The sequence below is a fragment of the Streptomyces sp. NPDC006174 genome, assembly GCF_040614075.1.
GTDB lineage: Bacteria > Actinomycetota > Actinomycetes > Streptomycetales > Streptomycetaceae > Streptomyces.
The window spans coordinates 402364-459369 of sequence record NZ_JBEXTJ010000005.1 but is presented as its reverse complement, the minus strand read 5'-3'; the positions used below and the strand labels follow the sequence as shown (position 1 = coordinate 459369).

General features: G+C 70.6%; 50 protein-coding genes and 4 pseudogenes (2 of these 54 cut by a window edge). 25 read left to right on the top strand and 29 right to left on the bottom strand.

The genetic code is table 11. The features are described 5' to 3' along the window. Together yaaA and eda are read left to right on the top strand one after the other, a co-directional pair. Positions 1-394, top strand: the final stretch of a protein-coding gene (yaaA, locus tag ABZ267_RS14330) for a peroxide stress protein YaaA (protein ID WP_356755085.1). 407 nt of this gene lie to the left of the window's left edge; the window shows 394 of its 801 coding nt (coding positions 408-801); the start codon falls outside the window, past its left edge; the stop codon is at positions 392-394. Between the two features lie 112 nt (positions 395-506). Beyond that, positions 507-1166, top strand: coding sequence for a bifunctional 4-hydroxy-2-oxoglutarate aldolase/2-dehydro-3-deoxy-phosphogluconate aldolase (gene eda / locus ABZ267_RS14325; RefSeq protein WP_356755083.1), 660 nt, complete (start codon positions 507-509; stop codon positions 1164-1166). Positions 1167-1171: 5 nt separating this feature from the next. On the opposite strand, the gene ABZ267_RS14320 is transcribed toward eda, so the two are convergent. The 4 genes from ABZ267_RS14320 to ABZ267_RS14305 are packed head-to-tail and all read right to left on the bottom strand — an operon-like array spanning position 1172 to position 4896. Continuing rightward, entirely contained in the window at positions 1172-1957 is a 786-nt protein-coding gene (locus ABZ267_RS14320; protein ID WP_356755081.1) for a sulfite exporter TauE/SafE family protein, read from the bottom strand. Positions 1958-1973: 16 nt separating this feature from the next. Further along, positions 1974-3320: a bifunctional RNase H/acid phosphatase gene (locus tag ABZ267_RS14315; RefSeq protein WP_356755079.1), complete on the bottom strand. Its 1347-nt coding sequence runs from the start codon at positions 3318-3320 to the stop codon at positions 1974-1976. Next, a complete protein-coding gene (locus tag ABZ267_RS14310) occupies positions 3320-4063 on the bottom strand; it encodes a C4-type zinc ribbon domain-containing protein (protein ID WP_199863101.1) in 744 nt (247 codons plus the stop codon). Before ABZ267_RS14310 ends, ABZ267_RS14315 begins: the two co-directional genes overlap by 1 nt. Further along, entirely contained in the window at positions 4060-4896 is an 837-nt protein-coding gene (locus tag ABZ267_RS14305) for a Nif3-like dinuclear metal center hexameric protein (protein WP_356755078.1), read from the bottom strand. The genes ABZ267_RS14310 and ABZ267_RS14305 overlap by 4 nt, the downstream gene beginning before the upstream one ends. Before the next feature lie 280 nt (positions 4897-5176). Here ABZ267_RS14305 and ABZ267_RS14300 point away from each other — a divergent pair, with 280 nt between their 5' ends. Continuing rightward, the gene (locus ABZ267_RS14300) at positions 5177-6448 is read left to right on the top strand and encodes a hypothetical protein (protein WP_356755076.1); all 1272 of its coding nucleotides are present in this window, start codon (positions 5177-5179) and stop codon (positions 6446-6448) included. Positions 6449-6824: 376 nt separating this feature from the next. On the opposite strand, the gene ABZ267_RS14295 is transcribed toward ABZ267_RS14300, so the two are convergent. From ABZ267_RS14295 to ABZ267_RS14270, 6 genes are all read right to left on the bottom strand, one after another. Next, positions 6825-7772: a 3-oxoacyl-ACP reductase gene (locus tag ABZ267_RS14295; protein ID WP_356755075.1), complete on the bottom strand. Its 948-nt coding sequence runs from the start codon at positions 7770-7772 to the stop codon at positions 6825-6827. A gap of 34 nt (positions 7773-7806) precedes the next feature. Next, positions 7807-8883: a Zn-dependent alcohol dehydrogenase gene (locus ABZ267_RS14290; protein WP_356755073.1), complete on the bottom strand. Its 1077-nt coding sequence runs from the start codon at positions 8881-8883 to the stop codon at positions 7807-7809. A gap of 55 nt (positions 8884-8938) precedes the next feature. Next, a complete protein-coding gene (locus tag ABZ267_RS14285) occupies positions 8939-9796 on the bottom strand; it encodes a MaoC/PaaZ C-terminal domain-containing protein (RefSeq protein WP_356755071.1) in 858 nt (285 codons plus the stop codon). A 196-nt stretch (positions 9797-9992) separates the two neighbouring features. Then, positions 9993-11480: an MFS transporter gene (locus ABZ267_RS14280; RefSeq protein ID WP_356755069.1), complete on the bottom strand. Its 1488-nt coding sequence runs from the start codon at positions 11478-11480 to the stop codon at positions 9993-9995. A 181-nt stretch (positions 11481-11661) separates the two neighbouring features. Further along, entirely contained in the window at positions 11662-12852 is a 1191-nt protein-coding gene (locus tag ABZ267_RS14275; RefSeq protein WP_356755067.1) for a lipid-transfer protein, read from the bottom strand. Positions 12853-12881: 29 nt separating this feature from the next. After that, positions 12882-15125 (bottom strand): acyl-CoA dehydrogenase, encoded by a 2244-nt coding sequence (locus ABZ267_RS14270; protein WP_356755065.1) that lies wholly within the window; start codon positions 15123-15125, stop codon positions 12882-12884. Between the two features lie 213 nt (positions 15126-15338). Here ABZ267_RS14270 and ABZ267_RS14265 point away from each other — a divergent pair, with 213 nt between their 5' ends. From ABZ267_RS14265 to ABZ267_RS14245, 5 genes are all read left to right on the top strand, one after another. Then, positions 15339-16913, top strand: coding sequence for an MFS transporter (locus ABZ267_RS14265; RefSeq protein WP_356755063.1), 1575 nt, complete (start codon positions 15339-15341; stop codon positions 16911-16913). 27 nt (positions 16914-16940) lie between these two features. Then, positions 16941-17591: a class I SAM-dependent methyltransferase gene (locus ABZ267_RS14260; RefSeq protein ID WP_356755061.1), complete on the top strand. Its 651-nt coding sequence runs from the start codon at positions 16941-16943 to the stop codon at positions 17589-17591. 174 nt (positions 17592-17765) lie between these two features. After that, positions 17766-18635 carry an N-acetylmuramoyl-L-alanine amidase gene (locus ABZ267_RS14255; protein WP_356755059.1) on the top strand — a complete coding sequence of 290 codons (870 nt, stop codon included), beginning with the start codon at positions 17766-17768 and terminating at the stop codon, positions 18633-18635. A 199-nt stretch (positions 18636-18834) separates the two neighbouring features. Next, on the top strand, positions 18835-19689 hold the full coding sequence (locus ABZ267_RS14250; RefSeq protein WP_356755057.1) for a hypothetical protein: 855 nt from the start codon (positions 18835-18837) through the stop codon (positions 19687-19689). A gap of 117 nt (positions 19690-19806) precedes the next feature. Continuing rightward, a complete protein-coding gene (locus ABZ267_RS14245) occupies positions 19807-20817 on the top strand; it encodes an LLM class F420-dependent oxidoreductase (RefSeq protein WP_356755055.1) in 1011 nt (336 codons plus the stop codon). A 57-nt stretch (positions 20818-20874) separates the two neighbouring features. Here ABZ267_RS14245 and ABZ267_RS14240 read toward each other — a convergent pair whose 3' ends face one another. Together ABZ267_RS14240 and ABZ267_RS14235 are read right to left on the bottom strand one after the other, a co-directional pair. Next, on the bottom strand, positions 20875-21654 hold the full coding sequence (locus ABZ267_RS14240) for a maleylpyruvate isomerase family mycothiol-dependent enzyme (RefSeq protein ID WP_356755053.1): 780 nt from the start codon (positions 21652-21654) through the stop codon (positions 20875-20877). Positions 21655-21718: 64 nt separating this feature from the next. Continuing rightward, the gene (locus ABZ267_RS14235) at positions 21719-22312 is read right to left on the bottom strand and encodes a hypothetical protein (RefSeq protein WP_356755051.1); all 594 of its coding nucleotides are present in this window, start codon (positions 22310-22312) and stop codon (positions 21719-21721) included. Between the two features lie 140 nt (positions 22313-22452). On the opposite strand from ABZ267_RS14235, the gene ABZ267_RS14230 reads away from it, so the two are divergent. After that, entirely contained in the window at positions 22453-22746 is a 294-nt protein-coding gene (locus ABZ267_RS14230; RefSeq protein ID WP_356755049.1) for a hypothetical protein, read from the top strand. A 22-nt stretch (positions 22747-22768) separates the two neighbouring features. On the opposite strand, the gene ABZ267_RS14225 is transcribed toward ABZ267_RS14230, so the two are convergent. From ABZ267_RS14225 to ABZ267_RS14215, 3 genes are all read right to left on the bottom strand, one after another. Next, positions 22769-23842, bottom strand: coding sequence for a prenyltransferase (locus ABZ267_RS14225; protein ID WP_356755047.1), 1074 nt, complete (start codon positions 23840-23842; stop codon positions 22769-22771). Beyond that, positions 23839-24570, bottom strand: coding sequence for a class I SAM-dependent methyltransferase (locus ABZ267_RS14220; RefSeq protein ID WP_356755045.1), 732 nt, complete (start codon positions 24568-24570; stop codon positions 23839-23841). The genes ABZ267_RS14225 and ABZ267_RS14220 overlap by 4 nt, the downstream gene beginning before the upstream one ends. 102 nt (positions 24571-24672) lie before the next feature. Further along, entirely contained in the window at positions 24673-25995 is a 1323-nt protein-coding gene (locus ABZ267_RS14215; RefSeq protein ID WP_356755043.1) for a glycosyltransferase family 4 protein, read from the bottom strand. A 261-nt stretch (positions 25996-26256) separates the two neighbouring features. Here ABZ267_RS14215 and ABZ267_RS14210 point away from each other — a divergent pair, with 261 nt between their 5' ends. After that, the gene (locus tag ABZ267_RS14210; RefSeq protein ID WP_356755041.1) at positions 26257-26898 is read left to right on the top strand and encodes a TetR family transcriptional regulator; all 642 of its coding nucleotides are present in this window, start codon (positions 26257-26259) and stop codon (positions 26896-26898) included. A gap of 299 nt (positions 26899-27197) precedes the next feature. Here the strand turns inward: ABZ267_RS14210 and ABZ267_RS14205 are convergent, their stop codons facing one another. Next, positions 27198-27461 carry an ATP-binding protein gene (locus ABZ267_RS14205; protein WP_356755039.1) on the bottom strand — a complete coding sequence of 88 codons (264 nt, stop codon included), beginning with the start codon at positions 27459-27461 and terminating at the stop codon, positions 27198-27200. A 183-nt stretch (positions 27462-27644) separates the two neighbouring features. On the opposite strand from ABZ267_RS14205, the gene ABZ267_RS14200 reads away from it, so the two are divergent. From ABZ267_RS14200 to ABZ267_RS14190, 3 genes are read left to right on the top strand one after another with little or no spacing between them, the layout of a single operon-like run. Next, positions 27645-27875: a helix-turn-helix transcriptional regulator gene (locus ABZ267_RS14200; RefSeq protein WP_356755037.1), complete on the top strand. Its 231-nt coding sequence runs from the start codon at positions 27645-27647 to the stop codon at positions 27873-27875. Between the two features lie 22 nt (positions 27876-27897). Beyond that, positions 27898-28056: a Scr1 family TA system antitoxin-like transcriptional regulator gene (locus ABZ267_RS14195; protein WP_356755035.1), complete on the top strand. Its 159-nt coding sequence runs from the start codon at positions 27898-27900 to the stop codon at positions 28054-28056. Continuing rightward, on the top strand, positions 28046-28264 hold the full coding sequence (locus ABZ267_RS14190; RefSeq protein ID WP_356755033.1) for a Scr1 family TA system antitoxin-like transcriptional regulator: 219 nt from the start codon (positions 28046-28048) through the stop codon (positions 28262-28264). Before ABZ267_RS14195 ends, ABZ267_RS14190 begins: the two co-directional genes overlap by 11 nt. Positions 28265-28586: 322 nt before the next feature. Here ABZ267_RS14190 and ABZ267_RS14185 read toward each other — a convergent pair. From ABZ267_RS14185 to ABZ267_RS14175, 3 genes and pseudogenes are all read right to left on the bottom strand, one after another. Continuing rightward, positions 28587-29005, bottom strand: a pseudogene (locus ABZ267_RS14185) (Mur ligase family protein); the annotation flags it as partial. 367 nt (positions 29006-29372) lie between these two features. After that, a complete protein-coding gene (locus tag ABZ267_RS14180; protein ID WP_356752364.1) occupies positions 29373-29585 on the bottom strand; it encodes an Imm1 family immunity protein in 213 nt (70 codons plus the stop codon). 111 nt (positions 29586-29696) lie between these two features. Further along, positions 29697-31147: pseudogene (locus ABZ267_RS14175) on the bottom strand (NF041680 family putative transposase). A gap of 193 nt (positions 31148-31340) precedes the next feature. Here ABZ267_RS14175 and ABZ267_RS14170 point away from each other — a divergent pair. Beyond that, a pseudogene (locus tag ABZ267_RS14170) lies at positions 31341-31679 on the top strand (IS5 family transposase); the annotation flags it as partial. A gap of 279 nt (positions 31680-31958) precedes the next feature. On the opposite strand, the gene ABZ267_RS14165 reads toward ABZ267_RS14170, so the two are convergent. Beyond that, entirely contained in the window at positions 31959-32489 is a 531-nt protein-coding gene (locus ABZ267_RS14165; protein ID WP_356752362.1) for a hypothetical protein, read from the bottom strand. Beyond that, the gene (locus tag ABZ267_RS14160; protein ID WP_356752360.1) at positions 32468-36124 is read right to left on the bottom strand and encodes a DddA-like double-stranded DNA deaminase toxin; all 3657 of its coding nucleotides are present in this window, start codon (positions 36122-36124) and stop codon (positions 32468-32470) included. The genes ABZ267_RS14165 and ABZ267_RS14160 overlap by 22 nt, the downstream gene beginning before the upstream one ends. Before the next feature lie 397 nt (positions 36125-36521). Here ABZ267_RS14160 and ABZ267_RS14155 point away from each other — a divergent pair, with 397 nt between their 5' ends. Beyond that, positions 36522-37133, top strand: a complete 612-nt coding sequence (locus tag ABZ267_RS14155; protein WP_356752358.1) for a hypothetical protein — start codon at positions 36522-36524, stop codon at positions 37131-37133. Positions 37134-37213: 80 nt separating this feature from the next. Here ABZ267_RS14155 and ABZ267_RS14150 read toward each other — a convergent pair. Further along, positions 37214-37402, bottom strand: a pseudogene (locus ABZ267_RS14150) (IS5/IS1182 family transposase); the annotation flags it as partial. 70 nt (positions 37403-37472) lie between these two features. On the opposite strand from ABZ267_RS14150, the gene ABZ267_RS14145 reads away from it, so the two are divergent. Both ABZ267_RS14145 and ABZ267_RS14140 read left to right on the top strand, forming a co-directional pair. Next, positions 37473-37859: a trypsin-like serine protease gene (locus ABZ267_RS14145; protein WP_356752356.1), complete on the top strand. Its 387-nt coding sequence runs from the start codon at positions 37473-37475 to the stop codon at positions 37857-37859. Next, complete coding sequence (locus ABZ267_RS14140; protein ID WP_356752354.1) at positions 37793-39355, top strand: FG-GAP-like repeat-containing protein; 1563 nt, start codon at positions 37793-37795, stop codon at positions 39353-39355. Before ABZ267_RS14145 ends, ABZ267_RS14140 begins: the two co-directional genes overlap by 67 nt. 210 nt (positions 39356-39565) lie before the next feature. Here the strand turns inward: ABZ267_RS14140 and ABZ267_RS14135 are convergent, their stop codons facing one another. The 3 genes from ABZ267_RS14135 to ABZ267_RS14125 all read right to left on the bottom strand — a co-directional run bounded on the left by ABZ267_RS14135 (position 39566) and on the right by ABZ267_RS14125 (position 42066). Continuing rightward, positions 39566-40069, bottom strand: a complete 504-nt coding sequence (locus ABZ267_RS14135; protein ID WP_356752379.1) for a transposase family protein — start codon at positions 40067-40069, stop codon at positions 39566-39568. Positions 40070-40363: 294 nt separating this feature from the next. After that, on the bottom strand, positions 40364-40597 hold the full coding sequence (locus ABZ267_RS14130) for a ferredoxin (RefSeq protein ID WP_356752352.1): 234 nt from the start codon (positions 40595-40597) through the stop codon (positions 40364-40366). Then, on the bottom strand, positions 40597-42066 hold the full coding sequence (locus tag ABZ267_RS14125) for an aldehyde dehydrogenase (RefSeq protein ID WP_356752350.1): 1470 nt from the start codon (positions 42064-42066) through the stop codon (positions 40597-40599). Before ABZ267_RS14125 ends, ABZ267_RS14130 begins: the two co-directional genes overlap by 1 nt. Positions 42067-42287: 221 nt before the next feature. Here ABZ267_RS14125 and ABZ267_RS14120 point away from each other — a divergent pair, with 221 nt between their 5' ends. From ABZ267_RS14120 to ABZ267_RS14095, 6 genes are all read left to right on the top strand, one after another. Next, entirely contained in the window at positions 42288-43325 is a 1038-nt protein-coding gene (locus ABZ267_RS14120; RefSeq protein ID WP_356899715.1) for an MBL fold metallo-hydrolase, read from the top strand. A gap of 448 nt (positions 43326-43773) precedes the next feature. Continuing rightward, on the top strand, positions 43774-45042 hold the full coding sequence (locus ABZ267_RS14115) for a prenyltransferase/squalene oxidase repeat-containing protein (protein ID WP_356752346.1): 1269 nt from the start codon (positions 43774-43776) through the stop codon (positions 45040-45042). Continuing rightward, the gene (locus tag ABZ267_RS14110) at positions 45039-45725 is read left to right on the top strand and encodes an SCO2322 family protein (protein ID WP_356752344.1); all 687 of its coding nucleotides are present in this window, start codon (positions 45039-45041) and stop codon (positions 45723-45725) included. Before ABZ267_RS14115 ends, ABZ267_RS14110 begins: the two co-directional genes overlap by 4 nt. Then, the gene (locus ABZ267_RS14105; protein WP_356752343.1) at positions 45722-46891 is read left to right on the top strand and encodes an energy-coupling factor transporter transmembrane protein EcfT; all 1170 of its coding nucleotides are present in this window, start codon (positions 45722-45724) and stop codon (positions 46889-46891) included. Before ABZ267_RS14110 ends, ABZ267_RS14105 begins: the two co-directional genes overlap by 4 nt. Beyond that, on the top strand, positions 46888-48597 hold the full coding sequence (locus ABZ267_RS14100; protein WP_356752341.1) for an ATP-binding cassette domain-containing protein: 1710 nt from the start codon (positions 46888-46890) through the stop codon (positions 48595-48597). The genes ABZ267_RS14105 and ABZ267_RS14100 overlap by 4 nt, the downstream gene beginning before the upstream one ends. After that, complete coding sequence (locus ABZ267_RS14095; RefSeq protein ID WP_356752338.1) at positions 48594-49430, top strand: ECF transporter S component; 837 nt, start codon at positions 48594-48596, stop codon at positions 49428-49430. The genes ABZ267_RS14100 and ABZ267_RS14095 overlap by 4 nt, the downstream gene beginning before the upstream one ends. A 39-nt stretch (positions 49431-49469) precedes the next feature. On the opposite strand, the gene ABZ267_RS14090 is transcribed toward ABZ267_RS14095, so the two are convergent. After that, entirely contained in the window at positions 49470-50648 is a 1179-nt protein-coding gene (locus ABZ267_RS14090) for a steroid 3-ketoacyl-CoA thiolase (protein ID WP_356752336.1), read from the bottom strand. A 291-nt stretch (positions 50649-50939) separates the two neighbouring features. On the opposite strand from ABZ267_RS14090, the gene ABZ267_RS14085 reads away from it, so the two are divergent. Continuing rightward, on the top strand, positions 50940-52199 hold the full coding sequence (locus ABZ267_RS14085; protein WP_356752334.1) for a cytochrome P450: 1260 nt from the start codon (positions 50940-50942) through the stop codon (positions 52197-52199). Here the strand turns inward: ABZ267_RS14085 and ABZ267_RS14080 are convergent. Both ABZ267_RS14080 and ABZ267_RS14075 read right to left on the bottom strand, forming a co-directional pair. Next, a complete protein-coding gene (locus ABZ267_RS14080; protein WP_356752332.1) occupies positions 52169-54259 on the bottom strand; it encodes a phosphatase PAP2 family protein in 2091 nt (696 codons plus the stop codon). The genes ABZ267_RS14085 and ABZ267_RS14080 overlap by 31 nt on opposite strands. Positions 54260-54390: 131 nt before the next feature. Further along, positions 54391-55524: a serpin family protein gene (locus ABZ267_RS14075; RefSeq protein WP_356752330.1), complete on the bottom strand. Its 1134-nt coding sequence runs from the start codon at positions 55522-55524 to the stop codon at positions 54391-54393. A gap of 61 nt (positions 55525-55585) precedes the next feature. Between ABZ267_RS14075 and ABZ267_RS14070 the strand changes: the two genes are divergently transcribed. Next, positions 55586-56074: a GNAT family N-acetyltransferase gene (locus ABZ267_RS14070; RefSeq protein ID WP_356752328.1), complete on the top strand. Its 489-nt coding sequence runs from the start codon at positions 55586-55588 to the stop codon at positions 56072-56074. Positions 56075-56101: 27 nt separating this feature from the next. On the opposite strand, the gene ABZ267_RS14065 is transcribed toward ABZ267_RS14070, so the two are convergent. Next, positions 56102-57006: the final stretch of an MFS transporter gene (locus tag ABZ267_RS14065; protein WP_356752326.1), read on the bottom strand. Its footprint extends 1186 nt past the window's final position; 905 of the gene's 2091 nt are visible here — the last part of the coding sequence; its start codon lies beyond the right edge, outside the window; it ends in the stop codon at positions 56102-56104.

The following is a 57006-nucleotide window of genomic DNA, read 5'->3' as shown; positions in this document are numbered from 1 at the left end:
CCCCGGCCTCGGCGCGCTCGGCGCGTACTGGCGCAAGCCCATGGAGGCCGTCATGCCCGAGGCCGCCGGGAACGGGCTCGTCCTGGATCTGCGGTCCTCGGCGTATGCGGCGGCCTGGAAGCCGAAGGGTGAGGTGGCCGCGCGGACGGCGAGTGTGCGGGTGCTCCAGTCGCAGATCGTGGACGGCGTGGAGAAGCGGTCCGTCGTCAGCCACTTCAACAAGGCGACCAAGGGCCGGATGGTCCGCGACCTGCTGTCGGCGGGAGCTCGGCCCAAGGGTCCGGCCGGACTGGTGGATGCGTTGCGGGATCTCGGGTACGCGGTGGAGGCCGAGGCTCCTGCGCGCGCCGGGCGGCCGTGGTCGCTCGATGTGGTGGTGACGGAGATCCACTGAGTCCTGGTGGAGATCCGTCGAGTCGTGGTGGCTGCGGAGATCCACCGCGTCGCATTGCATCCTCCGCAACGGGCGTTGCAGAGATCGCTCGTGGCGCGGCAGGATGGGACCCATGACCTCCTTCCCCGCCTCGCCGCCGCCCGCCGCTCCCTCCGACACCTCCGTCCTGGACCTCGCTCCGGTCGTCCCGGTCGTCGTCCTGCATGACGTGGCCGACGCCGTTCCGCTGGCGCGGGCGCTGGTGGCGGGCGGGCTGCCGGCGATCGAGGTGACGCTGCGGACGCCCGCCGCGCTGGAGTCGATCCGGGCCGTCGCCGCCGAGGTGCCGGGCGCGGTCGTCGGCGCGGGCACGGTCATCTCGCCGCAGCACGTACGGGACACCGTCGACGCGGGCGCCAGGTTCCTGGTCAGCCCGGGGTGGACGGACGCGGTGCTGGAGGCGATGGGGGAGTCCGGCGTGCCGTTCCTGCCGGGCGTCTCGACCACCTCCGAGGTGGTGGCCCTGCTGGAGCGCGGCGTGAGCGACATGAAGTTCTTCCCGGCCGAGGCGGCGGGCGGCACCGCCTATCTCCAGGCCCTCTCCGCCCCACTCCCCCAGGCCCGTTTCTGCCCGACCGGCGGCATCTCGCTCGCCTCCGCACCGGCGTACCTCGCTCTGCCGAACGTGGCGTGCGTGGGCGGCAGTTGGATGGTGCCGGGTGACGCGATCGCGGCGAAGGACTGGGACCGGGTGGCGCGGCTGGCGGCGGAGGCGGCCGCGCTCGGAGCGTAGAACCCTCAGCGCACGATCTGGATCGCGTACAGGCTTCCGATGCCCAGCGCCAGCACCCCCAGCAGCAGCCGCAACGCCGTTTCCGGCAGGCGGGGCTGGAGGCGCGCGCCGAGGTAGCCGCCGCACAGGCCGCCGAGGCCGCAGGCCAGGCCGAGCGTCCAGTACGGAGCGATGTCGCCGGTCGTGGTGAGGGAGAGCAGCGCGTACGTCCCCGCGCCGACGACCGAGGTCACGAAGGTGGCGGCCAGCGCGGCCGGCGCCACCTTCGTGACCGGCATCCCGCGCCCGACCAGGATCGGGCCGAGGAGCGAGCCGCCGCCGATCCCGTAGATCCCGCCGGCCACACCGACGGCCATGGCGAGACGGGTGATGGCGCGGGGTGAGGGTTCCCGGGCGGAGGCGGTGCGCGAGGCGCGGTGCAGCGTACGGAGGCAGAGCCAGCCGCCCAGTGGGAACAGCAGCACCGCGATCAGCAGCCGGAACACCGACGGGCCCGGCACCGCGAAGACCCGGATCACCGCGCCGACGACGACCCCGGGGACGGTGCCGAGGACCAGCAGCCGGGTCAGCGGGCCACGCAGGCCGCCGCTTTGGTGGTGGCGCAGCAGGGCGCCGGGACCGGCCACCACGTTGTAGAGCAGGTTGGTCGGCGTGACTGCCGGGCTCGGCACTGCGAGCACGCTGATCTGGACCGGCAGCAGGAACACCGCGCCGGACACTCCGACCGGAGCGGTCACCAGCGAGATCAGCAGCCCGGCGGTGAAGCCGAGCAGCCCGGTCCACCCGTCCATGGAGGTTCCGTGGCCGCTAGCGCAGGTGCGAGGTGTCGTTGAGCAGGCGTACGGAGGCGTTGCCGTCGCCGTAGTACGCGACCGTCGAGATCGAGGCCGCCGACAGCTCCATCCGGAACATCGACCGCGCCGGAGCCTCCAGCGCCAGCCGCACCAGCGTCTTGATCGGGGTCACGTGGGTGACGAGCAGGACCGTGCGGCCCGCGTACCGTGCGGTCAGCCGGTCCCGGGCGGCCGCGACCCGGTCGGCGACCTCCGTGAAGCTCTCGCCGCCGCCCGTCGGCGCGGTCTCCGGGTCCGCGAGCCAGGCCGTCAGGTCGTCCTCGTACCGCTCCCGTACCTCACCGAAGGTCAGCCCTTCCCACGCGCCGAAGTCGCTCTCGCGCAGGCCGTCCTCGATCCGGACGTCCAGGCCGAGGCGCTCGGCGACGGCGGCGGCCGTCTCGCGGCAGCGGCGCAGCGGTGAGCTGACGATCTCCTGGACGGTGCCGAGCGCGGCGAAGTGGACGGCGGCGCGGGCGGCCTGCTCGCGGCCGGTGGCGGAGAGTTCGGGGTCGGTGCCGCCGCTGCCGGAGAACCGCTTCTCGGGTGTGAGCGCCGTCTCGCCGTGCCGGAGCAGGACGAAGGTGGCGGGTGCGCCGAGGTCCGGGGCGGCGGACCAGCCGAGCTGAGGGGCCGGAGTGGCGACGGACGCGGATGCCGCTGCGGCCTCGGACCCGGCGATCGCGGTGACGTCGGTGGGCTCGGGCGATTCCGGTCCTTCGACCTCGAACAGCGTGCCGGCATCCGCCGTTCCGCCTCGCGCCGCCGCCAGCGCGGCCCGGGCCTTCGCCGCTCCCGCGACCGCGTCGCCGGGCGGGCCACGGTCGGGCAGCGGAGTGCGGGCCGGGGCGTCCAGCTCGGCGGTGGAGGTGGAGGCCTCCCACGGGCGGCCGTCGCGGCCCGCGTCCATCGCCTCGTTGGCGAGCCGGTCCGCGTGCTTGTTCTGCGCGCGCGGGATCCACTCGTACGTGACGGAGGACGGCGGCAGGATCGCGGCGGCCCGGGCCGCCAGCGGCTTCATGTCGGGGTGCTTGATCTTCCAGCGGCCCGACATCTGCTCGACCACCAGCTTGGAGTCCATCCGGACATGGACCTCCGGCGAGGCCCCCGCGTCCGGGAACAGCGCCTTCGCGGCCGTGAGACCGGCGATCAGGCCCCGGTACTCGGCGACGTTGTTCGTCGCGACGCCGATGCACTCGGCGGCCTCGGCGAGCGTCTCGCCGGTGGCCGCGTCGATGACGACGGCGCCGTAACCGGCGGGCCCCGGGTTGCCCCGGGAGCCGCCGTCGGCCTCGACCACCAGTCGGCGAACGGCGCTCATTACAGGCCCGACTCCGAGGTGCGGACCAGGATGCGGTGGCAGTTCTCGCAGCGCAGCACCGTGTCGGGGGACGCGGCCTTCACGTCGTTGACCTCGGTGATGTTCAGCTCCAGGCGGCAGCCCTCGCAGCGGCGCTGGTAGAGGCGTGCGGCGCCGACGCCGCCCTGCTGGGCGCGGAGCTTGTCGTACAGCTTCATCAGGTCGGCGGGGATGACCTCGGCGACGACCTGGCGGTCCTTGGTCACCGTGGCGATCTCGGCGTCCAGTTCGGCGGTGGCGGCGTCCCGGCGGGCGGTGGCGTCGTCGACCTTGGCCTGGACGGCGGAGACCCGCTCGGTCAGCTCGGTGACCCGCTCCTGGGCGGCCTCGCGGCGCTCCATGATCTCCAGGACGACGTCCTCCAGGTCTCCCTGGCGTTTGGCGAGCGAGGTGAGCTCGCGCTGGAGGCTCTCCAGGTCCTTAGGCGAGGAGACCGCGCCGGAGTCGAGGCGCTGCTGGTCGCGGACGGCGCGCTGGCGCACCTGGTCGACGTCCTGCTCGGCCTTGGTCTGCTCGCGGGTGGTGTCGCTCTCCTCGGTGGTGGAGGCGACCAGCAGGTCACGCAGCTGGGCGAGGTCGTTGCTGAGCTGCTCGATCTCGGCGTGCTCCGGCAGCGAGTTGCTCTTGTGGGAGAGCTGGGAGAGACGTACGTCGAGGGCCTGGACGTCGAGGAGTCGGATCTGGTCGGCGGGCGCGGCGTTCAGTTGGGGGCTCCAGAGGAATGGTGGGTGGTCCAGGGGTCGGTGACCTGCGTCGAGACATGGACCCGCAGGTCCCATCCGTGGCGGTCGGAAAGCGCGTCGAGCTGCGCGGCGGCCTGCTCGCACCAGGGCCACTCGGTGGCCCAGTGCGCGGCGTCGACCAGGCCGAGCGGCGAGTGCTGCACGGCCTCGGAGGCCGGGTGGTGGCGCAGGTCGGCGGTGAGGAAGGCGTCGACCCCGGCGGCTCGTACGGCGTCGAAGAGGCTGTCGCCGGAGCCGCCGCTGACAGCGACGGTACGGACGAGCGCGTCCGGGTCGCCGGCCAGCCGGATGCCCTGCGCGGTGGCGGGCAGCCGGGCGGCGGCGCGGGCGGCGAAGTCGGCCAGGGTCTCGGGGTGGTCGAGCTCGCAGATCCGGCCGAGTCCGCGCCGGCCGTGAGGGTCGGTGGGGTCCGGTACGAGGGGTCCGATGACGCGCAGGTCCAGGGCGCCGGCCAGCGCGTCGGAGACGCCGGGGTCGGCGGTGTCGGCGTTGGTGTGCGCGACGTGGAGCGCGATGTCGTGCTTGATGAGCGTGTGGACGACCTTGCCCTTGAAGGTGTCGGCGGCGACCGTCGTCGTCCCGCGCAGATAGAGCGGGTGGTGGGTGACGATCAGCTGGGCGCCGAGCTTCAGGGCCTCGTCGGCGATCTCGTGGACCGGGTCGACGGCGAACAGCACCCGGTCGACCTCGGCGTCCGGGTCGCCGCAGACCGTGCCGACCGCGTCCCATCCTTCGGCCCGCTCGGGGGGCCAGAGGGCGTCGAGGGCGGCGATGACTTCAGACAGACGGGGCACGGGAGAAAGGCTACCTGTCCGGGCAGGTCCGCCGCCCCTGGCCGCCGGACCTGTACGCCAGGACCGGCGGCCGGACACGAATCGTTACGTCAGCAGGTGGGGCCGGGAGCCCGGGCGGTTGCTCCAGCAGGTCGGCGCGGCTGCCGCCGTCAGCAGCACACCCACCGCCACCACCTCAGGAGAATCCGGGCATCACCACCCTTATGTGTGAAGTGCGGTGGCACGTGTTGTCCGGCAGGAAGTGCGAAAACTAGCTTGCGTAGCCGGAGGTGACGAGTCAATGACTGCCTGTGCCATCGAAGGCGGATCCGCCGGGGCCGCCACGACGGCGGATCCCGGCTCTGAAGAGTCCGGCGAGCCGGAGGAACCCGTCGGGGCGGCGGAGTCCGTCGAGCCGGAGGGTGCTGCCGCGCCCTGGGCCGAAGCGCCCACCGGCCCCGGCGCCTTCACGCTCACCGCGGACGGCGCCTACGCGGCCCGGCTGACGGCCGCGCCCGGCCCGCCCGGCGCGCAGCGGGCCTGGTATCCGGAGCGCTGGACGCTGGACGGGCCCGAGCCCTACGCCGTACCGCTGCCGCTCCACCAGCCCGAGGAGCCGGACGCTCAGGTGGTGCCGCTCGCCGACGGGCGCGTGCTGATCCGGCGGCGGGTGGCGGACCGGCAGATGTTCTCGCTGCTCTACCCGACCGGTCCCGCCACCGGCGAACTGGCCCTCGGCGCGGTCGAGTGCGACGGGATGACGTTGCTGCCGCCTTCGCCGGACGGCTCCAGCGTGTACGGCCTCTCCGCCGGCGACCACTCCTCGCTGCTGTGGCTGGTGGCCGGCGGCGCCTTCGGGCCGGAGCTGGTCGCGGAGATCCCGGGCCACTGCTCGGGCGGCGTCTGGCTGGACCGGGCGGGCCGGATGCTGGCCCTGGACCGGCGGCTGCCGGGCGGCGGGCCGGTCAAGGCGGTCGCCGTGGACCTGGAGCGGAACGGCGAGGTGACCCCGCTGCTCCAGATCACGCCTGCGAGCGATGACCGGCTGCTGCTGGCCGACCCGGACAGCGGCCTGCTGCTGATCCGCTCGAACGCTCCGGGCCACGACCGGCTCGGCTGGGGCGTCCTCGGCAGCTGCCTGCCCGTCCGCTTCCCGGAGTGCCTGCGGCAGGCGGATCTGGCGGTGACACCGTTCGCGGTACAGCCGGGACAGATGCTGATGCCGGAGAGCTGTGCCGTCGCGCTGCGGATCGACGGGCCGGCCGGGAGCTGGGTGGGCATCTGGCGTCCGCAGGGGCGTCGGCTGCACCAGCTCGCGGCGCCGGACGGCTGGTCGGCGGGGGCCGGGTACTGGAGCCGAGACGGCGTGCTGCACCTGCCGTACGCGAACGCCTCGACGCCTTGCGGTGTGGCGCTGCTGGACGCGCCGGGAGACGAGGAACCGCTTCCGGGGACGGCCGGAAAGGAGGGCGATACGAGTGGAACGGAACCGTCCGCCGCCGTCACCCCTCCTGTCGTGTGTAGGCCGGTTCCGTTGGGGCAGGCGCCTCTGCACCGAGCGGCGTCAACCTGACTAGACTCGGAGCCTGGGCTGCGCAGCCGTACCGGGCGGGCGCCGACGGTGACCGCGTCGGATGGCGGAGGCGGGGCCCGCGCACACGCACGTGAGACACAGGTAAGCGATCACAACGGGGTGACTTCCCACATGTCTGAAGCCCGCACCGACACGATTACGCCGCGTACGCCGGGGGGCGACGCGGAAGGCGACGGGACCGGCGGTTCCGGCAAGCACCGAGGGGGTGCGTCGATGGAGAACACGTCGGTGCAGCCGCACGGACGCCACCGCAGGCCCGCCCAGGAGGAATCCCGGGCGGCCTGAGGCCGTAGCGCAGCGAGGAGAGGGGCCCGGTACGGCTGTTCGGCCGTACCGGGCCCCTCTCCGTCCGTCCCTACTCCCGCTTGAGGCCCAGCACTTCGGCCGCCGCGAAGGTCTCGCCGCGTGGCCGGTCCGCGTAGTACGGAGTGATCAGCTCGTCCAGCTCGGCGAAGGTGAACGTCTCCTTCGCCGCGTCGAACTTGGCCGCCACCTTGGGCCGTTCGACGATCGCGACCATGCCTCCGTGGACGACGAGCAGCTGTCCGTTGACTCCGGCCGCAGCCGGTGAGGCCAAGTAGCCGACGAGCGGCGAGACATGCTCGGGAGCCAGTGCGTCGAGAGTGCCGTCGGCCGGTTCCTGGAAGCCCGCGAAGACGTCCTCGGTCATCCGGGTCCGGGCGCGCGGGCAGATGGCGTTGGCGGTGACGCCGTACTTGGCGAGAGCCGGCGCGGTGGAGGTGGTCAGGCCGACGATCCCGCCTTTGGCCGCAGCGTAGTTGGGCTGTCCGGCCGAGCCCGCGAGGTACGCCTCCGAGGAGGTGTTCACGATCCGCCCGTAGACCGGGCCGCCCACCTCCTTGGAGCGGGAGCGCCAGTGGGCGGCGGCGAAGTGAATGGTGTTGAAGTGGCCTTTGAGGTGGACGCGGATGACCGCGTCCCACTCGTCCTCACTCATCGAGAAGATCATCCGGTCGCGCAGGATGCCCGCGTTGTTGACCAGGATGTCGAGCTTTCCGTAGGTGGAGACCGCCAACTCGACGAGCTCCCGCGCCTGTTCGTGGTCGGAGACGTCTCCGAGGTGGGCGGTGGCCCGGCCGCCTGCCGCGCGGATCTCGGCGGCGACCTCCTCGGCGGGCGCCGCCGACGCCTCGCCCGATCCGTCGCGGCCGGGCTGCCCGTAGTCGTTGACGACGACGGCCGCGCCGAGCCGGGCCAGCTCCAGCGCCTCGGCGCGGCCGAGACCGCGGCCGGCGCCGGTGACAATCGCGGACAGCCCGTCCAGCGGGAGGGGAAGTGACATGGCATTCCTCAACGTCGTTGTTCAGGGACCGGGTTCAGAGCTGGATGCAGGTACGCAGCGATCGGCCGGTCCGCATCTGGTCCAGCGCGTCGTTGACCTCCTCCAGCCGGACCCGGTGCGTGATCATCGACTCCAGGTCGATCCGGCCCGCCCGCCAGAGCGCGATGGCCCGCTCGTAGGAGCGCAGCACGTCCCCGCCGCCGTACATCGACGGCAGGATGCGCTTCTCGTCGAAGAACAGCTCGAACATGTTGACCTGGAAGTGGTCGTCCATCGCTCCGGCGCCGACGACGCAGAGGGTGCCGCCGCGGCGGGTGTGCTCGTAGGCGGTACGGGCGGTGGCGGACTTGCCGACGACCTCGAAGACGTAGTCGAAGCCCTCGCCGCCGGTGATGCGCTGCTTGGCGTCGGTTAGTTCGTCAGGAGCGACCGCCTCCGTGGCGCCGAAGCGGAGGGCGGCCTCGCGGCGGGAGGCGACCGGGTCGACGGCGACGATCTGGGCCGCGCCCTGGACGCGGGCGCCTTGGATCGTGGAGATGCCGACGCCGCCGCAGCCGATGACGGCGACCGACGAACCGGCTTCCACCTTCGCCGTGTTGATGGCCGCGCCGAGGCCGGTGGTGACGCCGCAGCCGATCAGGGCGGCGATCTCGAACGGGACGTCGTCCGGGATCGGCACCGCGCAGCCCGCGCCGACGACGACCTCCTCGGTGAAGGTGCCGGTGCCCGCGAAGCCGAAGACGTCACCGCCGGGACGCCGGAAGTTGGGCGTGCCCGCGTTCATGAAGCCCGCGAGGCAGAGCTGGGTCTGACCGCGCTTGCAGGACGGACAGGCCCCGCAGGCGGGCAGCCAGCAGACGAGGACCCGGTCGCCGGCGCTCAGTCCGCTCACTCCCTCACCGACGTCGACCACCTCGCCCGCGCCCTCGTGGCCGGGAATGAAGGGAGCGGGCTGCGGGAGGATGCCGCTCATCGCGGAGACGTCGGAGTGGCAGAGGCCGGTGGCCCGGATGCGGAGCTTGACCTTTCCGGGGCCGAACCCCACCGCCTCGACGTCGTCGAGGACTTCCAGCTTCTCCTGGCCTATCTCGTGCAGTACGGCTGCGCGCATGGGTACGGCTCCCGTCGAATCGGCTGCCAAAGGTTGCTGCTGGGTTCAGGAGTGCTCAGGAGTGTTCGACGAGCGTGTCCGCGAGGACCGGTGCGTCGTCCCGTTCGGCGGCGGTGACCGCCACCTGGACCCGTCCGTCCTCGGCCGACCACATCCGGATGCGGAGGGTCTCGCCGGGAAAGACGATTCCGGCGAAGCGGGTGCGGTAGGCGGTGATACGGGACACGTCACCGTCCAGCAAGGTGTCGGTGACGGCCTTGAGCACCATCCCGTACGTGCACAGCCCGTGCAGGATCGGCCGGTCGAAGCCGGCCAGCTCGGCGAAGGCCGGGTCGGCGTGGAGCGGGTTCCAGTCGCCGGAGAGGCGGTAGAGCAGCGCCTGGTCCTCGCGGATCGGGCGCTCCACCGTGCGGTCCGGCGTACGGTCGGGCACGGCGAGGCGGTCGGAGGGCCCGCGCTCTCCGCCGAAGCCGCCTTCTCCTCGTACGAAGATCTGCGCGTCGTTGGTCCAGAGCGGACCGTCCTCGTCGCTCGCCTCGGTCCGCAGCACGATGACGGCGGCCTTGCCCTTGTCGTACACCGCCGCGACCTCCGAGGTCTGGACGGCCCGGCCGGTGACGGGGATCGGCCGGTGGACGCGTACGGACTGGCCGCCGTGGAGGACGGCGGCGAGGTCCACGTCGATCCCGGGCGCGCCCATCCCGCCGAACGCGGCCGTTCCCGCGCCCGCGACGGTGGCGAAGCTCGGCAGCACCTGGAGCCGGGACTCCAGCGTGTAGCGCAGCTCGTCCGGGTCGGTGGCGGGCGTGCCGGCGCCGAGGCCCAGGTGGTAGAGCTGGACGTCCTTGTGGTTCCAGGCGATCTCGGCCCGGCGGGGGTCGGCGGCGAGGGCCGCTGAGGCATCGATGGGCATGGCGAAGCCGCTCCTTGACGGTGAGGGACCGACGGTGGGAGACCTCGGTGCGGCCTGTCCGCACCGCCGACCGCACCGAGGCCGTGCGGGGACCGGCAGAGCGGGCCGTTCTAGAACGCGTTCTAGCCGATGGCCCATGTATAGCTCAGTGCAAGGAAGTTAGGAAGACTGCTGACGTGCTGTCAGATCGAGCGGTTCAGACCCGCTCCTGTGGCTGCACCTTCGCCGCCGCCTCCTCCTCCCGTACGCGAGGCGTCCGGTGGTTGGGCAGCCACGCCAGCATCACGACCACTCCGACCAGCAGCACTCCGCATGCCGTACGGAACGCCGTCGCGTACCCGGCGGTGACCTCGGCCGCCTCCACCGAGCCAGCCGTACGGGCGGCGGCGACCGTGGAGAGCACCGCGAGGCCGAGCGCGCCGCCCATGGTGCGGGAGGTGTTGACCAGGCCGGAGACGAGTCCGGCGTCGCCGGAAGCCGCGCCGGAGGTGGCGAGGGTGGCCAGCGGCGTTGAGGCGAGTCCGGCGCCGGCCATCATCAGGACGCCGGGCAGGCAGATCGCGGTGAGGTAGGAGCCGTCGACGCCCATGGTGGACTGCCAGCCGAAGCCCGCGGCGGTGATCAGCACTCCGGCGACGGCCAGGCTCTTGGCTCCCGTACGGACCATGATCCGAGGCGCGATCTTGGAGCCGAGGATGACGGCGGCCGAGGTCGGCATCAGCGCGAGGCCTGCCTGCAACGGCGTGTAGCCGAGCACGTTCTGCGCGTAGACGGTCATGAAGTACCACATGGAGAAGGTCGCCGACCCCATGAGGAACATCGACACATTGGCCGAGGAGACCGCCCGTACGCCGAACACCCGCAGCGGGACCAGCGGAACCGCCGTCCGCGCCTCGACCAGGACGAACGCGGCGAGCAGCACCACTCCGGACAGCAGCGGTACGAGCGTGGCGGCGGCCGTCCAGCCCACCGCCTCGGTCTGGACGATGCCGTACGCGACGGTGGCGAGGCCCGCGGTGACCAGGACGGCGCCCAGCAGGTCGATGCGGCGGCGGTCGCCCGCGCGGCCCTCGGTGATCCACAGGGCAGCGGCGACCAGGACGAGCGCGCCGATCGGCACGTTGATGAGGAGGACCCAGCGCCAGGAGAGAGCGTCGGTGAGGACTCCGCCGATGAGCCCGCCGGCCGCGCCGCCGCCCGCGCCGACCGCCATCCAGGTCGCTATCGCCTTGGTCCGGGCCGGGCCCTCGGGAACGGCGGCGGTGAGGATGGTGAGCGTGGCGGGAGCCAGGACGGCGGCTCCGAGGCCTTGCGCGGCACGGGCCGCGAGGAGCTGCCAGCCTTCCTGCGCGAGGCCGCCCGCGAGGGAGGCGGCGGTGAAGACGCCGAGGCCGACGAGGAACATCCGCTTCCGGCCGTAGATGTCGGCGGCCCGCCCGCCCAGCAGCATGAACCCGGCGAACGCGATCGAGTAGGCGTTGACGACCCACTGGAGCGCGCTGTGGCTCAGCCCGAGGTCGGTGCGCATGGAAGGCAGCGCCACGTTGACCACGGACACGTCGAGGACGACGAGGAACTGGCCGGTGCAGGCGGCGAGCACGACGGCCCACGCGCCGGTGGGTATGCGGGAACGGGAGGTGCGGGTGGTGGGCGCGGGGGCCGGGACGTCTGCCATGCCGGTCATGGTCGCAGGTGGTGGATGCCCCGTACATCGGGTATCGGTCGGAGATCGGGGATCCGGGCCGTCCTAGGTCCGAAGTCCCGGCCTCCGCGCCTCTTGCCGCCGCCGTACCGACCTCCGGCCCCGGGCGACCCCAGCTCAGCAACCCTGTCCTCCGGCCCCCGTGGACAAGCACGCCGGGCCCTCACCTCCGCAGCAGCGTCACCACCGCCGCGCCGCCCAGCCCGATGTTGTGGGCCAGCCCGGTACGCGCACCCGGGACCTGGCGCGGGCCCGCCTCGCCGCGCAGCTGCCAGGTCAGCTCGGCGACCTGAGCGATCCCGGTCGCGCCGAGCGGATGCCCCTTGGAGATCAGCCCGCCCGACGGATTCACCACCCACCGACCGCCGTACGTCGTGGCCCCGGACTCCACGAGCTTGCCGGACTCGCCTTCGCCGCAGAGCCCGAGCGCCTCGTAGGTGAGCAGCTCGTTGATGGAGAAGCAGTCGTGCAGCTCGATCACGTCGAGATCGCCAGGACCGAGGCCGCAGGCCGCGTACACCTGCTCGGCGGCGGCCCGGGACATCGGCGCGCCGACCGCGTCGATGCAGGTGCCGGAGGCGAAGGAGGCGTCGGTGTCGGTGGTCATGGCCTGGCCGGCGATCTCCACGGCCCGCTCTTCCAGGCCGTGCCGCTCGGCGAACCGCTCGGAGACAACCACGGCCGCCGCCGCGCCGTCGGAGGTGGGTGAGCACTGGAGTCTGGTGAGGGGGTCGTGGACGGTACGGGCGGCGAGGACCTCCTCCACCGTGTACGGGTCCTGGAACTGGGCGTACGGGTTGTGCGCCGAGTGGCGATGGTTCTTGGCCCCGACCGCCGCGAGCTGCGCGGGCGTGGTCCCGTACCGCCGCATGTGCTCGCGGGCCGCGTTGCCGAAGAGCTGCGCGGTGGGCGGGGACGCCTCGAAGCCGTGGGCGGCGGCCATGATCCCGTAGTGCCTAGCGACGGGCGAGGCCGCGAAGTCGCCGCCGTCTTTCGTGCCGCCGCCGAGTGAGCCCCGGGCCATCTTCTCGAAGCCGACGGCGAGGACGCAGTCGCCGCCGCCTCCTTCCACGAACTGCCGGGCCAGCATCAAGGCGGTGGAGCCGGTGGCGCAGTTGTTGTTGACGTTGTAGACGGGCACGCCGGTGAGACCGAGTTCGTAGACGGCCCGCTGTCCGGCGGTGGAGGCCTGGAAGCAGTAACCGACGGGAACCTGTTCGACCTGCTCGTACCGGACGCCCGCGTCCTCCAGCGCGGCGGTGCCCGCCTCGCGGACCATGTCGCCGTAACTCCAGTCGCGGGTCTCGGGCTTCTCGAACTTCGTCATGCCGACGCCGACGATGTAGGCCTTCATGTTCCGACTCCTCTTCTACGTTCCCGTGGTCAGTCCCGGGGCAGGCCGAGGATCCGCTCGGCGACGACGTTCAGCTGGATCTGCGTGGTGCCGCCGGCGATGGTCAGGCAGCGGGACATCAGGAAGCCGTGCAGGGCCCGTTCACCGGCCTCCGGTTCGTCCACCGCAGCTGCCGGGCCGAGGAGTTCGAGCGTCAGCTCGGCCACCTTCTGCTGGTGGACGGTCTGGACGAGCTTGCGCACCGAGGCTCCGGCGCCCGGTTCGCGGCCGGAGACCTGCTGGAGCGTGGTGCGCAGCCCGATGCAGGCGAGCGCGTGGGCCTCGGCGGCGAGCGCGCCGATCCGGGTACGGGTCACGTCACCGGTCTCCGCCGACCGGACGATCAGCGCTTCGAGGCCGCTGTCGAAGGTCATCTGGTCGGCCATGTGGACGCGTTCGTTGCCGAGCGTGTTCCGGGCGACGCGCCAGCCGCCGCCGACCTCGCCGACGACGGCGTCGGCGGGCAGCAGCACGTCGTCGAAGTAGACCTCGTTGAAGAGCGATTCGCCGGTGATCTCCTTCAGCGGGCGGATGTCGATGCCTCGGGCCGTCTTCATGTCGACCAGGAAGTAGGTGAGCCCTCGGTGCTTCGGCGCGTCCGGGTCGGTGCGGGCGAGCAGGATGCCGTGGTCGGCGGTGCGGGCGGCGCTCGTCCAGACCTTCTGCCCGGTGATCCGCCAGCCGTCGGCGGTCCGTACGGCACGGGTGCGCAGCGCGGCCAGGTCGGATCCGGCGTCGGGTTCGGAGAAGAGCTGGCACCACTGGAGGTCGCCGCGCAGGGTGGCCGGCAGATAGCGGTCCCGCTGCGCGTCGGTTCCGTACGCGATGAGCGACGGCACGACCCAGGTAGCGATGGAGAGGTCGCTGAGCCGGATGGACTGTTCGCTCAACTCCTGCTGGATGGCGAGCTGTTGTACGGGTCCGGCGCCCAGTCCGTACGGAGCCGGCAGGTGCGGGGCCGCGTAGCCGGTGGCGGCGAGGGCTCGGCGGGCCTCGCGCGGGGCCAGGCCTCGGGCGGCGGCGAGGTGCGGGCGGGCCTCGGCGCGGTGGCGGTCGGCCTCGGGCGGTAGTTCCAGGGCGAGTTCGCGGCGGGCGCCGGCCTCGGCGAGGCGGACGGCGCGCAGGTGGTGGCTGCCGGAGGCGCCGAGGAGCTGGCGGGCGAGGACGGCCCGGCGTAAGGAGAGGTGAGCGTCGTGCTCCCAGGTGAAGCCGATGCCGCCGAGGACCTGGATGGTGTCCTTGGCACAGCTGTACGCGGCCTCCGGCGCGGTGGCGGCGGCGAGCGCGGCAGTGAGCGCACGTGCCTCGGCCCCGGCCTCCTCGTCGGCGGCGCGGGCCGCGTCCCAGGTGAGGGCTCGGGCCTGTTCGAGGCGGACGAGCATGTCGGCGCAGAGGTGCTTGACGGCCTGGAACGCGCCGATGGGCCGCCCGAACTGCTCGCGTACGGCGGCATGTTGGACGGCCATGTCCAGGCTCCGGGCTGCGGTGCCGCAGGCGTCGGCGGCGAGGAGGACGGCGGCCAGGTCGCGGACGAGGCCGGGGTCGCCTACCGGCAGAGCGCGGTGCGCCGGCACGAGGACGGCGTCGGCCCGCACGTCCGCCGTCGGCCGGGTCGGATCGACGCTGCGGTGCGGGCGCACGGTGAGCCCGCCGGCCCCGGCGTCCACGAGGAACCAGCGCTCGCCGTCGGGCGTGGCGGCGGGCAGGAGCAGCAGGTCGGCCGCCTCGGCGGAGAGGACGGGCGGCGCGGTGCCGTCGAGGCGGTGGCCGGTGGGGATGGGCGTGGCGGTGAGGGTGCCGGAGGTGAGGGCGAGGGCGGCGGTACGGTCTCCGGCGGCGATGGAGCGGAGCAGCTCGCCGGTCCCGGAGCCGGCCTGATCGGCAAGACACCGCCCGGCCTCAGACCCCACCACCCGGCCGAGCACCGCCCCCACCAGCACGGTCGCGAGATACGGCCCCGGCAGCGACCCGTACGCGGCCTCCTCCACCACCACCGCCAGGTCCAGAACACCGCCGCCTCCTCCCCCGTACTCCTCGGGCAGATGGATCCCGGTCAGCCCCTGCCCGGCGAGCGCCTTCCAGTGCGCGGGGCGCACGCCGCACGGAGCCGAGCCCTCCGCGTCGAGGAGTCTGCGCACCTCACCGGACGGTACGGCCCGTGCCAGCCAACCGCGTACGGAGTGCGCCAGCGCGCGGTGCTCTTCGGTGATGCCGATACCCGTGCCGATGCGCATGCGGATCCTCGCCGGTCGCAGCCGTTGGAACGGCGCAAGAGTAGAACACGTTCCACTTGGACGGAAGAGCTGACGGTCAATCAGAAAAGGTCGGCGGGTCCGAGCCCGGGAGGCCGGCGGACGCGATCCGGAATAGGACACCACCGGGAATCGTTCACCATGCACACACTTGGGGGGAGCCCGGGTGGTCGAGGCTGCCCGGAGGCCCCACGGATGCGACGGACGAAACAGATACGGCACGCGGAAGAGCCGCCCGAACCGCCGAAAGCACGGTCAGGACCCATCGTGCCGGTCCTCGCCTTCGCGGGGATCACCGTCGCGGTCATGCAGACCCTGCTCGTCCCGGTCATCAAGGACCTGCCGGTCCTGCTGAGCACCGACGCGGCGAACGCCACCTGGGTGATGACCGCGACCCTGCTGGCGGGCGCCGTATCGACGCCGATCATGGGCCGGCTCGGCGACCTGTACGGCAAGCGCCGGATGCTGCTCGCCTCGCTCGCCGTCATGGTGATCGGCTCGCTGGTCTGCGCGTCCACCGATGACCTGGTCGTGATGATCATCGGGCGCGCGCTCCAGGGCTTCGCCATGGGCGCCATCCCGCTCGGCATCGGCATCATGCGCGACGAGCTGCCGCGCGAGAAGCTCGGCTCGGCGATGGCGCTGATGAGCTCGTCGATCGGTGTCGGCGGCGGCCTCGCGCTGCCCGCCGCCGCACTCGTCGCCCAGCACGCCGACTGGCACGTCCTCTTCCTCGGCTCGGCCGGGCTCGGCGTGCTCGCGATGGCACTCACGTACGCGCTCGTCCCCGAACCTCCACTCCGCGCTCCCGGCACTTTCGACCACATCGGCGCGTTCGGCCTCTCGCTCGGCCTGGTCCTCCTGCTCCTTCCGATCACCAAGGGCGGCGACTGGGGCTGGGCCTCGGCGCCGACCCTCGGGCTGCTCGCCGCGTCGGTCGCCGTCCTGGTGCTGTGGGGCCTGTTCGAGCTGCGTACGCCGGCGCCGCTGGTCGACCTGCGCACCACCGCACGCCGCGAGGTGCTGCTCACCAACCTGGCCTCGATCATGGTCGGCGTCGCCTTCTACGCGGTCTCCCTGGTCCTGCCGCAACTGCTCCAGCTGCCCGCCTCCACCGGCTACGGCCTCGGTCGGTCCATGGTGGTCGCCGGGCTCTGCGTGGCCCCGCTGGGCGTGACGATGATGTTCGTCGCGCCGCTCTACGCCCGGATCTCGGCCCGCCGGGGCCCCAAGGCCACACTGATGCTCGGGATGCTGATCATCGCGATCGGCTACGGTGCCGGGCTCGGGCTGCTCAGCGCCGCCTGGCAGACCGTGCTGATCGCGGTGGTGCTCGGCGCCGGGATCGGCCTCGCCTACTCCTCGCTGCCCGCTCTGATCATCGGCGCCGTCGACCCGTCGGAGACCGGCGCGGCCAACGGGCTCAACACCTTGATGCGGTCCATCGGTACGTCGGTGTCGAGCGCGGTCATCGGCATGGTGCTGGCCGACACCTCGGTGCGGATGGGGTCGGTGGAAGTGCCGTCGATGGAAGGGTTCCGGATCTCGTTCCTGATCGCCACGGGAGCGGTGCTGGTGGGCCTGGTGCTGGCGGCGTTCCTGCCGTCGCAGCGGCCGTCGGGCCATCCGGTACTGCTGGCGAGCAGCACGGACAGCGGACCGGCTCCGGTCGCCGCTCCGGCCTCCGCCTCCACCATCGTCGTCCCGGCCGGTCCCGCCCCCGCCGAGAGCGCCGGCCGGACCGTACGGCACGATAAGGCGCTGCCCTGAGCCGACCCGTCCCACCTGGAGGAACCCGTGACCGTCGCCGCCGCTCCCTCCCCGGACGTGCTCGCCGCGTTCGAGGCCGCCAAGGGTTTCATGCCGGTCCACGAGGGGCTCGCGCTGTACGCGGCCGCCACCGAGGCCGGCGCGCTGGGGCTGCCGCTGCTGGAGGTGGGCACGTACTGCGGGCGCTCCACCATCCTGCTGGCCGACGCGGCCCGGACGGCCGGGGTCGGCGCGCTCACGGTGGACCACCACCGGGGCAGCGAGGAGCAGCAGCCGGGCTGGGAGTACCACGACCCGAGCGTGGTGGACCCGGAGACCGGGCTGATGGACACGCTGCCGACGTTCCGCCGGACCGTGCACCGGGCGGGCCTGGAGGAGCACGTGGTGGCGCTCGTCGGCCGGTCTCCGCAGGTAGCGGCGGTCTGGGCCGGTCCGCTCGGCCTGGTCTTCATCGACGGCGGGCACACCGACGAGCACGCGACGGCCGACTACGAGGGCTGGGCCCCGCACGTCGTCGAAGGCGGCTTCCTGGTGATCCACGACGTCTTCCCGGACCCGGCCGACGGCGGCCAGGCCCCGTACCGGGTGTACCGGCGGGCGCTGGCATCGGGCGCGTTCACCGAGGTCTCCGTGACGGACTCGCTGCGCGTGCTGCGGCGCACGGGCGCGAGCGTCTGAGGCGTACCGGGGCACGTCACTCCCGATACGGGCACGGGCGTCTGAGGCGTACCCGGGGCACGTCACTCCCGTACAGGCGCGGTGGTCTGAGGCATACCCGGGCACACCACTCCCGCACAGGCGCGGTGTTCTGAAGACCGGGGCCCTCCCGCCCGTACGGATAGCATCGCCCGCGTGCCGTACGACGACAGCGTTCCCCCCACCCGCCGCGCCCGTCCGCCCCTCGCGGCCGCCGCGCTGGCCGCACTCTGCCTGACGACGATCACCGGATGCGGCGGCGGCGCGGACACGGCGGACGGAGCGGGCGCGAAGGCCTCCGCCTCCGAGTCGCCCAGCCCGAAGCCCTCTCCCACCGCCTCACTCCCCCAAGGCCCGCTGACCGGCAGGACCGTGGTGATCGACCCGGGCCACAACCCGCGTAACGGCGAGCACACCAAGGAGATCAACGAGCAGGTCGACATCGGGACCGGCCGCAAGGAGTGCGACACGACCGGCACGTCGACGGACGCCGGTTACGCGGAGGCCCGCTTCACTCTCGATGTGTCGCACCGGCTGCGGGAGTTGCTCCAGGCGCAAGGGGCCCGGGTCCTGCTGACGCACGACGACGACCGGCCGTTCGGGCCCTGTATCGACGAGCGGGCCCGGATCGGCAACGAGGCGAAGGCCGACGCGGTGGTCTCGGTGCACGCGGACGGCTCGGCGGTGGGCAACCGGGGCTTCCATGTGATCCTGCCGGCGGCGGTGAAGGGCGGCGGGGCGGACACCTCGAAGATCGTGAAGAGTTCGGCCGATCTCGGGGCCCGTATCGCCGGCCATTTCGTCCGCACGACCGGAAGCGCGCCTTCCAACTACATCGGCGGCGGTACCGGTCTGGACACCCGTGACGATCTCGGCGGACTGAATCTGTCGACCGTGCCCAAAGTCTTCGTGGAATGCGGCAATATGCGTGACCCGAAGGACGCGGCCCTGCTCACCGACGCGAGTTGGCGGCAGAAGGCGGCCCGGGGGATGGCGGACGGCATCGCCGCTCACCTGAAGGGGTAGGTCTGCCCGGCGGGAAGGGGTGGGTCTGCGGGGATATTGGGGGGATAACTGTTCAAGAACCGGGCTCGGACGCAACCCGCCCGGTCAGACGATAGATTCATCCGTACGATGGGGAGCCACCCCCGAGCTTCATGCCGTGCCCGCCGCACAGGCGGCAGCGACGACCGCCCCGACGAGACGACCGACTAAGGACCTTCACGTGAATATCCGCTCCCTCACTCGAGGCGACGGCGTGGTGATCGGAGCAGCGGTCGTGCTGTTCATCGCCTCTTTCCTCGACCTCGCCGGCTACGACTGCCCCTCCGGCGTGGACTGCTCCCGGTTCAACAGCCCGAACGCCTGGGACTCGCTCGGGCTCCTGATGAGCGTCTTCCTCGCCGGCATCATCGGCGCGGCGCTGGTCATCCTCGGCCGGCTGGCGCCCCGCAAGGTCGTGGGGCTCGACCTCGGCCAGTTCGGAACCGCGTTCACCGTCTTCGCGCTGTGGACCGCCTTCTGGACGATCATCGACGTCAGCGACGCCGGCGCCGGCCTGATCCTGGGCCTGCTGGGAACGCTCGTGCTCGCCGCCGCCACGGTCGCCGGCCCGTTGGTCCCCGCACTCAAGGCCCCGCTCGTCGGAGCTCCGAAGCCGCCGCAGGCCGTACAGCCGCCGTACGGTGGCCAGCCGAACCAGGGCTACGGCTACCCGGGCGCCCAGCAGCAGCCCTACGGCGGCCAGCAGAGCCAGGGCTACGGCTACCCGGGCGCGCAGACCGGTGGCCAGCCGGGTCAGCCGGGTCAGCCCGACCCCGCGCAGGTGCAGGCCGCCCAGGCCCAGCAGTCCGCTCCGCAGGGCGGCGCGGCTCCGGCGGGCGACTTCACTCCGTTCTGGTTCGCCGTTCCGGTGGCCCGCCCGCTGTACGGCGAGGACGGCGCGCCCAACCCGATCGCCGAGCTGGCGCCGGGCACCTGGTACCTCGCGGTCGAGCAGCGCGGTCAGGGCCTCATCGCCCAGACGCAGGACGGCCGTCGCGGTGTGCTCCAGGACACCACGGGCATCCAGCGCGGCTGATCCCGTACGCGTGACGGCAGCGGTCCCTCGCCCTTCCGGGCGGGGGGCCGCTGCCGTACAGTCCGTCCCGCACACTCCTCACCTGACGGATCGTCACTTACGGCCGGAGGCAACGGAATGCGGCTCGGACTGGCACTCGGATACTGGGGCCGCGGCCCGGACCCCGGTCATCTCGCTCTTGCCCAGGAGGCGGAGCGGCTCGGCTACGACTCCGTGTGGACGGCGGAGGCGTGGGGCTCGGACGCCTTCACTCCGCTGACCTGGATCGCCGCGCACACCTCGCGGATCCGGCTCGGTACGGGGATCGCGCAGATGGCGGCCCGTACGCCGACGGCGACGGCCATGCACGCGCTGACCCTGGACCACCTCTCCGGCGGCCGGCTGCTGCTGGGCCTCGGCCTGTCCGGGCCGCAGGTGGTGGAGGGCTGGTACGGCCGCCCGTTCCCGAAGAGCCCGCTCACCGCGACCCGCGAGTACGTCGAGGTGATCCGCCAGGTGCTGGCCCGCGAGGCCCCGGTGGAGGTGGCGGGCCGCTTCCACTCCCTCCCGTACACCGGCCCGGACGCCACCGGCCTCGGCAAACCGCTCAAGCCCATCACGCACCCGCTGCGCTCCTCGCTGCCGGTCCTGCTGGGCGCGGAGGGCCCGAAGAACATCGCGCAGACGGTGAAGATCGCGGACGGCTGGCTCCCGCTCTACTGGTCCCCGTACCGCTCGGACGTGTACGAGGCCTCGCTCGCCGGACTCCGCGAGGGCTTCACGATCGCACCGATGGCCCGCGCGCACGTCTGCGACGACGTGGCGGAGGGACTGCTGCCGGTGAAGGCGATGCTCGGCTTCTACATCGGCGGCATGGGCCACGCGGCCCGCAACTTCCACGCGGACCTGATGGCCCGCATGGGCTTCGAGGAGGAGGCGCGACGCATCCAGCACCTCTTCCTCCAGGGCCGCAAGGAGGAGGCGATCCAGGCAGTCCCGGACGCCTTCGCCGACGAGATCTCGCTCATCGGCCCGCGCGCCCGGATCGCGGAGAAACTGGCGGAATGGCGCAAGGGCCCGGTGACCGACCTCCTGGTCACCGCCCCGGACCCGCACACGCTACGGGTCCTGGCGGAGCTGAACGCCTAGGGCGTGTCCGTCGCGGACCCGGCTCTGATCCGCCGGACACGGCCTGGCCGCCCGGGCTCACCCGAACGACGACCGGTCCAGCCAGAAGTCCAGCAGCTTCGCGTCGCCGAGCACCTCGACCCGCTCGCTCGTCGGCTCCAGGCGACGGTTGAAGACCAGCATCAGGTCGGTGAGCGAGCCGCGCAGGGCCACCGTGGCCTTCTCGTGGTCGTGCCGCCAGGTGAAGCGGTCCTCGCCGAACTCGATCAGCCACTCCGCACCGGGCACGTCGGTGGCGTGCAGGTGCAACGAGCGTCCGCCGCCGCGCAGTTCGTCCGCCTCCGGGTCGCCGCCCTCCTGCGCGAAGGAGACGATCCGCAGCCACTCGTCGATGGTGTCGGCGGCCACCTCGGCGTCGACCGTGTACGGGACCCGGGCGGCGAGCGCCGCGTCCGCCCGGTGCACCACCGTCTCGTGCGCCATGCGCCGCGCCCAGAACGCCGTACGCCGCTCCCACGCCCAGCCCCACACCTCGGCGTCCGGCCCCGCCTCCCGCAGCGCGGCGACGGTGGCGGCCGCACCTTCGGCGAGCCAGGCGTCCAACGCGTCCGGATCGTCACTCCCGGGCCCCTCGAACCCCGGCACCTTCTCCTCCGCCACCTCCTCGGTGGCCCGTCCACGGACGATCTCGCCGACCCAGCGGTGCGCGCCGCCGACGTGCACGGCCAGCTGCCGCAGGGTCCAGTCGGGACAGGAGGGGACGGTCACGGCCAGGTCCGCGCCTTTGAGCGTCGCGCGCAGGGCGTCGGTCTGGGCCAGGATCTCGTCGCAGTAACGGTCGTAAGAAAGAAGAGTCATGCCGCGGACCTTAGCCGCGCCGCGGAAGTTGATCATCTGAATAACCTGCGACTGTTCCAGCCCGTCAGCTGCGACTGTTCTGTCCCGTCAGCTGCGAGGTCGAGGGAACCTTGTCCCTCACCTCGGCGCCCGCGTCCTTCCCGGCGTTCTTGATGCTGTCGATGACGCTCTCGAACGCCCCGATGTCTCCTTCGCCCGCCTCACCGTCGCGGAGCTTGGTGGCCATCCCCTTGAGCGACTCGATCCCGGCCGTGAGCGGTGCGACGGCCCGCGACAGCAGCGGGTCGCCCTTGGCGTTCTCCGCGGCCGCCTTGAGCCGGTTGTACGCGAACCCGCCCGCGAGCCCCGCCTTGACGAGGGCGAAGGTCCGCCCGTCGGCCCCTTTCCTGAAGGTGCCCGCGCGGTACGGCTTCACGATCCACTGGTACGTCGCGCCGGCCGCGAGCCCGGCGTTGGCCACGAAGCGAGTCTTGGCGAGCCGCTGCTTCTCGGTGGAGGCGGAAGGGGACGGGCCGGTGGCGGAGGCGGAGACACTCGCTCCGGTGCTGGTCGCACGGCCGGAATCACCGGAATCACCGCACGCGGTGGCGGAGACCAGCACGGCGCACGACAGCAGCAGCGCCACCAGCAGCCGGCGGAGCGGTACGGAACGGGTCACGGCGGCCTCCCGGCAGGGCACGTCACAGGGAGTGACGGACCTCGGCACTCCCGGCCGCCAGACTCACCCGCCCCCGCAAGGCCCGCCACCCGGTACCGCCATTCGGGTTTCACGCAGGGTAAAGCGGTAACCAGGACCCCATGTCCTACAGAACCCGTTCTTCAGGCAGCAGTTCAGCGGCGAGGATCATCGCCGTCGTGGCCGACATCCTGGCCTTCATCATCATTCTCTGGATCCTGATGTACCTGCTGGACGCCAACCGGAGCAACGACTTCGTGCAGTGGGTGCACGACGCCGCCACCTGGCTGGCCGGCTGGTCGTACGACCTGTTCACGTTCGACGCCGCATGGGCGCGGGTCGTGGCCGGTTACGGTCTCGCGGCCGTGGTCTACCTGTTCATCGGGCACGCGGTGGCGGGCCGGATCCGCCGCTGAACCGGCCCACTCGACAACCGGGTCACGGGCAGCAGTCCGGCTCGAGCCCGACCGGCAGCCGGTCCCCGGAGAAGACCGCGGTGGTCGCCTCGTCACCCCCGAGTGCGGCCACCGCCAGCAGCAGCGAGCCCGCCGTCCAGGTGGTCAACTCCTCCGGCCAGAAGGCCTTGTTGCCTTCGAAGACGTACCCGGTCCAGTACAACCCGCCTTCCGCGCGCAGGTGTTGGATCGACTGGAGGATCTCCAGCGCCCGGTCCGACTCGCCGGTCACCCAGAGGGCCAGGGCCAGTTCGCAGCTCTCGCCGCCGGTGACCCACGGATTGGGCAGCACGCACCGCACGCCGAGGCCGGGCACGACGAAGCGGTCCCAGCCTTCCTGGATACGGGCGGTGGCCTCGGCGCCGGTGATGGCGCCGCCGAGGACCGGGTAGTACCAGTCCATCGAGTAGCGGTTCTTGTCGAGGAAGCGCTCAGGGTGGTGGCGGATCGCGTGGGCCAGCGCCCCGGTCGCCAACTCCCAGTCGGGCTGCGGCTCTTCGCGCCGCTCCGCGATGGCGAGCGCGCAGCGCAGCGCCTGGTGGACGGAGGACGAACCCGTCAGCAGCGCGTCGTTCACCGCCGTCCCGTCCGCCTCCCGCTTCCAGCCGATCTGCCCGCCGGACTGCTGGAGCCCGAGGACGAACTCGATCGCCGCGAAGACGGTCGGCCACATCCGGTCGACGAACGCGTCGTCCCCGGTGGCGAGATAGTGGTGCCAGACGCCGACGGCCACGTACGCGCAGAAGTTGGTCTCGCGGCTGCGGTCGGTCGGCTGCTGCGGATCGCCGTCGTGGTAGGCGGCGTACCAGGAACCGTCGCCGTTCTGGTGGCGGGCCAGCCAGTCGTAGGCGCGCTCCGCCGCCTCGTGCTCGCCGGCCGCGTCCAGCGCCATCGCGGCCTCGGTGTGGTCCCACGGGTCGAGATGGTGGCCCCGGAACCACGGCAGCGCCCCGTCCTCGCGCTGTACGGCGAGGAGCGCGGCAACCGTCTCGGCTGCCTGACCCGCCGTCAGGACACCGGGCAGGACGAGGTGTTCGGTCTGTTCGGGAGTGCTCACGCCTCGGCCTTCGGAAGGTGGGGCTTGGTGGCGTACGCGACGAAGCTCTTGCCGACGACCGGGTTGAGCAGCTGTTCGGCGACCCGGGTGGCGAGCGGCTTCTTCATGATGTCCCAGACGAGCAGCTTGTGGTAAGCCCGCACCGGCAGCGCCTTGTCGTTGTCGACGCCGAAGGCGCACTTGAGCCACCAGTACGGCGAGTGCAGCGCGTGCGCGTGGTGCGTGCCGTACGGCTTGAGTCCGGCCTCGCGGATGCGGGCGAGGAGCTGGTCGGCCTTGTAGATGCGGATGTGGCCGCCTTCGACCTCGTGGTAGGCGTCGGAGAGGGTCCAGCAGATCTTCTCGGGGCCGTAGCGCGGGACGGTGATGGCGATCCGGCCGCCCGGTTTGAGGACCCGGACCATCTCGGCGAGGACGCCCTTGTCGTCCGGGATGTGCTCCATGACCTCGGAGATGATCACGACGTCGAAGGAGTCGTCGGGGAAGGGCAGGTTGAGCGCGTCGCCCTCCATCGCGGTGGCGGTGGCACCCTCGGGCGCCTCACCGGCCTCCTTCATCGCGGCGAACCACTTGGCGACCTCGCGGATCTCGTCGCCGTTCTGGTCGAGGGCCACGACCTGCGCACCGCGCCGGTAACACTCGAAGGCATGCCGGCCGGCACCGCAGCCCAGGTCGAGCACTCGGTCGCCGGCGGCGAGCGGGAAGCGGGTGAAGTCGACGGTCAGCACGAGGGCCTGCCTTCGAGGTCGGAGGGACGGGTATCAGGTGAGCGGGTTACGGCAGCCGGGCACGGGATCGCCGTCACCTGCGGGTACGACGAGGTCACGCGGTCACCTGCGGGCTCCGGCTCCGCGGACGGCGATCGCCTGACGGTACAGCTCGGCCGTTCCGGCCGCCGCCCGGGCCCAGGTGAAGCGGGCGAGCACGCGCTCCCGGCCCGCCGAGCCGAGCCGGGCGCGCAGCTCCGGATCACCCAGCAGCCGGGCCAGCGCACCGGCCAGCGCGTCCGCGTCACCGGGCGCCACCGCGAGGCAGGTCTCACCGTCGCGGCCGGAGACCTCGGGGATCGCGCCGCCGGTGGTGGCGACCAGGGGCGTGCCGGTGGCCATGGCCTCGGCGGCGGGCAGTGAGAAACCCTCGTACAGCGACGGCACGCAGGAAACCTGCGCGCTGCGCACGAGGTCGACCAGCTCCCGATCGCTGATGCCCTTGACGAACTCGACCACGTCCGCCAGTCCGTGCCGCTCGATGGCCCGGGCGACCGGCCCGTTCTCGGCCCGCTTGCCGACGACGACGAGGTGGGCGGCGGGGTTCTCCGTACGGAGCTTGGCGAGCGCGTCGACGAGGTGGACGAGGCCCTTGAGCGGGACGTCGGCACTGGAGGTGGTGACGATGCGTCCTGGCACCTCGGCGACGGAGGGGTCGGGCGACCAGAGGTCGGTGTCGGCGCCGATGTGGACGACGCTGATCCGGTCAGCACGTACGCCGAGGTCCTCGACGATCTCGTCGCGGGAGGAGCCGGAGACGGTGAGCACGGTCTCCAGCTTGCGGGCGACCCGCTTCTGCATCCGGGTGAAGGCGTACCAGCGGCGTACGGAGGCGCGCCGGCGGCGGCCGGCGGCGGCGGCCAGGTCGAGCCGGCGGTCCACGGTGATCGGGTGGTGGATCGTCGTCACGAGCGGGGCCCCGAGGTCGCCGAGGAGCCCGTAACCGAGGGTCTGGTTGTCGTGGACGACGTCGAACTCGCCACGCCGGGCGAGGAGATGGCGGCGGGCACGGAGGCTGAAGGTGAGCGGTTCGGGAAAGCCGCCGGTCCACATGGTGGCGACCTCGGCGAGGTCGACCCAGTCCCGGTACTCGCTCCACTTCGGCGTACGGAACGGATCCGGCTGCCGGTAGAGGTCCAGGCTGGGGAGCTCGGTGAGCGGAACGCCTTCGTCGAGCACCGGATAGGGCTGCGCGCCGATGACCTCGACGCTGTGTCCGAGCCGCGCGAGCTCACGCGCGAGGTGGCGGACGTAGACGCCTTGGCCACCGCAGAACGGGTTTCCCTTGTACGTGAGAAGCGCGATGCGCAAAGGCCGGTCGCCGGCCCCGGCGGAGGAGCTGCTGTCGCCCGTGCGGGGGCCCGTCTCCATGGCCTCAGCGGTCACACTCGGCCCCCTTCTGACTGCGTGTTCGCCGGAGCGTAACCGGTAGCGCTAATCTAGAACAAGTTCCAGACTTGATCGTTCGACGTGCATCGAATCTACCCGCAGGTAGCGTCGGTGTGAGGTCCGGAACAGGTGATTCGCGCCACGACGGAGGTCCTGGCATGCTGTGCGCGCCCGGTGCGCAACTCAGGGAACGAACCGCGGATGACGGATCGTGAACGGGGACAGCATGACCACTCACGGATCGCGGATGGGGACAGCATGACCGCGGATGCCAGACCGGCAGCACATCCGTCGACGGACCGCGCCACGCCTCCGCTCACCGAGCGCCAGGAGGCCCGTCGCCGCCGGATTTTGCACGCCAGCGCGCAGCTCGCCAGCCGCGGCGGGTTCGAGGCGGTGCAGATGCGCGAGGTGGCGGAGGCGGCCGGGGTCGCGCTCGGCACGCTCTACCGCTACTTCCCGTCCAAGATCCACCTGCTGGTCGCCACGATGCAGGACCAGCTCCAGCACATGCACACCACGCTCCGCAAGCGCCCGCCGGCCGGGGACGACGCGGCCCAGCGGGTCGCGGAGACCCTGATGCGCGCCTTCCGCGCCCTCCAGCGCGAACCGCTCCTGGCGGACGCCATGGTCCGCGCCCTGACCTTCGCGGACCGCAGCGTGAGCCCCGAGGTGGACACGGTCTCCCGCCTCACGACGGCGATCATCCTGGACGCGATGGGCCTGGAACACCCGACGCCGGAACAGCTCTCGGCGGTCCGGGTCATCGAACACACCTGGCACTCGGCGCTGATCACCTGGCTGTCGGGCCGGGCGTCGATCGCCCAGGTCAAGATCGACATCGAAACGGTCTGCCGCCTGATCGACCTGACGGCGGAGCGGGGGGCGGGGCGGGGCTGAGGAGCGGCGCGGAGTCCCGTCGCCGAGCGGCTCACCAGTGGTTCAGGGTCTCGGCGGCGCGGCCGGACAGCACTGCCGGGGTCCGCCCGGGGCGAGGGTGACGCAGACGCGGAGGGTCTCGGGGCTGTCCGTAGCAACCATGGGCGCGTGGCGGCGCACGCCGGTCGCGTACTTGTCCGGCACCGTGAGCGTCTGCGGCTCGCCGTCCGCCGCGGAAACGTGAACGCGCCCCTGACGCTCTGCCCCCACACCCGCGCCCACCCGGCACCGCGCCCGGCCTCGGGTGCCACCGCCTCCGCTCAGACCGTCTTGCCGATCCCCGCCGAGCGCTCGTCGCCGGCCCAGCGGTACGCCGGCGTCTCCACGAGCTGCAACCCGCCCCCACCGGTCACCAGTTCACCAGGCGCCCGCACCATGGGCCGGCCGTCCCCGGCGCCGCTCGCCTCGAACCGGAACGACGCGCCCCGCTCCCGGCACACCATGCGTACACCGATCATCCGGCCCCCCGGAACGGCGTCACGCAGCGCGTTGGCAACCAGCTCCGGGAGCAGCAACTCCTGCACGTCGAGCGGCGCCTGACTGGCCCGACACTCATCGAGCTTGGCGCAGGAAGGCGCGGGCTCGGGGGACGCTGCTGCGGCGACGAACGAGACGAAGGCTGGCCTCGCAGAATTCGGGCTGCTTTGCCGTGCCCCCCAGGGATGAACCACGGGAGGGCAAGTGCCACCCGAGGAGGCGGCGTTGAGATGTCTGGCTTCTCCACAGCCGACGCCGCCGAGGTCCTCGACTGCACCAAGGCCAAGATCAGCCACATCGAGACCGGACACGTGCCGGTCCGTACGCCAGACCTGACCGCGCTCACACACGCGTACGGACTGACGGGCCCGCAGCCCGTGACCGTCTGGCGTCGCTCGCCCCCAGCGCCAACAGGCGCCGCCACCAAGGCTGGTGGCGCCATACGGAGACGTACTGGGTGACACGTACCGCGACCACATCGAGATGGTGTCCATCTGTGACGGCATGAAGACGTTCCAGATGCGGCTGGTACCGGGGCTGCTCCGGACGCACGCTTACGGGAGGGCCGTGATCGTCGCCTCACACGCATGGCAGAGGGCGGAGGAGGACGACCAGTTCGTGCAGGGTGCGTATGGCCCGTGAGGAACGCCCGACCAGGGACACCCCCTTGGAGTTCTGGGCCGTCCTCATGGAAGGTGTACTGCGCCAACGGGTCGGCCGGCCGATAGTGATGCACGACCAATTGCAACACCTGGCAGACCTTGCTGAGCACCTCAACATCACTGTCCAGGAACGTAGACCTCGCACGCGCCCGCCGACGGCTCCTTCCCCACGGGACACGTCAACGTAAACGCCTCCTCCACCCAGCCCCACGCGAGCAGAATGTCCACACCTGCAGATACGGCCGGTAGCCAGCCGGTCTCCGCGAACGGCTTCATCACCGCCCACGCCCGCTCGCACTCACCCGCCGCTTGCAGCACGCGCACGGCGCCCTACGCGCAGAACCAGTCATCCCGCTCGGCTGCCGCCCGGACCACCAGGTCCACGTGCCCGTGCTCAAGGAGAGAGTCCACTACCCGCGGAGGGACTCCTCCGTTCCGGTCCACCTGCCTCTCAAGATCATCAATGTTCACCGGGACGGAGCAGGAGCTACCACTGACAATGCGGCACACCCCGTTCAGGAGGACGGCGACCTCGCCGGTCAGGCCGCGCGGAGTGACCTTGTGAACGCGTACGTCGGCGTCCTCGGCGGAGCCGTAGGTGACGATCTTGAGATCGGCGAGGGCACGGACCCGGCGGGTCAGCTCCACCGCGCCGGGCTGGTCGGCGGAGATGACCAGCGTGCCGCCGGGAACGACCTTGCCGACGAACGTCTCGAAGGAGTCGTAGATCTCGTCCATCGAGGCGTAGTTCGCGTGGTGGTCCAGCTCCACGTTGAGGACGATCGCGACCTCGGGGTCGTACTTCTGGAAGCTGCGGTCGCTCTCGTCCGCCTCCGCGACGAAGATGTCGCCTTCGCCGTGCGTGGCGTTGGTGCCGGGGCCCTGCAGATCGCCGGGCCGATGGCATACGAAGGGGCCAGGCTCAGCGCCCAGTGCCGCTTCGACCGCATCCTGCTCGTCGGCAGGAACGACGAGTGGGCCTGGTTCGAGCAGTCCATCGGCCAGTTCGCCGGCGTACGTGTTCTCGTGCACCCCGCAGCCCCATACGAACGTCGACTTCCTCATCCCAACGAGTCCTGCGACGGCGAGACCGCCCTGGACCTGACTCCGGACCAGTCGGCCCACAGGGCGACGAGCGCGTTGGATTAGACGGGCCGGGGCTTCCTCGTCCATCCGGCTGTGGGCCCTTTGCGGGTGAGGCGACGGGGCAGGAAGGGCGTTTCGCCCCAAAAAGCGACTGTGCTGTGGCCATCCCCGCAAGGGATGGCCACAGCACAGTTCCGGAAACTTCGCCCGTTACGCCCCAGTCACTTCTGTGTCAAGCTCGCCGGTGTAGTGGCCCTTCGCCCATTGCACCTTCGCAGGACGAAATCCGGTTCCCGTGTGAAAATACTCTTCCACCACAGCGCGAATGACTGGCAAAGGAACAGCACTTACCCGATCGAAGAAGGTAGGACACGATGGATCAGAAATTACCCTGGGATCACGGTGCGGAGGATTGGGATTCAAGGATACCCAACACTGAAGGCGGCAAGTCGGCCCGGAATCGGACAATCTGACGCCTCGGCGCAACTCTTGCCGGGTCTGCGTTGAGTTACGGGACAGCCTTTAGCTTGTTCTTTAACCTTTCGACCGTTGTAGAGCGATAAGTGTTGTCTCGCGGCGGACGGTTTTGCCCACGTCGTAGCGGGGTGCCCGGTGTCTGTTCGGGGTACCAGGTGGTCGTCCTGGGCGGGGTCGGTGGGGTTTCGGTGCTCTGGCGGGGCAGGGCAGGTGCTGACGGAGGTTCCGAAACGTCCGTCAGACCCGGGCAGGTGTGCGCCGGTGCGGTGCGGTCGGCTTCTCCCAGGGGTGCCGTAGGTCGTGGACGATCGGCCGGACGAGCCGGAGCTGGGGTGTAGGCGGCGATGATCAGCCAGGTCCACCGGTCGGCGGCCTCGGGTTCCCGTAGTCGGGGCTTTGTCCAGCCGAGGGTCTGCTTGAACAGGCGGAAGATGTGTTCCAGGTCGAAGCGCCGTAGGAATGCCTGCCAGGCCCGGTCGACGTCCGCGTCGTCGGCGCCGGCCTTCGAGACCACAACCACACGGCCGGGGCTGCCCGGTCCTTCGAGAGGTGCTCGACCTCCAGCCGGATCAACGTGCCTTCGACCAGTGGTAGTTCACCTTTGTGGTCGAGCCAGGCGGCCCGGAGGGTGAGCCGCGGATGGGCCCGGTCCCAGGCTTGCGCGGTGGCTTTGCCGTAGTTGGTGGTGGCGGTGCGGGTCGTGACCGCGGGCTCGGGCCAGGTCTCGGGCCTGGCGAAGCGGAACTCCGGCCCGTGCTTCGGGGGCCGGCCTCCCTTCGGGTAGAGCGCGGCGTACTCCTCGGGCGTGGGTTTGGGCAGCCGCATCACGCGGTCGCCGCGGACACGGCCAATCAGCTCGACGGTCAGGTCCCGCAGGACCCAGGCCAGGCGGGTGATGTCGTAGCCGGCGTCGGCCACGATGGTGATGTCCGGCCCGCCCGGCACCCACTGGCCCGCCGCGATGAGCTGTTCGACGACGCTGCGGAGCTGGGCGGCGGTCACCGCGGTGGCGTCGTCGGCCGGTCCGAGGCGGACCGCGTCCAGGATCTGCGTCCAGGACGTGGCGCCCATTTCCAGCACGGCGACGAACGAGTAGGGCCAGCCTGGGATGAACTGCGAGGCCGTCTTCGCTCTGCCGTAGACGTGGCAGAACAGCGGTCCGGTGAGCACGGTGCGTCCGACCGCAGCCACGGCGAGACATCGACCGCCAGGACCAGGCGTCCGTCGGGGAAGCGGGGCAGCGGGAGCCCGGCCAGCAACGACCGCAGCCGGCCGGTGTCGATCCGTCCCTCGTTCAGGCCGTCGTACATCGCTCCATGTCCACGGCGGTGTTCGGGCAGGAGCGTCAGCTCGACAACCGAGTGCACTGCACCGGGCGCACACAGCACCGCATCGGCGAGTTCGAACAGCTCATCGCCGCGACCGGTCAGACACGCGTACAACTCGTCCCGGAAGCGTGATGCTTCCGCGAACGCTTCACCCAGAACCTCCTGAGGCAGCAGACTCACACTCACGGCCTTCGTCTTGATCGGTGCACCTTGGTCGGAGCACATGATCAGACGAAGGCCGCCACACTGTCCGGCGAACGCCCAGCTCAACGGCATAGTTCGAAGCACATTTCGACACCCCAGGTTAAAGAACAAGTTGGGTCGCGTCCGGCGGATCATGTGACCTTCTGACCGGTCGCTCGTTGGTTCGGGTATGGGGCGGGGGGATCTCACGAATCGCGAGTGGTCGTTACTGGAGCCGCATCTGCCACCTCCAGGTGGCCGGGGCGGGCGGTGGAACGACCACCGCATCGCGGTTAACGGGATCCTGTTCCGGGTCCGGACCGGTGTCCCATGGCGTGACCTGCCGGAACGTTATGGCTCGTGGAAGACCGTCTATGAACGGCATCGCCGCTGGTCGGCGGACGGCACCTGGGACCGGCCCCTGCAAGCGGTCCAGGCCGAAGCCGACTTTGCAGGGTGGATCGGCTGGTCGATGGTCGGTGTCAGCTCGACATCCTGCCGGGCCCATCAGCACGCGGCCGGCGCCCGCAAAGCCCGTCCGCAGATCCCGAAAAAAGGACGACGCCCCGGCACCACCGCCCTGTCCAACACGCGACCAGCACCGGCAGGTTAGAAAAGGCTCGGTGTCGCGTAGTCGCCGTTCGTCTGCGACTTGCGTGCCCGGACTGTGCAGCACAGTCCGGGCACGCAGAATTTGAGAGCGCACTGTGGGTAGGAAGTGACGATTGTTCGCTTAGGCGCCATTAACCTGGGAACCGCAGGGCCTTGCTATGACACACAAGACTCCAGGAAGTTCCAGACAATTCACCTAAATTACTTCTCCTGTAGGATGCCCCGGTGTCCACGCGATCGACTCCGGCCGAAATCCGGAACCTGCGTGACAGAATTCCTCGGAAACGGTCTTGAGCTCCGCGAATGTAAGAATTGTTCTGGGATCTGCGACGGCTCCTGTCCAAGGATCGAGGAGCACTTTGGCTGTTGAGTGCGGGCGGTGGGAGGCAAGAGAGACCCACACGTTTTCATCGGCCTTGACCTTCCCTGAATTCACCATTTCGGCTCCCACGACAGAATCGCAATTCCAAACAGCGATACCAAAGCCGAGGTCGATGTCCAAGTAGAGCAGCAAGTTACTGTGCTCCAGTCTGAACGTGTCGCCGTTTACGGGATCCGCACCTACGAAGGAGAACCAAACCTGCGCAGAGTTCCCCTCGCGTACATTCTCCGGAAAGGACGTGAAAATCTCCTCAATCTTTTTGTCTACTTCCTCTTTTGTCGATGGGAAAATTTCCCCACCAAGGTTAACGCAAAGCCTCATAGCTACCTCTTTCGGGTGCCGCACAATTCCTTTCCCCTTCTGCTTCCGGGGTAGAACACGTCCATGCACTGTCCTTCGAAAAGAACAAGCTTGACGGCGTCCATGCAGTTGTGGCGACGACTCTCTGGACACACCCCTGCGTTGTTGTTGATGACAACTGTTATCTTCGTCACGGCTTTCTGTGACTGCATCCACGCCGCGTACTTTGTTTCGACGTGCGAAGCGGGAGGGTACTTGACATTCGGGTAGGGCTTGTATCGGGGATCTCCGGACTTCTGGAGAAGGTCGTTGGCAAGCTTGAACCAACTATCCGTTTCGCCACTTATGAGCAAGTCTAGCTCCTTAGGGAGACCAGGCACCAGCTTATTGTCACCGGTGCGGGCTACGCCTGCCGTCTTCCCGCCGAGTGAATCCATGCTGGGTAGTCCATCTACGAGACTGTAAGCCCAGGCAGGGCACTCAGGATCGTTCTCGACGCTGCTTCGAGCGAACCTTGAAAAGCTTCCCTTTGGCAGGCAGGCGATGGCTTTTCGAACGGCTCGGGTGTTCTTTAGGGCTTCGACGCCTTCGTCGATTTTTCCGAGGAGTTTGAGTTTGCCCCAGGGGAGGAGGCCGGTGGCGGCTAGTGCGCAGTCTGCGGCTACTGGGTTGGCGATGCATTTTTCGATGTCGGCGAGGCCGGTGATCTCCCATACCACGGTGTGGGTGGTGGTGCCGGGCGTTGCCGTGTCGTAAATCCATCGGAAGATGGGCAGTTGGCAGGGGTTCGGGAAGAAACGGCCCGGAACGCAAGCCTTCTTGCGCGGCCCTTCCTGGGCTTTGCGTTCCTCCTCAGCTTGGCGCTGTGCTTCCTTGAGCTCAGCTTCAGCGAGCTTGCGGGTCTGTTCCCAGGCGGCGGCTGCTTCGGCTTTGGCTTCGTCGGCGCTTTTGCCCGCTGCTATGGCGGAGGCGTGGGCGTCGTCCTTGGCTCGGTCGGCCTTCTTCGCTGATTCGCGGGCGTAGGCGGCGGAGAAGGCTGCGTTGGCTGCGGAGTTTTCGGCGGCTTCGGCGTCCGCGTCGGCCCGGTTGGCGGCGGCCCGTGCGGTGGCGGCGGAGGCGGCTGCGTCGGCGGCGCTGGATTCGGCGGCCCCGGCGGAGGCGTTGGCGTCGTTCGCGTGGTCTTGTGCCTGGTCGGCGGACTTCTGTGCCTGGGCGGAGGCTTCTGTGGCTTCCTTGGTGGCGTTGATGGCCTTGGCGGCGGCTTCGGCTGCGCGCCAGGCGTCCTCGTGCGCCTTGGCCGCGATCATCGATCCTTCGGCCAGGAGGCCTTGGAGGTGTCGCTGGTGGGTGGTGGCGAGGTCGTCCTTGCGCTGGGCCATGTATTGGCCGACGGTGACGAACTCGTGAATGAGCTCGGCGGGGCCGGCCAGCGCGATGGTGGCGGCTGCCTTGAGCTCGGGGCTGCCTTCGGTGGCCAGCCGGGCGGTGAGGATCCGCTCGTCCTGGAGCCGCTTGCCGTACTGGCCGGCTTGCAGAAACTCGGCGAGCGCCTTGGGCGTCCCCGTCTTGAGCGCGGCCTTTGCAGCTTCACTGACGTAGGTGCCGCCAGTGGTGGCGAGGTGAGCAACTTCGATCCGCGTGTCTGTGCTCCCGGCTTCGTACTGGCCGGTGGTGTAGAAGGCCTCGATCTGCTCCGGGCTGCCGGTCAGTGCTGCGGTGGCTGCAGTGCGGACGGCTTCGATCGGGCTCTGGATACTGAGGTTGACGACTCGCTGGCGGATGTCCTGCTGGTCGGCTTCCTTCCACCGGGTGCGCAGGTAGTTCAGGACGTCCTGGTCGGTGCCGGACAGTGCGCGGGCGGCGGCTTCCTGCTGCCAGGGACCAAGCATCTTCATGGCATGCACGGCGAGCTGGCGGCCCTTGGCCGCGGTTGCTTGGACGTCGACGTCGGGCTGGGCGGCTTCCTGGGCCAGGCCCGCTGCCGTGGTCTGCAGAGACCGGGCTTCGGCGGCCGCGGAGGCCGAATACTTGATCGCGGCCTCGGATGTTGCCCTCATCGACCGGGCCTGCTCGATCGCCGCATCCGTGCGGGTTTCGAGTTCGGCGGTCTCGGTCTCCCGCGCCAGAGCATAGATCTGCTTGGCTTGATTGACCGCTGTCGTCGCGGCCGCAGCTGCGATCTTCGCCTGGTCAGCGTTCTTCTTCGCCACGGCGGCGTAGGTCGCCGCATTGCCGGCGTGGTCGGCGGCGTCGTCGGCAAAGTCTGCCGCCTTACGCGCGTGGCCTGCAGCGTTGTTGGCGGCGTCGCGAGCACCGAAGGCCGCCTGAGCGGAGCGGTCGGCCAGCCCGGCGGCCCGGACCGCAGCCCGGTCGGCTGCGTCGGCGTGGCGACGTGCTTCAGCTGCGGCATTGCGCGCCTCGTTCGAGTGCGCGCCTGCGGCGTCGGCGGCGTCGTTCGCCCTTATCGCGGCGTCAGCTGCCGCGCGGGCGTTGGCAGCAGCGCCTCTGGCGTTGGCCGAAGCCAATCCAGCGGCTGCCGATGCCTTTCCAGCCAGTTCGGCCGCGCGCCCTGATTCCTCAGCTGCGTCCGCAGCTTTGCGTGCGGTGGTGGCGGCCTTTCTTGCTTCCGCAGCGTCTTGCTGGTTCTTGCCTGCGGCGATGGCCTTCTTGTGGGCCTCGTTCGCGGCGGTCGCGGCTTTGTTGGCGGCCGAGGCGGTTTGCGCGGCAGCGAGCGCGGCTCGCCGCGCGGCAGCATTGGCTGCATCCGCCGCGCCGATGGCCACTTGGGCCGCCTCGGCTGCGGCCTTGGCGGCATCCGCGGCCTGCTGGGCCTTGACCGCAGCGAGCTTGGCATCGTCCTTGGCGGCTTCAGCCTCCTCGGCCGCCTTCAACGCGGCCTCCTTGGCGAGCCTGGAAGCCTCGACCGACTTCTTGGACGCTTCCTCAGCCCGCTTGGTGGCGTCAGCGGCCTGCTTGCCGGATTGCTTCGCCTGCTTGAGCAGTTCCTCGATCTTGGTCTGCTCCAAGTCCCGGGCTCGGGCGGTAAACTGCCCGATGTCCAGGAACTCGGCAATATCCTCCGGTGTGCCGCGCAGGGCGACTGTCGCAGCCGTCTTTACGTTCGCGGTGCCATTACTGGCGAGATAAGCAGTTTCGATCCGGTTTTCGGTCCGTAGAGCAGTGTATTGACCCTGGCTCAGGAAAAGTTCCCGATCCTCGGCGGATCCCAGGAGGGCAGCCTCGCCCGCCTCGCGTACGTAAGTTCCGCCCAGTGTTGTCAGCCGGGCGGTTTCAATTCTGTTGTCCTGGTCCTGCGGTTTCTGGTAGCCGAAGAGAAGGAACTCCTCCAGCTCGCTCGGCGTCGTCTGGAGAGCTGCGACTGCAGCCTCGCGAACATACGGGCCACTGGACATTGCCAACCGCGCGGTCTCGATGCGGTTGTCGATGTTCTGGATGGAATCGGCGTTCTGGAGGAAATTCTGAATTCCTTCATCACCGCCGAGCAGAGCCTGTTCGGCGAGTTCTCGCAGGCCGGTCCCGCCGGTTTTCCAGTAGGTGACGATGTCTGCGCGTATGCCTTCGGACGACGACATCGGAGCAGCCGGAGCTGCTGTTGCCGGGGTGCCCAGCAGTCCCCCCAAAAGGCCCGCAGAAAACAGCAGCGACAAAAGCCGTCGCATGCTCCCGTATCTACCCAATGCTTTAGGACCGACAGGTCTGAGACGTATTTGTTTTTTCATGCAATAACTCCTCTATCGGCGAGGACTCCCCGCTCGGGCAAGTGCCGCCCTGCAGGATAACGCAGAATGGAGCGACCTCCTGAGGGAACTCAACTATCGGGAAGCACCGAGCCGATCAGGACGAGATCGGCCAGAAACCATCCGTGCAGTCCTTACCGGATCTCAGAAGTCTACATATCACTATTATAATACTTTTTGCCTTATTTGAGAACTATAGAACTCCTAAAAGTTATTTGTGGGGGTTTCGGTAGGAAATTTTCCGTCAGAAGCCACCGCTACGCTGCGCGCGTGGTCGCAGAATTAACGAAAAGGTGGCGTAAATGATCATGGAGGTTGTGTGACGTGTATTATCTTCAAGCTGGCCGTGAGGGGCTTTCTCGGGCTTGGCTTACCTCTCGTCGGTACAGCCTGCCCGAAGTTCACTGAAGAAATTTATCTACCTAAGGATTCCACTATGCCTAGTTCACGGAAATCTCTTTTGCTGGCTACGACCACCGGGCTGGCGGTCCTCGTGGCCATGCTGGGTGTCGCCCAAGCTGACACCGGTGACGTGCCGAAGTCCACTGCGGCAGCAGATATGCCATCCACAGTAGAGGACTTCTCCTATCCCGGCGCGGCTAAAGTGCAAGAAGAAACGGGAGCGATTCTCAAGCGTGGCGACGGAAATTTGATTCTCATAGGGTGCGACGGAAGTGAGGATATCCGCATCGAAAGTGCCCACGGCCAGGAATTCTTCTGCTTCAGACTTCTCGCCAAACCGGCTTTCCTTACCCTTGAAATACCCAGGGCGTACGGAATCTGGACCACCGACGACCCGGTGAAAGCCACCGTTCAAAAAGTCGACGGAACATCCAAGGTCATTAACGCCCCGGCAGGAACGTTCACCGGATACGGCGAATCTGGAGAAGACCGTGAACGCACCACGCTGATAGAACTCCGAGTGACTTAGAAGTCCTTTCGGAATCCTGGGTTCTGGCAGCGAGGGTCATTTAGTGAGCGTTGGAGGAAAGCGCCGCGCATGTCGTCTCAAGCTTCCCAGCGGGTCCGCAAACGGCGAGGGCCATAGAGCCAGTCAGTGGCGGACTCGGCAACCCATCGCACCCGGCCACCCAAATCCGAGCCATGCGGCTGACCGCACCGGGCGATATTCGGGATCATGCCGTGCTCGCGCAGTCGACGATGACAGCTGTCGTGGTTGTAACCGCGCCCGGCGTGTAGCGCCCCGGGGGCCGCGCCGCCTTCGAACGACGCAGGATCAAATTCTAACTTTCCAGTCTAAGGAAATGTCATGTACGCGAGACGTCCCCGCCTTCTGTGGGGTACAAGCGTTGTCGCCATACTTGCGACGGTAGTTGCCACCGCATCCGCCAGTGCTCTCAATGGCACCCAGGCTCCCGCGCAGCTCAGCTTCGTTGCGAAGATCAATGTCGGGGAGCAGTCTGCCTGCACTGGGGCTCTTGTTGCCCCGCAGTGGGTGCTGACGGCGTCATCGTGCTTCTCCTCCGATGGGGCACGTCCCTCGGTAAGCCGGCGGTCGCCACCACCGTCACTGTCGGCCGCGTCGATCTCACACACGCTGGCGGCAGTGTCCAGCAGGCCGTTGACCTCGTGCCGCACCCCGACCGCGACCTCACTCTGGTACGGCTCGCGAAGGCCATCACCGACCCGGTCATAAGACCCGTCCGTATCTCCGCCACCCCGGCCGCCCAGGGCGAGGAGCTGTCAAAGGCGGGCTTCGGCCGGACCAAGACCGAGTGGGTACCCAAGAAGCTCCACACCGGCATCTTCACCGTGGCCTCCACCACAGACACCTCGGTCAGCCTGACCGGCTCCGATACCGCCACCGTATGCAAAGGCGACGCGGGCGGACCCGCTCTGCGCACCGTCAACGGCACGCCGGAGCTGGTTGGGATCAGTTCGCAGTCCGGGCAGGCGGGCTGCCTCGGCACCGACCCCACCCAGATGAGCACGAGCGCGCTCGACACCCGGGTCGACGATATCGGCCCGTGGATCGCCATGGCGACGGGTGCCCGCTGGGGTCAGGCGGGTGAGAGTGCTGCCGCCTCTCAGGAGCTGTCGGGTGACTTCGACGGTGACGGAAAGGGCGACACCGCGGTCCTGCAGGCCTACCCGCCGGCCGCCGGTGGGGCGCGGCATGCGGCTCTGTGGAAGTTCACGAGTACGGCTGCGGGCTCGTACAACCCGGTGCGGGCGTGGGACAACCTGGCGGCTGGGCCGGGGTCGTGGGAAGCGGAGCGGTCCAAGGCTGTCGCCGGTGACTTCAACGGTGACAGCAAGGCCGACGTGGCCGTGCTGTACAACAACGGCCAGAACACCGACGGCACTTTCCGTACCACCCTGTGGACCTTCCTCAGCAACGGCACCGGATTCGACGCCCCGGTGATGAAGTGGTCCTCCGGCACCACGTCGTGGGACTGGAACCGCCTGGAGCCGTTCGCCGGCGACTTCGACGGCGACGGCAAGGCCGACGTCGGTGTCCTGTACGACATAGGCACGGCTGCCGACGGGCGCAGTGTCACACGGCTGTGGACGTTCACCAGCAACGGTGACGGTTTCACCGCGCCTGCGGTGAAGTGGACCTCGAGCTTCTCCTGGGCCTGGGACCGGTCCCTGCCCGTGCCCGGCGACTACAACGGCGACGGCAACACCGACGTCGCGGTCCTGTACAACAACGGCCAGAGCACCGAGGGACGCAACCAGACCAAACTGTGGACCCTGAGCAGCAACGGCGCCGGATTCAACGCGCCGGTCGAGCAGTGGTACTCCGGGACGATGTCATGGGACTGGGCCCGGTCCAAGCCGTTCGCCGGTGACTACAACGGCGACGGCAAGGCCGACATCGGCATCCTCTACAACAACGGCCAGCACTCCGACGGACGCAACCAGACCACCCTGTGGACCAGCAACGGAGACAGCTTCGACGCCCCGGTCACCAAGTGGTCCTCGGGCACCGGCTCCTGGGACTGGAACCGCACCCAGCCCGTCACCGGCGACTTCAACGGCGACGGCAAGGCAGACATCCACGTCCTGTACGACTACGGCCAGCGCCCCGACAACACCTACCGCGCAGGCCTGTGGCGGTTCACCAGCACCGGCCCCACCTTCACCAACCCCCTCCTGATCTGGGACAGCATCAACATCGCCCCCTGAACACCCACACCACCCGCCGCCCCGGTATGAACATCACGAGGCGGCGGGTGCTGCACTCCAACCCCATATGGGGACGACTTAAGGAGCACAGCGGGCCGAAGCAACACAAATCAATAAACGCCTACTTCGCAGAGCAGTCACCCCCACCCCTGGCCGCCTGGGCCGGCGTCGTCTATGTCGCCTTCGTCGTGGACACATTCTCCCGCCGCATCAACGGCTGGTCGGCCTCGGCGACGGCTTGACCAAGTCGCTCATGTGCTCTCGACAGACGAGATGCCGTGTCAGCGTGCCTTGCTCTGACGCTCGGGCACCTCCTCGTACCAGTCGGGGGCGTTCCTCCTGAATTGCGGTGAGGGTACGTGTCCGTCGGCCCGAGCTCCGAGTCCTTGGTAGCCGGCATCGGCAAGGATCTCGACCGCGGGACCGTCTGCCTGTTCTTGCCGGAGGTGAACCGGTCCCCGTCTCCTTGCGGCCGACAGCCGGGCGGCGAACACGGATCTCGGTGCCGCCGATGATGCCGGTTCTCCCGCTCGCACCGAGACGGTCCACAGCTTCGGCCAGGGTCCGCAGCCGCACGTCGGAGTTAACGGTGCACTCTCGCTCGGCGAGCAGGGGCCGCACCTCAACGGCAGTCCGGGTGACAGTCGAGCGGTCCGCACCGAACCAGCAGGCCAGTACGTCATATGTGGCCCCGTATCGAAGGTGCACGAGCATGGCCAGGAGCCGGTCGACGGACACCAACTGGTGCTTCGCACCGGTGCCCACGGCACGCTTCCGCAGCGTGGAGGCAAGCCTCGCCTGGTGCCGCTCATGCCACAACATGACGACTTAGGCAGCGAGTTGAGCGACCGCAGCGGCCGACAGACCCGTGATCCTCCGGTCGCCGAGTCGCTCTACGAGTCGCGTTCCCCACCTCGCAGCCATGATCACCAAACCGGATCTCAGCGCTCCACCCCCTGCCGTGAACGAGCTCGTCAGCCACGCACAGAGAGCAGGGACGGGAAGCCCTCACTCCTCCGGCGGAAACACCACCTCCCCCGACCCCGCCAGCGTCAGCGTGATCGCCTCCACCGGGCAGCCCTCCGCCGCCGCGAGGACCTGTTCGCCGGCGTCGCGGTCCTCCTCCCGAGGGTGGGACTGGCAGGCCGTGTCCAGGTGGAAGGCTTCCGGGGCGTGGTTGACGCACATGCCGGAGCCTATGCAGAGGGAGCGGTCGACCTCGACGTGCCAGCGGTCGCCCATCATGCCTCCCGGTGGCCGGCGGGGAGGTGGATCATCTTGTGCTCGAAGAACTCGCCGTAGCCCTCGGGGCCGAACTCGCGGCCCAGGCCGGAGTTCTTGTAGCCGCCGAACGGGCCGAGCATGTCCAGGCTGAAGGTGTTCACGCTGTACGTGCCGGTGCGGACGCGGCGGGCGATGTCGATGCCGCGTTCGGTGTCGGCCGTCCAGACGCTGCCGCTGAGGCCGTACGGGGAGTCGTCGGCGATGCGGACGGCCTCGGCCTCGTCGGCGTACGGGATCAGGCAGATCACCGGGCCGAAGATCTCCTCGCGGGCGATGCGCATGGAGTTGTCCACCGAGCCGAAGAGGGTCGGCTCGACGTACCAGCCGCGTTCCTGGGAGGCCGGTACGTTGCCGCCGGTGAGGATCTTGGCGCCTTCCTCCTGGCCCAGCCTGATGTAGTCCAGGGACCGTTGCTGCTGGCGTCGCGCCACCAAAGGGCCCAGCTCGGTGGTCGGGTCCATCGGGTCGCCTATGCGCAGAGCTCCCGCCGCTGCCGCGAACGCCTCCGCCATCTCGTCGTAGCGGGAGCGCGGGACCAGGATGCGTGTCTGGGCCACGCACGCCTGGCCGTTGATCATCCAGGCGAACGGGACGATGCCCGCGACCGCCGCCTCCAGGTCCGCGTCCGGCAGGATCACCGCCGCCGACTTGCCGCCCAGTTCGAGGGTGACGCGGGTCAGGTTGCGCGAGGCCACCTCCATGACGCGGCGCCCCGCCGCGACCGAGCCGGTGAAGGAGACCTTGTCGACGTCCCGGTGGCCCACCAGGTACTCGCTGACCTCGCGGTCCGCCGGGAGGATGGAGAGGACCCCGGGTGGCAGGCCCGCCTCCGCCGCCATCTCCGCCAACAGGTAGGCGTCCAGAGGGGTTTCCGGGGAGACCTTCAGGACGGCCGTGCAGCCCGCGAGGAGCGCGGGAGCCAGTTTGGCCGCGGCCGTGAACTGCGGGACGTTCCACGGGACGACCGCCGCCACCACCCCGACCGGTTCGCGGCGGACCAGGAGCGGGCCGAGGACGCCGTCGCGCCGTTCCTCGTACGGGAAGGTGCGCGCCACCGTGATCGCCGAGTCCCAGACCATCATCGCGGCCAGCGCCTGCACCATCACGCTCGCGCTGTACGGCGTGCCGTTCTGCGCGCTGATCAGGCGCGCGAACTCCTCGTACCGTACGGCGAAGGCGTCCTTGATGCGCGTGATCACCGCGATCCGCTCGTCCAGGCCCATCCTCGGCCACGGGCCCTCGTCGAAGGCATGGCGGGCCGCGGCGACCGCTCGGTCCACATCGGCCTCGGAGGCGTGCGGGACGCGGCCGATGACCTGTTCGGTGTGCGGAGAGATCACCTCGATGACCTCGGTGGAGAGCGGATCGGTGAACTCGCCGCCGATGAACAGCTGTCCGTGTTCCACAAGCTCCGTAAGTTCCGTCATGGCTGCCGCCTCCCGTGAACCCGTGCACCGCGACTGACTGCTCGTCAGAACTGATACCAGTTCCTGTTCCAGGAGTCCACGGCGCGGACCGCACCCGAGAGGCGTCGACTTGGTTCGCCCGGGCTACCAATGGAACGAGTTCTCGTTAGAGTGGAGGCAGTTCACCGAGCAGAGACGGGGAGCCCATGACTCAGGTGCCGCAGGTAGCGCAGGAGCCGGACGTGCCGCAGGTGACCGACCACGGCGGTGGTGTCCACAGCATCCAGGTCCCCATCCCGGACAATCCGCTCGGCCACACGCTCGTGCACCTCGTCGACACCGACCGCGGGCCCGTCCTCATCGACACCGGCTGGGACGACCCGGCATCGTGGAACGCACTCACGGCCGGGCTCACCGCGCTCTCCACCTCCGTCGCCGACATCCACGGCATCGTCATCACCCACCACCATCCCGACCACCACGGCCTCTCCGGCCAGGTCCGCGAGGCGTCCGGGGCCTGGATCGCGATGCACGAGGCCGACACCGCGATCATCCGGCGCACCCGGGACGCCGAGCCCGGCACCTGGCTCGACTACCTCACCCGCAAGCTCGCCGACGTCGGCGCTCCCGACGACCACCTCGCGCCGCTCCTCGCCGCCCGCGACCAAGGACGGCTCCGGACCCTGCCCGGGCTGCGCGCCGCACTACCGGACCGCGACATCGTCCCCGGCGAGCTGCTCGACCTCGCCGGCCGGCGGCTCCGCGCCGTCTGGACGCCCGGCCACACTCCGGGCCACGTCTGCCTCCATCTGGAGGAACGGCATCCGGCGAATCTGCCGGGGCACGGGCGGCTCTTCTCCGGGGACCACCTGCTGCCCGGGATCAGCCCGCACATCGGGCTGTACGAGGACCCGGACGACACCGCCGTCACCGATCCGCTCGGCGACTACCTCGCCTCGCTGGAGCGGATCGGGCGGCTCGGAGTGGCCGAGGTGCTGCCCGCCCACCAGCACGCGTTCGCCGATGCGGGTGGACGCGTACGGGAGCTGCTGGTCCACCACGAGGAGCGGCTGGCCGGGCTGCTGGCGCTGCTCGCCGCTCCGCTCACGCCGTGGCAGCTGGCCGAGCGGATGACGTGGAACCGGCCCTGGGAGCAGATCCCGCACGGTTCGCGGTCCATCGCCGTGTCGGAGGCCGAGTCCCATCTGCGGCGGCTGGTCAAGCTCGGACGCGCGGAGGCGGTGCCCGGCAGCGACCCGGTCACCTACATCGCGGTGTGACCCGGCGACGTACGTACATCGTGGTGTGACCCGGCGACGTACGTACATCGCGGTATGACCAGGCGACGTCCGCACATCGCGGTGTGACCCGGCGACGTACCGACGCGAGCGGTCCGCCGCCCCCGGAAGGGACGCTACGGCCCGGTAGAGTGGGCAGGTCGTCATCATGCCCGTCCAGGGGGAAGCCGGTGCGAACCCGGCGGCCGCCCCAGCCGTGAGCCGTCCGAGCCGTCCGTCCGACGGCAGCCGGGACGCTCCGGCCGCGGAGCGTGAGCGGCCAGGGGCAGTGTGACCACGGGCCCCGCGGGCCATCGGGTTTCCGGTGGTCCAGGGTCACCGGAGCCCCGGTGGCCGGCACCGTCGAGGTATACCGAGGTATACGGGACCGGAGCCCGGTGCCCTCGTGCGTCCGGGAGAACCGGCCCCCGCAGGAGAGGCACAGCCCGCCATGACCGTACGCCGCAGCGCAGCCGCGCTCGCGACCACCGCCGTTCTTCTGGGCGCGGCCGCACCCGTCGCGGTCGCCCCCGTCGCGCTCGCCGCACCGACCCCGTCCCCGTCGGTCAAGCTGCCGCTCGGGCTCTACGGGACCACGGACCCCACGTACGACGGGGTGTGGCGGCAGTCGCTGGCCTTCCTCGCGCAGAAGATCGAGTACGTCACGCCGGCGAAGCAGTCCGTGGACTGGCTGCTGGAGCAGCAGTGCGACAGCGGCGCCTTCACCTCGTACCGGGACGACGCCTCCGCGCCGTGCGACGCCTCGACCGTGATGGACACCAACGCCACGGCCGCCGCCGTCCAGGCCTTCATCGAGCTGGGCCAGCACCGGGAGGCCGCCGACAACGGGGCCGACTGGCTGAAGTCCGTCCAGAACGAGGACGGCGGCTGGGGCTACAGCCCGGGCAGCCCGAGCGACGCCAACTCCACCGCCGTCGTGATCGGCGCCCTCGCCCGTACGAGCGTCCCGATCAGCGAGGTGACCACCGCCGACGGCAGCACCCCGTACACCGCGCTCCAGGCCCTCGCCATCCCGTGCGGGAAGAAGGACGGCGGCGCCTTCGCCTACCAGCCCGGCAAGAAGGGCGAGCTCGTCGCCAACAACGACGCGTCGGCCGCCGCCGTGCTCGGGCTGCTCGGCAGGGGCATGGCCGTCGGCGACGCCAACGCGGTGAAGGACCCCGTCTGCACGAAGGGCGACGACCTCACCGCCGAGCAGAGCGCGCAGAGCGGCGCCCACTACCTCGCCGCGACCCTCGCCGCCTCTCCTTACCTGGAGCAGCCGCCGATGCCGGGCGCCGAGGAGAGCGAGCCGCAGCCCGACTTCGGCAACACCGCGGACATGGTCGTCTCCCTCGCCGCCGCCGGGCACAAGGACAAGGCCGCCGCCTCGGTGGAGTGGCTGGAGAAGAACTCCAAGGCCTGGGCGCAGCAGGGCGGGCCCGCCGCGAGCGCGCAGCTGGTCTTCGCCGCGCACGCCACCGGCGCCGACGCCCGCGACTTCGGCGGTGTCGACCTGGTCGCCCAGCTCAACGGGACCGGCCCCGCTCCCGCCGTGACCGCGCCGCCGTCCCCGACGCCGACCGGTCCGCAGCCCTCCAGCGGCACCGAGAGCGAGGACGGCGGGCTCGGCCTGTGGTGGCTGGTCGGCCTCGGTCTGTTCTTCGGCGCGGGCATCGGCTTCCTGCTCTCCATGCGCCGGAAGAAGCAGCAGCCGTGACGCGAACCTCGTCGGCGCTGCTCCGGACTCCGGTCGCCGCTCTGCTCGCCGTCCTCCTCGCCGCCTCGGCCGTCCTGCTTGGAGCCGGTGGGGCTCAGGCGGCCGGGTACCGCTACTGGTCCTTCTGGGAGGCCGACGGCAAGAGCTGGGCGTACGCCACGCAGGGCCCGTCCCTCGTGCGTCCCGACGACGGTACGGTCCAGGGCTTCCGGTTCGCCGTCAGCGAGGACTCCTCCGACGCCGACCGGCCGCGCCGCGCGCCCGACTTCGCGGCGATCTGCGCGGACACCCCGGCGAAGGACGGCGCCAAGCGCGTCGCGCTGGTGATCGACCCCGGTACGGCGGAGGACGCCCCGAGCGGCGAGAAGCCGCCCGCGCCGCGCACCGCCTGCGCCCAGGTAGCGCCGGACGCCAGCAGCGCGGAGGCGCTCGCCTCGGTGGCGAAGCCGCTGCGGTACGACAGCAGCGCGATGATCTGTGCGGTCTCCGGCTATCCGAGGACCGGCTGCGGCGAGCAGGTGTCGGAGGACGGCAGCGGGAAGCCTTCCGCGCCTGCCGCCTCCTCGGCGCCCGTGACCGACGACGGTGACAGCGGCGGTCCCTCCGCCGGTCTCCTCGTCGGTATCGGGGCCATCCTGCTGCTGGGCGTCGCCGCCGTGTTCCAGGCCCGCCGGCGCCGATGACGTACGTCCCGGGGACGGCCCGGCTGCTCCGGCGTGCCCTGCACGCGCCCGAGGCGGGCCGCTCCAACGCGCTGCCCGCCGGGGCGTGGTGGCTGTGGGCGCTGGGACTGGCAACCGCCGCCTCCCGGACCACCAACCCGCTGCTGCTCGGCCTGCTGGTCGGCGTGGCCGGTTACGTGGTGGCGGCCCGGCGCACGGACGCGCCGTGGGCCCGTTCGTACGGAGCGTTCATCAAGCTCGGGCTCTTCGTCGTGGCGCTGCGGCTGCTCTTCTCCGTCTTCCTCGGCTCGCAGATCCCCGGCACGCACACCGTGTTCACGCTGCCCGAAGTGCCGCTGCCCGACTGGGCGCAGGGCGTGCGGATCGGTGGCCGGGTCACGGCGGAGCAGCTGGTCTTCTCGCTGTACGACGGGATGAAGCTGGCCGCGCTGCTGATCTGCGTCGGCGCGGCCAACTCGCTCGCCAACCCGGCCAGACTCCTGAAGTCCTTGCCCGGTGCGCTGTACGAGGTCGGGGTCGCCGTCGTCGTCGCGATGACGTTCGCTCCGAACATGGTCGCCGACGTGGTCCGGCTCCGCACCGCGCGGCGGCTGCGCGGACGGCCGACCGGTGGCGTGAAGGCGGTCGCGCAGATCGGACTGCCGGTGCTGGAAGGCGCGTTGGAGCGGTCGGTGGCGGTGGCCGCGTCGATGGACGCGCGTGGTTACGGGCGTACCGCCGAGGTTCCGCCGGCCGTCCGGCACACCACCGATGTGCTCACGCTCGGCGGGCTGCTCGGCGTGTGTGCGGGCACGTACGGGCTGCTGGCCGCGCAGGGAGCGGTGTGCGGGCTGCCGGTTCTGCTGGCGGGCCTCGTCGCGGCGATGGCGGGGCTGCGGCTGGGCGGGCGACGCTCGGTGCGGACCCGGTACCGGCCGGACCGGTGGGGTGTGCGGGCCTGGCTGGTGGCGGGGTCGGGTGCGGTGGTGGCGGCCGCGATGATCTGGGCGGGCTCCGTCGATCCGGAGGCGCTGCATCCCGGCGTCGTCCCGCTGACCGCGCCCGTGCTGCCGCTCTGGCCGGCGGCGGCCGTGCTGGTCGGGCTGCTGCCCGCGCTGGTCGCCCCGGTGCCGCCGTCTCCGCGCGGCCTTGAAGAACACGACCATCGCGGCAAGGAGCAGGCGTGATCAGGTTCGAGCAGGTCTCCGTGCGGTACGACGGAACGGACCGGCCCACGCTCTCCGGCGTCGATCTCGCGGTCCCGGAAGGTGAGTTGGTGCTGCTGGTCGGGCCGTCCGGAGTCGGCAAGTCGACGTTGCTCGGTACGGTGTCGGGGCTGGTGCCGCACTTCACCGGCGGGGTGCTGAGCGGCCGGGTCACGGTGGACGGGCGCGACACCCGCACGCACAAGCCGCGTGAACTGGCCGATCTGGTCGGCACGGTGGGCCAGGATCCGCCGGCCCACTTCGTCACGGACACGGTCGAGGACGAACTCGCTTACGGCATGGAGTCGTTGGGCCTGGCGCCGGACGTCATGCGCCGACGCGTGGAGGAGACGCTCGATCTGCTGGGCCTGGCCGAGCTGCGGGACCGGCCGATCGCGACGCTCTCGGGCGGCCAGCAGCAGCGGGTGGCGATCGGTTCGGTGCTGACCCCGCACCCGAAGGTGCTGGTCCTCGACGAGCCGACGTCCGCGCTGGACCCGGCGGCGGCCGAGGAGGTGCTGGCCGTACTGCAACGGCTGGTCCACGACCTCGGGACGACCGTGCTGATGGCCGAGCACCGGCTGGAGCGCGTGGTGCAGTACGCGGACCAGGTCGTCCTGCTGCCCGCGCCGGGAGCCGCTCCGGTGCTGGGTGCGCCCGCCGACATCATGGCGATCTCGCCGGTCCGGCCGCCGGTCGCCGAGCTGGGGCTGCTGGCGGGCTGGGATCCGCTGCCGCTCTCCGTACGGGACGCTCGGCGCGGGGCCGGTGAGCTGCGGGAACGGCTGGCGTCGGCCTCGCCGCCTGGACCTCCTGTGGACGTGAACGTGTCCGTCGCGGCCCCGACCGTATCCGCCGGCCCCCGTCCCGGACGGATCGCGCGGCTCCTGGGTCGTACGGGAGCCGTGGAAGCGCCCGGTCCCGCCGACCCCGTCACCCGGGTCGACGCGCTCAGCGTGCGGCGCGGGCGGATCGAGGCGCTGCGGCGGGTCACGCTGACCGTGGCGCCCGGCGAGACTGTGGCGCTGATGGGCCGTAACGGCGCCGGCAAGTCCACGCTGCTCGGCGCGCTCATCGGCATGCTCGAGCCCACCTCCGGCTCCGTACGCGTCGGCGGTCTGGCCCCGGCCCGTACCGATCCGCGCGCCATGATCCGCCGCGTCGGCCTCGTCCCGCAGGAGCCGCGCGATCTGCTGTACGCGGACACGGTGGCCGCCGAGTGCGCCGCCGCCGACCGGGACGCGGGCGCGGCGGAGGGCACCTGCCGGTCGCTGGTCAGCGAGCTGCTGCCGGGCGTGGAGGACGGCACGCATCCACGCGACCTCTCCGAGGGCCAGCGGCTCGCGCTCGCTCTCGCGCTGGTGCTGACGGCCCGGCCGCCGCTGTTGCTGCTGGACGAGCCGACCCGGGGTCTGGATTACGCGGCGAAGGGCCGGCTCGTCGGCGTCCTGCGGTCGCTGGCGGCCGAGGGCCACGCGATCGTCCTGGCCACGCACGATGTGGAGCTGGCGGCGGAGCTGGCCCACCGGGTGGTGATCCTCGCCGACGGAGAGGTCGTCGCGGACGGCCCGACCCGCCGCGTGGTCGTCTCCTCCCCCGCCTTCGCTCCGCAGACGGCGAAGATCTTGGCGCCGCAGGAGTGGCTGACCGTCTCGCAGGTGCGCGCGGCGCTGGAGGCGGACGCGTGAGTGTTACGGAGGAGGTGCGGGTGCGGGTGCGGGCTCCTCGGCCCGTGCGGCTCGGGCCGAAGTCGGTCGCCGCGCTGGTCCTGGTCAGTGCCGTCGGTGTGGTCGCCTTCGGGTGGCCGCTGCTGGCCGGTGCCGGGTCCGGGCTCGCGCATGCGCAGGACGCGCCGTGGCTGTTCGCCGCGCTGCTGCCGCTGCTGGTCGCGGTGGTGGTCGCGACGATCTCGGAGTCCGGCATGGACGCCAAGGCCGTCGCGATGCTCGGCGTGCTGGCGGCGGTCGGGGCCGCGCTGCGCCCGCTGGGAGCGGGGACGGCGGGCCTGGAGCCGATGTTCTTCCTGATGGTGCTGAGCGGGCGGGTGCTGGGGCCGGGCTTCGGGTTCGTGCTCGGCTCGGTGACCATGTTCGCGTCCGCTCTGCTCACGGGCGGGGTCGGGCCGTGGATGCCGTTCCAGATGCTGTCGATGGGCTGGTTCACGATGGGCGCGGGGCTGCTGCCGGGCGCGGAACGGCTGCGCGGCCGGGCCGAGCTGGCGCTGCTCGCGGTCTACGGGTCCGTGGCGGCGTTCGCGTACGGCACGATCATGAATCTGTACGGCTGGACGATCATCCCGGGTCTCGGCTCGGGCATCTCGTTCGTCGCGGGCGACCCGCTCCACGACAACCTGGTGCGCTTCCTCGCCTACTGCGCGGCGACCTCGCTGGGCTGGGACCTGGGCCGGGCGGTGCTCACCGTCGTCCTGACGCTGACGATCGGGCCGACGCTGCTGAAGGCGCTGCGGCGGGCGACCCGGCGAGCGGCGTTCGACGCGCGGGTGGGGTTCGAGAAGCCGTAGGGGTGGACGGCCCCCTGAGCTTCTGAAGCCTAGGAGCCGTTATAGCCGCTGGATGATCGTGCCGGTGGCCAGCGCGCCGCCCGCGCACATCGTGATCAGCGCGAACTCCTTGTCGCGGCGTTCCAGTTCGTGCAGGGCCGTGGTGATCAGGCGGGCTCCGGTCGCGCCGACCGGGTGGCCGAGCGCGATCGCGCCGCCGTTGACGTTGACCTTCTCCAGGCCGTCGAGGTCCGCCTCGAACTCCTGGGCCCAGCTCAGCACCACCGACGCGAACGCCTCGTTGATCTCGACGAGGTCGATGTCCTTGAGCGACATGCCCGCCTTGCCGAGCACCGCCCGGGTCGCGTCGATCGGACCGTCCAGGTGGAAGTGCGGGTCCGAGCCGACGAGCGCCTGCGCCACGATCCGGGCCCGTGCCTTGAGCTTCAGGGCCCGGGCCATCCGCTTGGAGGACCAGAGGATGGCCGCGGCCCCGTCCGATATCTGCGAGGAGTTGCCGGCGGTGTGGATCGCGCTCGGCATGACCGCCTTCAGGCCGGCGAGCGCGTCCATCGAGGTGTCGCGCAGCCCTTCGTCCCGGTCGACGAGCCGCCACATGCCCTGGCCGGCCGCCTGCTCCTCCTCGGTGGTCGGGACCTGGACGGCGTACGTCTCGCGCTTGAAGCGTTCCTCGGCCCAGGCCTCGGCCGCGCGCTGCTGCGAGCGGAGGCCGAGTGCGTCGACCCTGGCGCGGGCCAGGCCGCGTTCACGGGCGATGCGCTCGGCGGCCTCGAACTGGTTCGGCAGGTCGATGTTCCACTCGTCGGGCCAGGGCTTGCCCGGACCGTGTTTGGAGCCGCTGCCCAGCGGCACCCGCGACATCGCCTCGACACCGCAGCTGATGCCGACGTCGATGACTCCGGCGGCCACCATGTTGGCCACCATGTGCGAGGCCTGCTGCGAGGAGCCGCACTGACAGTCCACGGTGGTCGCGGCGGTCTCGTACGGCAGTCCCACGGCCAGCCAGGCGTTGCGGGCCGGGTTCATGGACTGCTCACCGGCGTGTGTGACGGTACCGCCGACGATCTGTTCGACGCAGTCGGCCTGGATGCCGGTGCGGCCGAGAAGTTCACGGTAGGTCTCGCCCAGCAGGTAGGCGGGGTGCAGGTTGGCGAGCGCGCCTCCACGCTTGCCGATCGGAGTGCGTACGGCTTCGACGATGACGGGTTCCGCGGCCATGAGCTCGTCCTCTCCTCGCGCTTCCGTCGGGGGCGTCCCGGCGCCCACGGAAGGAACTGGTACGCGTTCTAGTTCTGCATGCAGTCTCGTGACGGCGGCCCGGCTGCGCAAGGGGCGCGCACCGGCCGCGTACACCCCTGGCGTGCGCCCCTGCTTCAGGATTGCCGACTGCGCGGGACCGGCACGGGGAACGGATCCGGCCAGGACCCTTGCGACTTGTAGAACTCGTTACTACCTTGCGGGCAGATTCTGATGGAGCGTCAGACACAGGCTCGGAGTGGAGAGGTGCCCATGCGCTGCCCCCATCTTCCCGACGGGTTCGACTTCACCGACCCCGACCTCCTCCAATCCCGCGTACCGCACCCGGAGTTCGCGCTGATGCGGCGGACCGCGCCGGTCTGGTGGTGCACGCAGCCCGCCAACATCTCCGGCTTCGGCGACGAGGGCTACTGGGTCGCCACCCGGCATGCGGACGTCAAGTACGTTTCCACGCATCCCGAGTTGTTCTCCTCGAACACCAACACCGCGGTCATCCGCTTCAACGAGACCATCAGCCGCGACCAGATCGAGGTCCAGAAACTCATCATGCTCAACATGGACCCGCCGGAACACACCCGGGTCCGCCAGATCGTCCAGCGCGGCTTCACTCCGCGCGCCGTGCGCTCGCTGGAGCAGGCGCTGCGGGCGCGGGCCCGGTCCATCGTGGAGACCGCGCACGCGGCGGCGGCCGGGACCGACGGATCGTTCGACTTCGTCACGAACATCGCGGTGGAGCTGCCGCTCCAGGCGATCGCCGAGCTCATCGGCGTACCGCGGGAGGACCGGTCCAGGCTCTTCGACTGGTCCAACAAGATGGCCGCGTACGACGATCCCGAGTACGCGATCACCGAGGAGGCCGGCGCCGAGGCGGCGATGGAGATCGTGGCGTACTCGATGAACCTGGCGGCGGCCCGCAAGGAGTGTCCGGCCCAGGACATCGTGAGCCGGCTGGTCGCGGCGCAAGGCGAAGGCAACCTGTCCTCCGACGAGTTCGGGTTCTTCGTGATCCTGCTCGCGGTGGCCGGCAACGAGACCACCCGTAACGCGATCAGCCACGGCATGCACGCCTTCCTCACCCATCCCGAGCAGTGGGAGCTCTACAAGCGCGAGCGTCCGAAGACGACCGCCGAGGAGATCGTGCGCTGGGCGACGCCGGTGGTCTCCTTCCAGCGGACCGCCACGCAGGACGTGGAGCTCGGCGGTCAGCGGATCCGGCAGGGCGAGCGGGTCGGGCTGTTCTACTCCTCGGCCAACAACGATCCCGAGGTCTTCGACGCACCGGAGACGTTCGACATCACCCGCGACCCCAACCCGCACCTCGGCTTCGGTGGCGGCGGGCCGCATTTCTGCCTCGGCAAGTCGCTGGCCGTGATGGAGATCGACCTGATCTTCAACGCCATCGCGGACGTGCTGCCCGATCTGCGGCTCCTGGAGGACCCGCGGCGGCTGCGCTCGGCCTGGCTCAACGGGATCAAGCAGCTTCAGGTGCGTACGTCCGCCGCCGGTTCCTGACTCCGGCCGCCGACCTCGGCGCGTACGGGTTCAGGAGCGGGCTCTGTCGTCGGCGGCTTCTCCTCCGTCACCAACTTCCGTGGCCCGGCCAGCAGATACGTCAGCCCGAAGCCCGCGAAGACGACCAGCGCACCGCCGGCCGCGTCCAGCACCCAGTGGTTGGCGGTCGCCACGATCGCGGCGATGGTGAAGAGCGGGTGGAGCAGGCCGAGCGCCTTCATCCACATCTTCGGGGCCAGTATCGCGATCACCACTCCGCACCACAGCGACCAGCCGAAGTGCAGCGACGGCATGGCCGCGTACTGGTTGGTGAGCGTGGTGAGCGTGCCGTAGTCGGGCTTCGCGAAGTCCTGGACGCCGTGGATGGTGTCGATGAAGCCGAGGCCGGGCATGAGGCGCGGCGGGGCCAGCGGGTAGAGCCAGAAGCCGACGAGCGCCAGCAGCGTCGCGAAGCCGATGGAGGAGCGGGCCCAGCGGTAGTCGGTGGGGCGGCGCACGTACAGCACGCCGAGGATGGCAAGCGGGATGATGAAGTGGAAGGTCGAGTAGTAGTAGTCGAAGAACTCGCGCAGCCAGGTGATCTCCACGACCGTGTGGTTGACCCGGAGTTCGATGTCGATGTGCAGCCACTGCTCGATGGCGTGGATCTGCCGGCCGTGCTCCTCGGCGACCGGGCGGCCGGCGGTGGCGGCGAGGCGGACCTGGGCGTACGCGGAGTAGACGACGCGGATGAGCAGCAGTTCCAGCAGGAGGTTCGGGCGGTGGAGCGCCCGGCGCCAGAACGGCAGGAGCGGTACGCGTCTCCAGCGCGCGGCGACCGGTTTCGCGTGGTCGGTGGGGCTGGGCCGCTGCCAGTACGGCGAGGTGCGCGGCAGGAACGGCGCGGCGCAGGCCGCGGCGAGCGCCACCAGGAGCAGGCCGTTGTCCCGTACGAAGGTGAGCGGCCCGACGTTCGGGAGGAGCATCTTGCCGGGAAGCGTGAGGACGAGCACCACGACGGCGGGCCAGACCAGCCGGTCGGAGGCGCGCTTGCCGACCCGGCCGACGACGGCGAGGAGCACCCAGAGGAGCTGGTGCTGCCAGGCGGTCGGCGCGATGGCCACGACGACGCATCCGGTCACGGCGACGGCGAGGAGCAGCTGGCCGTCCTGCGCGTAGCGGACCGCGCGGCGCACACCGACGACGACGACCGCGACGGCGAGCACGGGGAACAGAGCGATCTCGGCCGGTCCTTCGAGGCCGAGCCGGAGCAGCGCGCCGTGCAGCGACTGGTTGGCCAGGCTGTCCGGCCGCTCACCGAGCCCGGCGCCCGCGACATGGTGCACCCAGTACGTCCACGAGTCCTCCGGCACCGCGGCCCAGGCAGCGGCCGTGCAGAAGGCGAAGGTGGCGAGCGAGAGTGCCGAGGCCCGCCGCTTCCCGGTCAGCCAGAGCAGCGCCGCGAAGAGGAGGAGCGTCGGCTGGAGAGCGGCGGCGAGGCCGACGAGGACGCCTCGCAGCCGGTGGTCCCGGACGGCGAAGCAGGCCAGCAGCACCAAGAGGACCGGCAGGATGCTGGTCTGGCCGAGGTGGAGGGTGTTGCGGACCGGCAGCGACAGCATGAGCAGAGTGATCGCGACGGGCACGGCGAGCAGCGCCGTACGCCGGCCGACCGGTGCGGGCAGAGCACGGGCGGCGACGACACCGAGGGCCGCGACCAGGAGCAGGGTGCCGAAGGTCCAGGCGATGCCGAGGGCCGCCTCGGCCGACGCGGTGAGCGGCTTCAGCACCAGACCGGCGAAGGGCGTGCCGGTGAACCGGCCGCTGTCGTACAGCGAGCCCGTCACCCGCAGGACACCGTTCTCGCCGATCCAGGTCTCCAGATCGGTGAGCCGTTCGCCGGGCGGCTGCCGCAGCACCACCGCCATCTGCCGTACCGCCAGCACGGCCACGACCAGCCAGAGCGCGGCCCGGGTCAGCCCGGTCCTCGTCTCCGTACTCGTCATCGCGTCCGCCACCGCGCCACCGCGCACACTGTGATCCGCGTTCGCCACGCTGCGCCGCCCCTCCCACCGTTCCATGCCCCGCCCCTTCGACTCGGGGCAGTGCCGGATGAAGCCTCGCATCGCCCTACGAGGTAGACACAATCAACCCCCTCTTTGCCTGACTGTCATCATCCTTCGGTCCGGAGGAACGCTGTCCGGAAGGACGATCAAGTGTGTGCCGGGCCGGCGGGGATGTCCGCCTGCCAGGCGGCGAAGAGCGGGACGTCGGTGCCGGCCGGCAGGACGACGATGCCGAACGGGCGGTCGAAGGCGAGGCGCAGGAGCCGCTGCTGCGGCGGGGCCGCGCTGCCGGCCCGCATCGCGACCACGGTCACCGCCGCGGCCTCCACGCCTTCCTCGGCGACCTTCAGCACGGCTTCCTGGACCACGTCGGAGATGGCGAGCGGCTGAGGCGAGAGGCCGGAGAAGTCGGCCGCGTCGGAGGTGGCCAGCCGGACGCCGAGCGCGGGCAGCTGTGCGGTGACGGCGATGCGGGTACGGAGGGTGAGGCGCGGCAGCGCGATGGTCACCAGGTCCGCCTCCGGCCGGCTTCCCGCGGCCCGGTCCGCCCAGCCGGCCGGCAGCACCTGGCCGGCGCCCGCGCCGGGCTCGCCGAGGACGAACCTGACCCGGGCTCCACCGCCGGAGGCGCCTGAGGTGCAGCGCAGTTCGACGACGTACGCGCCGTCCACCGTCCACACGTCGGCGAGCGGCACGCTCCTCGTCATGGTCGGCACCGGGCGGGTCGTGCCGGACGCGTCGGTGAACGGCAGGTCCCGGGTCAGCCAGGCCTCGAACGGCTTCTCCCAGCGAGCCTTCAGCACCAGGACGTTGACCAGAGCGAGCAGCGTCCCGTCGGTGATCTCCAGCGGCAGCCGCTCGATCAGCCCGCCGCTGGTCTCCCGTACCCAGGCGTCGGCGGCGGCCGGGTCCATCACGTCGTCGAACCGGACGTCCGGCAGCGCCTCGCGGTACGCGTCCCGTACCGGCACCCGGCTCCACACCCGGGTCGCCACCTCCAGCGCACCGGTCAGCGCCAGTTCACGGGCCGCCGCCGTCACGGCGGGTGCCGCCTCCCGGTCCGCCGTACCGAGCAGCGCCCGCAGTTCCCGGGCGGTCTCGCCGCGCGATCCGGCGGCCACGGCGGCGAGCGCCAGCCACAGCCCGGCGGGCGAGCAGACGAAGCTGTCACCGTCCGCCGGCTTCCCGGTGGCGAGCGCGTCCCGTATCCAGCGGTCGGCGAGATGCCGGACGGCCAGGGCCCGCGTCGTGGCGTCGGCGTCCGCGGTAGGTCGGTTCACTGGTGCCCCCTGCACATCAATCGCGTCGTCCTTCGGCCGTGAGGGAGCAAGAATGCCGCACATGACCTGGACCGTGACCGCCGAACGCTTCGATTCCGCCGACGCCACCGCGCTGCGCCGCGACTACTACGACGAGGTGGCGAGCCGCTACTGGCAGCGGCCCGCCACCGACGCGGAGATAGCCGAGGGGCTGGCCGACGACGGCGCGGACCTGCTGCTGCCGCCGACCGGTCAGTTCGTCGTGGGCCGCCACGAGGGCAAGGCGGCGAGCTGCGCCGGGCTGGTGCTGACGGAGGAGGCCGTGCCGGGTTCGGCGGAGCTGACGCGGGTGTACGTACGCCCGGCGTTCCGGTCCACGGGCGGTGGCGGGCTGCTGCTGGCGGCGGTCGAGGAGGAGGCGCGGGCGCTCGGCGTACGGCTGCTCCGGCTGGACACCCGTCTCGACCTGGTCGAGGCGCGCGGCCTGTACGCGAAGCACGGTTACGCGGAGGTGCCGGCCTTCCACCGGCGCAATCCGTACGCGGAGGTCTGGTTCGCGAAGGAGCTGTGAGGGCCTGTCCTCGCGGGCACGGGCCGGTCAGGGCCGGTCGTCGTCCCGGCGGTCCCGGCGGTCGATGTCGTGGTGCCGGTCCGCCGCGTGGTCGCGCGGCGGTGCCGGCATGTGCGGGCGCTCCTTGCTCGACCCGCTGACCTCCGCCGTCAGCTCGGCCACGAGCTTGACCAGGTCGGTGGGACGCTCGGGCCCCCACCAGTCGCCCAGCAGCTCCGCGAGGGAGTCCTCCCGGGCCTGCGAGAGCCGCACCACGGCCTCGGCGCCCGTGTCGGTCAGGATCATCTGGAGTCCCTCGCGGCGGGCCAGTCCGCGCTCCTCCACCTGGCGGGCCGCCTCGGTGATCACCCGTAGCGGTACGGGCGCCACCTCCGCGAGCCGCGCGGGCTCGACCGTGCCGTGGCGCTTGATCCGCAGCAGCAGCCAGCTGGCGGCGGGCAGCAGGTCGTAGCCGGCGCGCGCGGTGATCTTCTCGTAGATCTCCCGGCGGCCCTCACGGGTCGCGAGCACCGAGAGTGCGCGGGCGCACTCGTCGTACGAGGAACGCTCCACCGGGTTGGAGGCGAGGGTCTGGCTGGTGTCGGGAGCGGTCACCGAGCCGCGGAGCTTGTCCTCGCGCAGGAACCAGGCCAGTACGAAGGCGAGGAGGACGACGGGTGCCGCGTACAGGAAGACGTCCGTGATGGAGGTGGAGTACGCGTCGAGGATCGAGGGGCGCAGGTCGGCCGGGAGCATCTGGATGGAGCGGGGGTCGGCCGCCAGCCGGTCGGCGTCGACGCCCGGTGGCAGGGACCGGCCGGCGAGGGCGCTGTCGAGCTGGCCGGTGAGCCGGTTGGTGAAGACGGTGCCGAAGATGGCCACGCCGAAGGAGGCGCCGATGGAGCGGAAGAAGGTCGCGCCGGAGGTGGCGACTCCGAGATCCTGGTAGGAGA

Bases quoted from the DNA above. Each gene is read 5' to 3' on its own strand.
- ABZ267_RS14295 (WP_356755075.1), bottom strand. From the start codon at position 7,772: ATGTCACTTCCCCTCCCGCTGGACGGGCTGTCCGCGATTGTCACCGGC.
- ABZ267_RS14290 (WP_356755073.1), bottom strand. From the start codon at position 8,883: ATGCGCGCAGCCGTACTGCACGAGATAGGCCAGGAGAAGCTGGAAGTC.
- ABZ267_RS14285 (WP_356755071.1), bottom strand. From the start codon at position 9,796: ATGCCCATCGATGCCTCAGCGGCCCTCGCCGCCGACCCCCGCCGGGCC.
- ABZ267_RS14195 (WP_356755035.1), top strand. From the start codon at position 27,898: ATGGTGTCCATCTGTGACGGCATGAAGACGTTCCAGATGCGGCTGGTA.
- ABZ267_RS14105 (WP_356752343.1), top strand. From the start codon at position 45,722: ATGACGTACGTCCCGGGGACGGCCCGGCTGCTCCGGCGTGCCCTGCAC.
- ABZ267_RS14275 (WP_356755067.1), bottom strand. From the start codon at position 12,852: ATGAAGGCCTACATCGTCGGCGTCGGCATGACGAAGTTCGAGAAGCCC.
- ABZ267_RS14245 (WP_356755055.1), top strand. From the start codon at position 19,807: ATGCGGCTCGGACTGGCACTCGGATACTGGGGCCGCGGCCCGGACCCC.
- ABZ267_RS14270 (WP_356755065.1), bottom strand. From the start codon at position 15,125: ATGCGCATCGGCACGGGTATCGGCATCACCGAAGAGCACCGCGCGCTG.
- ABZ267_RS14300 (WP_356755076.1), top strand. From the start codon at position 5,177: ATGACTGCCTGTGCCATCGAAGGCGGATCCGCCGGGGCCGCCACGACG.
- ABZ267_RS14210 (WP_356755041.1), top strand. From the start codon at position 26,257: ATGACCGCGGATGCCAGACCGGCAGCACATCCGTCGACGGACCGCGCC.
- eda (WP_356755083.1), top strand. From the start codon at position 507: ATGACCTCCTTCCCCGCCTCGCCGCCGCCCGCCGCTCCCTCCGACACC.
- ABZ267_RS14240 (WP_356755053.1), bottom strand. From the start codon at position 21,654: ATGACTCTTCTTTCTTACGACCGTTACTGCGACGAGATCCTGGCCCAG.
- ABZ267_RS14090 (WP_356752336.1), bottom strand. From the start codon at position 50,648: ATGGCCGCGGAACCCGTCATCGTCGAAGCCGTACGCACTCCGATCGGC.
- ABZ267_RS14085 (WP_356752334.1), top strand. From the start codon at position 50,940: ATGCGCTGCCCCCATCTTCCCGACGGGTTCGACTTCACCGACCCCGAC.
- ABZ267_RS14265 (WP_356755063.1), top strand. From the start codon at position 15,339: ATGCGACGGACGAAACAGATACGGCACGCGGAAGAGCCGCCCGAACCG.
- ABZ267_RS14280 (WP_356755069.1), bottom strand. From the start codon at position 11,480: ATGACCGGCATGGCAGACGTCCCGGCCCCCGCGCCCACCACCCGCACC.
- ABZ267_RS14080 (WP_356752332.1), bottom strand. From the start codon at position 54,259: ATGGAACGGTGGGAGGGGCGGCGCAGCGTGGCGAACGCGGATCACAGT.
- ABZ267_RS14135 (WP_356752379.1), bottom strand. From the start codon at position 40,069: ATGCTCGTGCACCTTCGATACGGGGCCACATATGACGTACTGGCCTGC.
- ABZ267_RS14200 (WP_356755037.1), top strand. From the start codon at position 27,645: ATGTCTGGCTTCTCCACAGCCGACGCCGCCGAGGTCCTCGACTGCACC.
- ABZ267_RS14145 (WP_356752356.1), top strand. From the start codon at position 37,473: ATGTACGCGAGACGTCCCCGCCTTCTGTGGGGTACAAGCGTTGTCGCC.
- ABZ267_RS14320 (WP_356755081.1), bottom strand. From the start codon at position 1,957: ATGGACGGGTGGACCGGGCTGCTCGGCTTCACCGCCGGGCTGCTGATC.
- ABZ267_RS14160 (WP_356752360.1), bottom strand. From the start codon at position 36,124: ATGCGACGGCTTTTGTCGCTGCTGTTTTCTGCGGGCCTTTTGGGGGGA.
- ABZ267_RS14130 (WP_356752352.1), bottom strand. From the start codon at position 40,597: ATGGGCGACCGCTGGCACGTCGAGGTCGACCGCTCCCTCTGCATAGGC.
- ABZ267_RS14125 (WP_356752350.1), bottom strand. From the start codon at position 42,066: ATGACGGAACTTACGGAGCTTGTGGAACACGGACAGCTGTTCATCGGC.
- ABZ267_RS14070 (WP_356752328.1), top strand. From the start codon at position 55,586: ATGACCTGGACCGTGACCGCCGAACGCTTCGATTCCGCCGACGCCACC.
- ABZ267_RS14230 (WP_356755049.1), top strand. From the start codon at position 22,453: ATGTCCTACAGAACCCGTTCTTCAGGCAGCAGTTCAGCGGCGAGGATC.
- ABZ267_RS14115 (WP_356752346.1), top strand. From the start codon at position 43,774: ATGACCGTACGCCGCAGCGCAGCCGCGCTCGCGACCACCGCCGTTCTT.
- ABZ267_RS14190 (WP_356755033.1), top strand. From the start codon at position 28,046: ATGGCCCGTGAGGAACGCCCGACCAGGGACACCCCCTTGGAGTTCTGG.
- ABZ267_RS14315 (WP_356755079.1), bottom strand. From the start codon at position 3,320: ATGAGCGCCGTTCGCCGACTGGTGGTCGAGGCCGACGGCGGCTCCCGG.